The 57671-nt window shown below is 44.3% G+C and carries 61 protein-coding genes, 2 tRNA genes, 1 pseudogene and 1 riboswitch (2 of these 65 cut by a window edge); of the genes and pseudogenes, 59 read left to right on the top strand and 5 right to left on the bottom strand.

The window, feature by feature from the left end; all coding sequences use genetic code 11:
• A protein-coding gene (pheT, locus tag V6B33_RS11460) for a phenylalanine--tRNA ligase subunit beta (protein WP_334217886.1) crosses the window boundary here: on the top strand, nt 1-2137 show its 3' portion. The gene continues 278 nt to the left of window position 1, outside the view; only the last 2137 of its 2415 coding nucleotides appear in the window; the start codon falls outside the window, past its left edge; its stop codon occupies nt 2135-2137.
• A 95-nt stretch (nt 2138-2232) separates the two neighbouring features.
• On the opposite strand, the gene rnhC is transcribed toward pheT, so the two are convergent.
• Nucleotides 2233-3156 carry a ribonuclease HIII gene (rnhC, locus tag V6B33_RS11455; protein WP_334217885.1) on the bottom strand — a complete coding sequence of 308 codons (924 nt, stop codon included), beginning with the start codon at nt 3154-3156 and terminating at the stop codon, nt 2233-2235.
• A gap of 133 nt (nt 3157-3289) precedes the next feature.
• On the opposite strand from rnhC, the gene zapA reads away from it, so the two are divergent.
• The 5 genes from zapA to V6B33_RS11430 all read left to right on the top strand — a co-directional run bounded on the left by zapA (nt 3290) and on the right by V6B33_RS11430 (nt 9325).
• Entirely contained in the window at nt 3290-3550 is a 261-nt protein-coding gene (zapA, locus tag V6B33_RS11450) for a cell division protein ZapA (RefSeq protein ID WP_334217884.1), read from the top strand.
• A gap of 7 nt (nt 3551-3557) precedes the next feature.
• The gene (locus V6B33_RS11445) at nt 3558-4097 is read left to right on the top strand and encodes a CvpA family protein (protein WP_334217883.1); all 540 of its coding nucleotides are present in this window, start codon (nt 3558-3560) and stop codon (nt 4095-4097) included.
• A gap of 661 nt (nt 4098-4758) precedes the next feature.
• Nucleotides 4759-6471, top strand: a complete 1713-nt coding sequence (polX, locus tag V6B33_RS11440; RefSeq protein ID WP_334217882.1) for a DNA polymerase/3'-5' exonuclease PolX — start codon at nt 4759-4761, stop codon at nt 6469-6471.
• A gap of 73 nt (nt 6472-6544) precedes the next feature.
• Nucleotides 6545-8905 carry an endonuclease MutS2 gene (locus V6B33_RS11435; RefSeq protein WP_334217881.1) on the top strand — a complete coding sequence of 787 codons (2361 nt, stop codon included), beginning with the start codon at nt 6545-6547 and terminating at the stop codon, nt 8903-8905.
• 12 nt (nt 8906-8917) lie between these two features.
• Nucleotides 8918-9325, top strand: coding sequence for a DUF350 domain-containing protein (locus V6B33_RS11430; RefSeq protein ID WP_334217880.1), 408 nt, complete (start codon nt 8918-8920; stop codon nt 9323-9325).
• Nucleotides 9326-9566: 241 nt separating this feature from the next.
• On the opposite strand, the gene V6B33_RS11425 is transcribed toward V6B33_RS11430, so the two are convergent.
• A complete protein-coding gene (locus V6B33_RS11425; RefSeq protein WP_334217879.1) occupies nt 9567-10916 on the bottom strand; it encodes a glucoamylase family protein in 1350 nt (449 codons plus the stop codon).
• A gap of 349 nt (nt 10917-11265) precedes the next feature.
• On the opposite strand from V6B33_RS11425, the gene V6B33_RS11420 reads away from it, so the two are divergent.
• The 9 genes and pseudogenes from V6B33_RS11420 to V6B33_RS11380 all read left to right on the top strand — a co-directional run bounded on the left by V6B33_RS11420 (nt 11266) and on the right by V6B33_RS11380 (nt 20811).
• On the top strand, nt 11266-12963 hold the full coding sequence (locus V6B33_RS11420) for a long-chain-fatty-acid--CoA ligase (protein WP_334217878.1): 1698 nt from the start codon (nt 11266-11268) through the stop codon (nt 12961-12963).
• A 147-nt stretch (nt 12964-13110) separates the two neighbouring features.
• Nucleotides 13111-13698 (top strand): TetR/AcrR family transcriptional regulator, encoded by a 588-nt coding sequence (locus V6B33_RS11415; protein ID WP_334217877.1) that lies wholly within the window; start codon nt 13111-13113, stop codon nt 13696-13698.
• A 21-nt stretch (nt 13699-13719) separates the two neighbouring features.
• On the top strand, nt 13720-14490 hold the full coding sequence (locus tag V6B33_RS11410) for an enoyl-CoA hydratase (protein WP_334217876.1): 771 nt from the start codon (nt 13720-13722) through the stop codon (nt 14488-14490).
• A gap of 142 nt (nt 14491-14632) precedes the next feature.
• Nucleotides 14633-15406 carry an electron transfer flavoprotein subunit beta/FixA family protein gene (locus V6B33_RS11405; RefSeq protein ID WP_334217875.1) on the top strand — a complete coding sequence of 258 codons (774 nt, stop codon included), beginning with the start codon at nt 14633-14635 and terminating at the stop codon, nt 15404-15406.
• A 65-nt stretch (nt 15407-15471) separates the two neighbouring features.
• Complete coding sequence (locus V6B33_RS11400) at nt 15472-16452, top strand: electron transfer flavoprotein subunit alpha/FixB family protein (RefSeq protein ID WP_334217874.1); 981 nt, start codon at nt 15472-15474, stop codon at nt 16450-16452.
• A 128-nt stretch (nt 16453-16580) separates the two neighbouring features.
• Nucleotides 16581-16827: pseudogene (locus tag V6B33_RS11395) on the top strand (hypothetical protein).
• A 22-nt stretch (nt 16828-16849) separates the two neighbouring features.
• A complete protein-coding gene (gene trxA, locus V6B33_RS11390) occupies nt 16850-17164 on the top strand; it encodes a thioredoxin (protein ID WP_334217873.1) in 315 nt (104 codons plus the stop codon).
• A 140-nt stretch (nt 17165-17304) separates the two neighbouring features.
• Nucleotides 17305-19077, top strand: a complete 1773-nt coding sequence (gene uvrC, locus V6B33_RS11385; RefSeq protein ID WP_334217872.1) for an excinuclease ABC subunit UvrC — start codon at nt 17305-17307, stop codon at nt 19075-19077.
• Nucleotides 19078-19188: 111 nt separating this feature from the next.
• Nucleotides 19189-19367, top strand: a riboswitch (Lysine riboswitch).
• A gap of 205 nt (nt 19368-19572) precedes the next feature.
• Nucleotides 19573-20811, top strand: coding sequence for an aspartate kinase (locus V6B33_RS11380; protein WP_334218002.1), 1239 nt, complete (start codon nt 19573-19575; stop codon nt 20809-20811).
• Nucleotides 20812-20892: 81 nt separating this feature from the next.
• Here V6B33_RS11380 and V6B33_RS11375 read toward each other — a convergent pair whose 3' ends face one another.
• Nucleotides 20893-21330: a YslB family protein gene (locus V6B33_RS11375; protein WP_334217871.1), complete on the bottom strand. Its 438-nt coding sequence runs from the start codon at nt 21328-21330 to the stop codon at nt 20893-20895.
• 346 nt (nt 21331-21676) lie between these two features.
• Between V6B33_RS11375 and V6B33_RS11370 the strand changes: the two genes are divergently transcribed.
• From V6B33_RS11370 to V6B33_RS11295, 16 genes are all read left to right on the top strand, one after another.
• Complete coding sequence (locus V6B33_RS11370; protein ID WP_334217870.1) at nt 21677-22285, top strand: succinate dehydrogenase cytochrome b558 subunit; 609 nt, start codon at nt 21677-21679, stop codon at nt 22283-22285.
• 61 nt (nt 22286-22346) lie between these two features.
• On the top strand, nt 22347-24110 hold the full coding sequence (sdhA, locus tag V6B33_RS11365) for a succinate dehydrogenase flavoprotein subunit (protein WP_334217869.1): 1764 nt from the start codon (nt 22347-22349) through the stop codon (nt 24108-24110).
• The gene (gene sdhB / locus V6B33_RS11360; RefSeq protein WP_334218001.1) at nt 24110-24877 is read left to right on the top strand and encodes a succinate dehydrogenase iron-sulfur subunit; all 768 of its coding nucleotides are present in this window, start codon (nt 24110-24112) and stop codon (nt 24875-24877) included. The genes sdhA and sdhB overlap by 1 nt, the downstream gene beginning before the upstream one ends.
• Nucleotides 24878-25266: 389 nt before the next feature.
• Complete coding sequence (locus V6B33_RS11355; protein ID WP_334217868.1) at nt 25267-25737, top strand: acyl-CoA thioesterase; 471 nt, start codon at nt 25267-25269, stop codon at nt 25735-25737.
• A 147-nt stretch (nt 25738-25884) separates the two neighbouring features.
• Nucleotides 25885-26109: a helix-turn-helix domain-containing protein gene (locus V6B33_RS11350; protein ID WP_032087424.1), complete on the top strand. Its 225-nt coding sequence runs from the start codon at nt 25885-25887 to the stop codon at nt 26107-26109.
• 256 nt (nt 26110-26365) lie between these two features.
• Complete coding sequence (locus V6B33_RS11345; RefSeq protein WP_334217867.1) at nt 26366-26824, top strand: MarR family winged helix-turn-helix transcriptional regulator; 459 nt, start codon at nt 26366-26368, stop codon at nt 26822-26824.
• 9 nt (nt 26825-26833) lie between these two features.
• Nucleotides 26834-27634 carry a glutamate racemase gene (racE, locus tag V6B33_RS11340; protein ID WP_334217866.1) on the top strand — a complete coding sequence of 267 codons (801 nt, stop codon included), beginning with the start codon at nt 26834-26836 and terminating at the stop codon, nt 27632-27634.
• Between the two features lie 130 nt (nt 27635-27764).
• Nucleotides 27765-28841: a GerMN domain-containing protein gene (locus tag V6B33_RS11335; RefSeq protein WP_334217865.1), complete on the top strand. Its 1077-nt coding sequence runs from the start codon at nt 27765-27767 to the stop codon at nt 28839-28841.
• Nucleotides 28842-28965: 124 nt separating this feature from the next.
• Nucleotides 28966-29703: a ribonuclease PH gene (gene rph, locus V6B33_RS11330; RefSeq protein ID WP_334217864.1), complete on the top strand. Its 738-nt coding sequence runs from the start codon at nt 28966-28968 to the stop codon at nt 29701-29703.
• A 15-nt stretch (nt 29704-29718) separates the two neighbouring features.
• A complete protein-coding gene (locus tag V6B33_RS11325) occupies nt 29719-30315 on the top strand; it encodes an XTP/dITP diphosphatase (protein ID WP_334217863.1) in 597 nt (198 codons plus the stop codon).
• 14 nt (nt 30316-30329) lie between these two features.
• On the top strand, nt 30330-30833 hold the full coding sequence (locus tag V6B33_RS11320; RefSeq protein WP_334217862.1) for a metallophosphoesterase: 504 nt from the start codon (nt 30330-30332) through the stop codon (nt 30831-30833).
• Between the two features lie 189 nt (nt 30834-31022).
• Nucleotides 31023-31099 (top strand) — tRNA-Arg (locus V6B33_RS11315).
• A gap of 109 nt (nt 31100-31208) precedes the next feature.
• Nucleotides 31209-32177 carry a tyrosine-type recombinase/integrase gene (locus V6B33_RS11310; RefSeq protein ID WP_334217861.1) on the top strand — a complete coding sequence of 323 codons (969 nt, stop codon included), beginning with the start codon at nt 31209-31211 and terminating at the stop codon, nt 32175-32177.
• A gap of 263 nt (nt 32178-32440) precedes the next feature.
• On the top strand, nt 32441-33025 hold the full coding sequence (locus tag V6B33_RS11305; protein WP_334217860.1) for a helix-turn-helix domain-containing protein: 585 nt from the start codon (nt 32441-32443) through the stop codon (nt 33023-33025).
• A gap of 776 nt (nt 33026-33801) precedes the next feature.
• Complete coding sequence (locus tag V6B33_RS11300; RefSeq protein ID WP_334217859.1) at nt 33802-34110, top strand: hypothetical protein; 309 nt, start codon at nt 33802-33804, stop codon at nt 34108-34110.
• Nucleotides 34111-34316: 206 nt separating this feature from the next.
• The gene (locus V6B33_RS11295; RefSeq protein ID WP_334217858.1) at nt 34317-34739 is read left to right on the top strand and encodes a hypothetical protein; all 423 of its coding nucleotides are present in this window, start codon (nt 34317-34319) and stop codon (nt 34737-34739) included.
• A gap of 157 nt (nt 34740-34896) precedes the next feature.
• On the opposite strand, the gene V6B33_RS11290 is transcribed toward V6B33_RS11295, so the two are convergent.
• On the bottom strand, nt 34897-35148 hold the full coding sequence (locus V6B33_RS11290) for a helix-turn-helix domain-containing protein (protein WP_334217857.1): 252 nt from the start codon (nt 35146-35148) through the stop codon (nt 34897-34899).
• Between the two features lie 155 nt (nt 35149-35303).
• Here V6B33_RS11290 and V6B33_RS11285 point away from each other — a divergent pair, with 155 nt between their 5' ends.
• From V6B33_RS11285 to V6B33_RS11180, 22 genes are all read left to right on the top strand, one after another.
• Entirely contained in the window at nt 35304-36011 is a 708-nt protein-coding gene (locus tag V6B33_RS11285; RefSeq protein ID WP_334217856.1) for a hypothetical protein, read from the top strand.
• A gap of 91 nt (nt 36012-36102) precedes the next feature.
• Nucleotides 36103-36354 (top strand): hypothetical protein, encoded by a 252-nt coding sequence (locus V6B33_RS11280; protein ID WP_334217855.1) that lies wholly within the window; start codon nt 36103-36105, stop codon nt 36352-36354.
• A gap of 168 nt (nt 36355-36522) precedes the next feature.
• Nucleotides 36523-37680, top strand: coding sequence for an AimR family lysis-lysogeny pheromone receptor (locus V6B33_RS11275; protein ID WP_334217854.1), 1158 nt, complete (start codon nt 36523-36525; stop codon nt 37678-37680).
• A gap of 6 nt (nt 37681-37686) precedes the next feature.
• Nucleotides 37687-37818 (top strand): hypothetical protein, encoded by a 132-nt coding sequence (locus V6B33_RS11270; protein WP_334217853.1) that lies wholly within the window; start codon nt 37687-37689, stop codon nt 37816-37818.
• Nucleotides 37819-37875: 57 nt separating this feature from the next.
• Nucleotides 37876-38262 (top strand): hypothetical protein, encoded by a 387-nt coding sequence (locus V6B33_RS11265; protein ID WP_334217852.1) that lies wholly within the window; start codon nt 37876-37878, stop codon nt 38260-38262.
• Nucleotides 38263-39470: 1208 nt separating this feature from the next.
• The gene (locus tag V6B33_RS11260) at nt 39471-39674 is read left to right on the top strand and encodes a helix-turn-helix domain-containing protein (protein ID WP_334217851.1); all 204 of its coding nucleotides are present in this window, start codon (nt 39471-39473) and stop codon (nt 39672-39674) included.
• Nucleotides 39675-39686: 12 nt separating this feature from the next.
• A complete protein-coding gene (locus V6B33_RS11255) occupies nt 39687-40112 on the top strand; it encodes a helix-turn-helix domain-containing protein (protein WP_334217850.1) in 426 nt (141 codons plus the stop codon).
• A 238-nt stretch (nt 40113-40350) separates the two neighbouring features.
• Nucleotides 40351-41028 (top strand): hypothetical protein, encoded by a 678-nt coding sequence (locus V6B33_RS11250; protein WP_334217849.1) that lies wholly within the window; start codon nt 40351-40353, stop codon nt 41026-41028.
• Nucleotides 41029-41090: 62 nt separating this feature from the next.
• Complete coding sequence (locus V6B33_RS11245; protein ID WP_334217848.1) at nt 41091-41303, top strand: helix-turn-helix domain-containing protein; 213 nt, start codon at nt 41091-41093, stop codon at nt 41301-41303.
• A gap of 47 nt (nt 41304-41350) precedes the next feature.
• Complete coding sequence (locus tag V6B33_RS11240) at nt 41351-41680, top strand: hypothetical protein (RefSeq protein ID WP_334217847.1); 330 nt, start codon at nt 41351-41353, stop codon at nt 41678-41680.
• Between the two features lie 31 nt (nt 41681-41711).
• Nucleotides 41712-41852 (top strand): hypothetical protein, encoded by a 141-nt coding sequence (locus V6B33_RS11235; protein ID WP_334217846.1) that lies wholly within the window; start codon nt 41712-41714, stop codon nt 41850-41852.
• A gap of 336 nt (nt 41853-42188) precedes the next feature.
• On the top strand, nt 42189-42530 hold the full coding sequence (locus V6B33_RS11230) for an HNH endonuclease (protein WP_334217845.1): 342 nt from the start codon (nt 42189-42191) through the stop codon (nt 42528-42530).
• Complete coding sequence (locus tag V6B33_RS11225; protein ID WP_334217844.1) at nt 42527-42664, top strand: hypothetical protein; 138 nt, start codon at nt 42527-42529, stop codon at nt 42662-42664. Before V6B33_RS11230 ends, V6B33_RS11225 begins: the two co-directional genes overlap by 4 nt.
• Nucleotides 42661-42858, top strand: a complete 198-nt coding sequence (locus V6B33_RS11220) for a hypothetical protein (protein ID WP_334217843.1) — start codon at nt 42661-42663, stop codon at nt 42856-42858. The genes V6B33_RS11225 and V6B33_RS11220 overlap by 4 nt, the downstream gene beginning before the upstream one ends.
• A complete protein-coding gene (locus tag V6B33_RS11215; protein ID WP_334217842.1) occupies nt 42858-43025 on the top strand; it encodes a hypothetical protein in 168 nt (55 codons plus the stop codon). Before V6B33_RS11220 ends, V6B33_RS11215 begins: the two co-directional genes overlap by 1 nt.
• Nucleotides 43015-43422, top strand: a complete 408-nt coding sequence (locus V6B33_RS11210; protein WP_334217841.1) for a hypothetical protein — start codon at nt 43015-43017, stop codon at nt 43420-43422. The genes V6B33_RS11215 and V6B33_RS11210 overlap by 11 nt, the downstream gene beginning before the upstream one ends.
• 1 nt (nt 43423) lies before the next feature.
• Entirely contained in the window at nt 43424-43639 is a 216-nt protein-coding gene (locus V6B33_RS11205) for a hypothetical protein (protein ID WP_334217840.1), read from the top strand.
• Nucleotide 43640: 1 nt separating this feature from the next.
• Entirely contained in the window at nt 43641-44408 is a 768-nt protein-coding gene (locus V6B33_RS11200) for a hypothetical protein (RefSeq protein WP_334217839.1), read from the top strand.
• 116 nt (nt 44409-44524) lie between these two features.
• The gene (locus V6B33_RS11195) at nt 44525-44776 is read left to right on the top strand and encodes a hypothetical protein (protein WP_334217838.1); all 252 of its coding nucleotides are present in this window, start codon (nt 44525-44527) and stop codon (nt 44774-44776) included.
• Between the two features lie 62 nt (nt 44777-44838).
• Nucleotides 44839-45045: a hypothetical protein gene (locus V6B33_RS11190; RefSeq protein ID WP_334217837.1), complete on the top strand. Its 207-nt coding sequence runs from the start codon at nt 44839-44841 to the stop codon at nt 45043-45045.
• Nucleotides 45042-47522, top strand: a complete 2481-nt coding sequence (locus tag V6B33_RS11185) for a phage tail tape measure protein (RefSeq protein WP_334217836.1) — start codon at nt 45042-45044, stop codon at nt 47520-47522. The genes V6B33_RS11190 and V6B33_RS11185 overlap by 4 nt, the downstream gene beginning before the upstream one ends.
• Complete coding sequence (locus V6B33_RS11180; RefSeq protein ID WP_334217835.1) at nt 47519-48328, top strand: hypothetical protein; 810 nt, start codon at nt 47519-47521, stop codon at nt 48326-48328. Before V6B33_RS11185 ends, V6B33_RS11180 begins: the two co-directional genes overlap by 4 nt.
• A gap of 18 nt (nt 48329-48346) precedes the next feature.
• On the opposite strand, the gene V6B33_RS11175 is transcribed toward V6B33_RS11180, so the two are convergent.
• Nucleotides 48347-48574 carry a hypothetical protein gene (locus V6B33_RS11175; protein ID WP_334217834.1) on the bottom strand — a complete coding sequence of 76 codons (228 nt, stop codon included), beginning with the start codon at nt 48572-48574 and terminating at the stop codon, nt 48347-48349.
• A 465-nt stretch (nt 48575-49039) separates the two neighbouring features.
• Between V6B33_RS11175 and V6B33_RS11170 the strand changes: the two genes are divergently transcribed.
• The 6 genes from V6B33_RS11170 to lon form a co-directional block, all read left to right on the top strand.
• Nucleotides 49040-49116 (top strand) — tRNA-Arg (locus V6B33_RS11170).
• 152 nt (nt 49117-49268) lie between these two features.
• Nucleotides 49269-50282: a tetratricopeptide repeat protein gene (locus V6B33_RS11165; protein WP_334217833.1), complete on the top strand. Its 1014-nt coding sequence runs from the start codon at nt 49269-49271 to the stop codon at nt 50280-50282.
• A 162-nt stretch (nt 50283-50444) separates the two neighbouring features.
• Nucleotides 50445-51728, top strand: coding sequence for a trigger factor (gene tig / locus V6B33_RS11160; RefSeq protein WP_334217832.1), 1284 nt, complete (start codon nt 50445-50447; stop codon nt 51726-51728).
• Between the two features lie 357 nt (nt 51729-52085).
• On the top strand, nt 52086-53357 hold the full coding sequence (clpX, locus tag V6B33_RS11155; RefSeq protein WP_334217831.1) for an ATP-dependent protease ATP-binding subunit ClpX: 1272 nt from the start codon (nt 52086-52088) through the stop codon (nt 53355-53357).
• Between the two features lie 214 nt (nt 53358-53571).
• Entirely contained in the window at nt 53572-55236 is a 1665-nt protein-coding gene (lonB, locus tag V6B33_RS11150; protein ID WP_334217830.1) for an ATP-dependent protease LonB, read from the top strand.
• 144 nt (nt 55237-55380) lie between these two features.
• Nucleotides 55381-57671, top strand: the 5' portion of a protein-coding gene (lon, locus tag V6B33_RS11145) for an endopeptidase La (protein ID WP_334217829.1). Its footprint extends 34 nt past the window's final position; the window shows 2291 of its 2325 coding nt (coding positions 1-2291); the start codon lies at nt 55381-55383; the stop codon falls past the right edge of the window.

Below are 57671 nucleotides of genomic sequence, written 5' to 3'. Positions count from 1 at the left end.
CGCTAAAGTCGGCGCGGTACTTCCGGGTAATTTTAAAATCAAGAAAGCAAAGCTTCGCGGTGAAGCATCTCATGGAATGATTTGTTCCCTTCAGGAGTTGGGCGTTGAAGGAAAGCTGGTTCCAAAAGAGCATGCAGAGGGGATTTATGTCTTCTCCGGGGATGCGGAAGCAGGACGTGATGCAGTCGATTTACTCAATCTGGACGATGCAATCCTGGAACTGGGTTTGACTCCAAACCGTTCAGACTGCCTCAGTATGCTCGGCGTCGCCTATGAAGTGGCGGCTATTCTGGACCGGGAAGTAAAGCTGCCGGAAGTGAATGTGGCAGAAGGCAAGGAAAAAACATCCGATTACATTGCAGTCAACGTTGAAGCAAAGGAAGATAATCCTTTATACGGAGCGAAAATCATCAAAAATGTCAAAATTGGTCCATCCCCGATCTGGATGCAGAATGCACTGATCGCGGCGGGGATCCGTCCTCATAATAACGTTGTGGACATCACGAACTATGTTCTTTTGGAGTACGGCCAGCCGCTGCATGCATTCGATTATGACCGTCTGGGTTCAAAGGAAATCCTGGTCCGCCGTGCAAAGGACGGAGAGAAATTTGTCACGCTTGATGATGCAGAACGAACATTATCTTCAACTCAATTGGTGATCACAAATGGTGATGAACCGGTAGCTCTTGCCGGGGTCATGGGCGGTGCAAATTCCGAAGTCCATAATGATACGACGACGGTACTATTGGAGGCAGCTTACTTCACCGGCGCGATTGTCAGAGGGGCTTCGAAGGATCACGGACTCCGCAGTGAAGCCAGTACACGCTATGAAAAAGGAGTCGATCCCGACCGCGTCCTGAAAGCAGGGGAACGTGCCGCTGAGCTGATGGCACAATACGCAGGCGGCGAAATTCTTGAAGGGACCGTTCTATTTGATGAATTAAATATCGAACCTGCTGTCGTGGAAATCACACTGGAAAAAATCAATGCTTCATTGGGTACTTCGATTTCGGCTGAAGAGGTGAAAGAAATTTTCCGCCGGCTTCAATTCGAAGTAAGTGTTGAAGGAACGACATTCACTGTTACTGCCCCGACAAGAAGAGGGGATATCACCATTCAAGAAGACTTGCTCGAGGAGGTTGCCCGTTTATTCGGATATGACAACCTTCCGCTGACACTCCCTAAAGGTGAAAGTACGCCTGGGGGGTTGAATGAGTACCAATTGAAACGCCGCACGGTCCGCCGTTATTTGGAAGGCGCAGGACTTCTGCAAGCAGTGACGTATTCACTGACGAATGACGAGAAAGCAGCCAAGTATGCACTGGACGTGAAAGAACCTGTGCGTCTGCTGATGCCGATGAGTGAAGAACGCAGCAATCTGCGATTAAGCATCACTCCTCAGCTTCTTGAAGTGATCGCTTACAATAGAGCGCGTCAAAACGATTCACTTGCCTTTTACGAAGTGGGCTCGGTCTTCTTGAAGGAAACAGGAGAAGAACTTCCCGCAGAAGAGGAACATATTGCTGGGGCGTTGACGGGCTTATGGCATATGCATCCTTGGCAGGGTGAAAAGAAAGCCGTCGACTTCTATGTGGCGAAAGGAATTCTTGAAGGTTTATTCGAAGAACTTGGAGTAACGGAAGCCGTTTCATTCCGCCAGGCAGCGGTTGAAGGACTACATCCGGGAAGAACAGCTGAAATCCTCCTCGATGGAGAGGTCATTGGCTTCGTCGGTGCAATCCATCCCGAGGTTGAAAAAGAACTCGACTTAAATGAAACGTATGTATTCGAACTGAAAGCGAAGCCGGCATTCCATTTCGGGAAGCCTGCATTAAGCTATTCACCAATCCCGCGTCACCCGTCCATCACAAGGGACATCGCGCTTGTCGTGGATACAGAGGTAAAAGCCGGGGAATTGAAATCAGTGATTCAAGAAGCCGGGGGCAAACTGCTTAAAGAAGTATCTGTATTCGACCTGTATGAAGGCGAACATATGGAACCCGGCAAGAAATCACTTGCATTCTCGCTGAAATATTTCGATCCTTCAAAGACACTGACTGATGAAGAAGTCGTCAAGGTACATGACGGCGTACTTGCAGCAGTGAAGGAGAAAGCCGGAGCGGAATTACGTGGATAATTAGATAAATGAATGCCAGACTGCAGCGGTCTGGCATTTTTTTGCTTTACATGAAAAAAACCTCCGCCGTTCAACAAAACGATGGAGGTTTTATTTTATCTTCCGGCTAGTCGAATCGCCTTCTCACTATTTGCAAAATGCCACTTTGTCATTGTCTTCAATTCTTCGATTCCTTTACGCTTAATGATTTTAGCAGCGGCAACATCGACATGCTTGCCCGCCCCTTTTGGAATTTCGACTCCTGCTTTAGCACTCAGCTTGTCCATCTCCTTCAGGAAGGCATAACGTGCAATGATGGATGCAGCGGCAACCGCGATATGGATGCTTTCCCCTTTTGTACTGAAGTAAACCCGTTCTTTTTGGATTTTCTTTTGGGCATGGATATGCTTGAAGTATGTATTCTTCTCGACAAACTGATCGATCAGAATGCCTTCAGGTTGTTCAGGAGCAATTTTATCCAATAAATGGATGATGGCCTGGTTATGGAGGATGGCCTTCATTTTTCCCTGCGTCATTCCCTCGCTTTGAAGCTTATTATATTTATCATTATGAAGGACCAGTAAGCTGTAGGGAATCGTTTTGATGAGATCCTTGGCAATGGATATGATCTGTGCATCGTTTAGATTTTTGGAATCCTTCACTCCCAGTTCTTTCATTAAAGGAATCTGCTCTTTTTTTACATAAGCACTAACAACGGTGATTGGCCCGAAGAAGTCCCCTGTCCCGACTTCATCCGAACCAATTACGGACCAATCCGCAAAGTTCTCAGGGAGCATCGTCTTTCCTTTGGCAGGCGATTTCACCTTTGGCGTCTCGGCGCTTCCCCACTTTCCAGCTTCTGCTTCACCGTTGGCACCTTGAAATAATACTTTTCCGGATTTATAGGCGGTCACTGTGCAGCCCGCCGGTTTAGCTACAAAAACGGCACCTGGCGGCAGCTTGCTGACAAGTGTATCTTTGTAATATCCTTTCATTTTCATTGTTAATGCACTATTTGCTTGAATGACTGTATTGGCCAAAACTAACCTCTCCTTATGACAAATTTCTATGTAATAACAAAAAATCAGACTATAATTGACAATTTCTTTTCAAAACAAAAAGGTTTCATGGTATGATATTGTTTAGGATTCTTATGAACAGGGGGAACTCATATTGTCAGGAGAGCAAAAAAGCCGCACCACTGTAGATATATATGGTCAACAATATACTATTGTCGGTACTGAGTCGACAAGTCAGATTCGATTTGTTTGTTCGAAGGTCGATGACAAAATGAGAGAAATCAATTCTATGAATCCATCTCTTGATACTGGTAAGCTTGCTGTATTGACAGCTGTCAACGCAGTCAATGACTATATCAAACTGAAAGAGCAGTTTGAGGAGCTGGAAAGAGAAATTAAACGCTTAAAGGGTTGAAAATGACATGCTTGATTTAGTTTTACTGATTATCCTGTTAGTGGGATTCTTCACCGGTCTAAGACGGGGCTTTATTCTGCAGGCTGTCCATATGACAGGTTTTATTATTTCATTTATTGTAGCATACATATATTATGATCAGCTTGCACCAAAACTTACGCTGTGGATCCCGTATCCGGTTCTTGATGATCATTCCAAGTTGAATATGATTTTCGAAATGACCGATATGGATCAAGCGTATTACCGCGTGATCGCATTTGCAATGATTTTCTTTGCGGTCAAGATTATCGTCCATGTTCTTGGTTCGATGCTCGACTTCGTGGCCCATCTTCCTGTCCTGAAACAATTGAATGTGATTGGCGGTGGATTGCTGGGCTTGATCGAAACGTATCTTATCATTTTTATTATTTTGTTTATCGCCGTTCTCCTTCCAATCGAGACGGTACAGTCTCTCATCAATGATTCCTTCATTGCACAGGCGATGGTCAAGCACACCCCTGTGTTTTCGGATATGGTAAAAGACTGGTGGATTGAAAACGGGGCTTGATCACGTGCTGACTTCAAAAGGATAGATGGAATGATCTATGTTAAGTAACAACCTTAACTGATGTTCACTATCCTTGATGAGTTAGCTTTTTTTTGTACCGTATTTGAATCTGGATTTTTGGCTTATTCCATACAGCCTCCATTACAGCTCTGCTGAAAGCGAGGCTGGGACAAAAGTGTTTAGTCTAAGTAAAACCCGGACTAATTTGAATTCCAGGATTCAAGTAAGTTCGGGTTTTTATTATTTTTGTTCAAACGCGACTTAGTTAATAGCTTGTTCCAGCGGTTGATTGGAGTGCAAGACGCAGACTCCTGCGGGAAAAGTAGCTTATTAGAAAAGCGGAAGGGCTTTGCTCAGAGGCTTATGTCATGTGCCTCTAAGCCCTGCAGCTAGACAAGTGAGACCCCGCAGGCTTGTCCGAGGAGGCTCACGGGCTACCCGCGGAAAGCGAAGTCTTGCACGGAAATCATTAGCGGTATTTAGAGTCCACACTGAAAATGTTTGTCTCTAGGTAGCGTTGTTTTGTTCTTGTCCCAACCTCGATAAGCCAAAAAACAACTTCCGGTTTCATCGCTTTCTTTTTTTGGTTATTTTGCTACTATATAAGAAGAGAACAATTGATGGGAAGAGACATTTATATAGAGAGAAGCAGGTGAGTGGAATGAATAAAAAGGATATTATCAGGTTATTGGAAACGATTGCAATTTACATGGAACTGAAGGGTGAAAACTCTTTTAAAATATCGGCTTACAGAAAAGCTGCCCTTGCGCTGGAAAATGATGATCGCAGTTTAAGTGATATCAGTGACTTTACAGGCTTGAGTGGAATTGGAAAAGGAACAGCGGGAGTGATTGAAGAGTTCGTTAAAGAGGGATTTTCCTCGGTACTTGAAGAATTAAAATCGGAAGTGCCTGAAGGATTGATTCCCCTTCTCCAGCTTCCGGGACTCGGCGGCAAGAAAATTGCCAAGCTTTATAGTGAACTTGGTGTGGAAGGAATTGAAGATTTGGAGGAAGCATGCCAGTCCGGCAAAGTCCAGGATCTGCCGGGCTTTGGAAAAAAAACAGAAGAAAAGATACTGGCTGCCATCGCACAGGCCGGCCAACGTCCGGACCGCCTTCCATTGGCATTCATGACTGGGTTGGCAGAAGAAATTGAAGCGCATTTGACCAATTGTAAAGAAATCTTGAACTTTTCAAGGGCGGGCAGTTTAAGAAGGATGCGTGAGACGATCAAAGATCTGGATTTTATCATTTCTACTGAAGAACCGAAAAAGGTCAAGGACGAATTGTTGAAGCTCCCTCAAATAGTCGAAACCATTGCAGCGGGGGAGACGAAGGTATCGCTTACGCTTCAATATAAATGGGCCGTGAGCATCGACTTTCGGATTGTGAAGCCGCATGAATTCGCTACAACCCTCCATCACTTCACCGGATCTAAAGAGCATAATGTAAGGATGAGACAGCTCGCTAAAGAACGTGGAGAAAAAATCAGTGAATACGGGGTTGAAAATAGTGAATCCGGGGAGATCAAAACATTCGATTCAGAAGAAGGCTTTTACGCTCACTTCAACCTGCCGTTCATTCCACCCGAATTAAGGGAAGACGGCAAAGAGGTCGACGATTATCATAAAGACTTTGATTTAATCGGATCTTCTCATATTCAAGGTGATCTGCACATGCATACCACCTGGTCAGACGGTGCTTATTCCATTGAGGAAATGGTTCAGGCATGTATTGCCAAAGGCTACCGGTATATGGCCATCACCGATCATTCCAAATATTTGCGCGTAGCAAATGGATTATCGGATGAACGGCTGTTAAAGCAGATAGAGGAAATCAAAGAAATGAACAAGAAGTATAAAGAGATTGAGATTCTGTCAGGGATCGAAATGGATATCCTTCCGGACGGCTCACTTGATTACGACGATGAAATCCTCGAAAAGCTGGATATTGTCATCGCTTCGATTCACTCAAGCTTTTCACAGCCAAGGGAAAAAATCATGAAGCGTCTGACTACTGCACTTACTAGCGCGCATGTGGATATCATCGCTCACCCGACAGGGAGAATCATCGGGCGCAGGGATGGATACGATGTAGATATGGATCTTCTGATACAATTGGCAAAGGAGACGAATACGGCCCTCGAATTGAATGCGAATCCAAACAGACTGGACCTGTCTGCTGAAAACATCCGGAAAGCACAAGAGCATGGTGTGAAGCTCTTTATCAATACAGATGCCCACAGCCATGAACACCTTGAGTTCATGAACATAGGTGTTTCAACCGCAAGAAAAGGCTGGATCAAGAAGGATACAGTTATCAATACATGGGGAAAAAAAGAACTGTTAAACTTCTTAAATAGAAACAAATGATTCTAAAGTCGGAACTGGTTTTAGTAAGGTGTCCGATTCATGAAACATTTTTATAAAAGGTGGAATAGAGTCTGTGAATCCTAAAGTACTGAAAACACTTGAGTTTGATAAAATAAAAGAATTACTGAAACAGTTTGCTGCATCTGCCCTTGGACATGCAAGAGTCACCACTCTCACACCGTCGATGGACTTTGAGGAAATTACGGGCATGCATGAAGAAACGGATGAAGCGATGACGATCCTCAGGTTGAAGGGGCATGCCCCGCTGGGGGGGATTTTTGATATTCGTCCCCATGTGAAGCGTGCAGCCATCGGAGGCATGTTGTCACCTGGAGAATTGGTGCAGACAGGCAGCACCATCCGTGCGAGCAGAAAGCTTAGAACGTTTGTAGATGAGTTAGTGGACGATGAAGTGTCCATTCCCCTGCTGGAGGCAAAATTGGCTTCTGTCATACCTCTGCCTCATTTAGAACAGGAAATCCGAAATGTCGTGGATGATAACGGTGAAATCCTTGATTCAGCGAGTGATACGCTTCGAATGATCCGTACACAACTGCGTGCAAACGAAGGAAGGATCCGGGAAAAGCTTGAGCGCATGATCCGGTCATCCAATGCCTCCAAAATGTTGTCGGATGCGATTATCACAATTCGAAATGACCGGTATGTCATTCCTGTAAAACAGGAATATAGAGGGCACTATGGAGGGATCGTTCATGATCAATCATCTTCAGGCCAGACATTGTTTATTGAACCGGAAGCAATCGTACAATTAAATAATCAATTGCGTGAACTGCGGTCGAAAGAACAAAATGAAATTGAGAAAATCCTTCTTGCCCTTTCCGAAAAAGTACAAGAAGCTGAATATGAATTACTATTGATTGTGGACGTATTATCAGATATTGATTTCATGTTCACGAAAGCAAAATTCGGTCAATCCATCAAAGGTTCCAAACCAATCATCAATAATGAAAGAAAGATTAAATTAAATAAAGCACGTCATCCGTTATTGCCGATTGATGAAGCCGTTGCCAACGACATTGAATTGGGCAATGATTTTTCCTCCATCGTCATTACAGGACCGAACACGGGAGGGAAAACAGTCACACTCAAGACGCTTGGCCTTACAAACATCATGGCACAAGCCGGGCTCCCGATCCCTGCACTGGATGGATCTGAAGTCGGAATCTTCCGTTCGATTTTTGCGGATATAGGGGATGAACAATCGATTGAACAAAGTTTAAGTACATTCTCCTCCCATATGGTGAATATCGTAGAGATTTTGAAAAAAGTGGATCAAGGAAGCCTGGTCCTGTTCGATGAACTTGGCGCAGGGACGGACCCTCAGGAAGGCGCTGCGCTGGCCATCTCCATTCTTGATGAAGTCCACGGTACAGGTGCAAGGGTAGTGGCTACTACCCACTACCCTGAATTAAAAGCATACGGTTACAATCGTGAAGGTGTCGTCAATGCAAGTGTCGAGTTCAACGTAGAAACCCTGAGTCCGACTTACAAGCTGCTTCTGGGTGTACCGGGAAGAAGTAACGCATTCGAGATTTCCAAACGTCTGGGATTATCAGAAACGGTGATCCATCGGGCAAAATCACATATAGGCACGGACAGCAAAGAAGTCGAAAACATGATTGCATCTTTGGAAGAAAGCAGACGTCAGGGCGAAAAAGAATTGGAAGAAGCCCACGAGTTGTTAAAACAAGCAGAAAAAATGCACAAAGATATGCAAAAGCAGATGATGGAGTATTATGAAAAGAAAGATCAAATGCTTGAAAAAGCTCATCAAAAAGCCGAGACAGTGGTAGAAAAAGCAAAAGCGGAAGCAGAGCAGGTCATTAAGGATTTACGTAAAATGCAGCATGAAAAATCTGCCCAAATCAAAGAACATGAACTGATCCAGGCAAGAAAGCAGCTGGAAGATGCAGCACCGTCACTGGCTGAGTCCTCCCGTCAAAAGAGGAAAGCTCAGAGCACAAAACGGGAGCTTCAGCCTGGAGATGAGGTGAAGGTACTAAGCTTTGACCAGAAAGGCCATCTCGTGGAAAGAGTATCCGCTAAGGAATGGCAGGTTCAGATGGGCATAATGAAAATGAAGGTGAAAGAATCAGACCTTGAATTCATCCAAACACAGCAAAAGGTTGAAACAAAGCCGCTGGCGGTGGTAAAAGGGAAAGATTTTCACGTCAGTATCGAACTTGATTTAAGAGGGGAACGATTCGATAATGCCCTCTCCAAAGTGGAAAAATATATCGATGATGCGCTGCTTGCCGGCTATCCGCAAGTGTCCATTATCCATGGCAAGGGAACCGGGGCGTTGAGACAGGGCGTACAGGAATATTTACGAAATCATCGTGCAGTTAAAGGGATTCGTTTCGGTGATGCAGGCGAAGGCGGAACCGGTGTCACGGTCGTAATGTTTAAATAGGGGAGAAGAACAATGGAGAATTTTTGGGAGAATGAATACATTCAAACTGCAGGAAATTATAGCGTTGTCATATTATGCCTCATCCTTTTCTTAACCGTATTCGAATTGGTTACAAAGTATAAAAACTGGGAAGAAATCAAAAAAGGCAATCTGGCCGTGGCAATGGCTACCGGGGGGAAAATATTCGGGATTGCGAATATTTTCCGCTATTCCATTCAGCAAAATGAAACCATCCTTACAACGATTGGCTGGGGGGTCTTCGGTTTCATCCTGCTGCTGATTGGATATTTCATTTACGAATTCTTAACCCCTAAGTTCAAAATAGATGAAGAAATTGCAAATGATAACCGGGCAGTCGGCTTCATTTCGCTTGTCATCTCTGTGGGGTTATCGTTTGTCATCGGAGCAGGGATTTCTTAAGGAGAGGAAACATGGAAACATTAGCGAAGGTTTTACTTGTGTTATGTGCAGGATTCATCCTGGTCGGTGTCATTTACATGCTGTTTTTTGTATAGAGAGAAGGCTGTCCAATTGTTGGGCAGTCTTTTGTTGTTTGGATGCGGGGTACTTGCCTTGATTTCACCCTCGCAAACAGGTTCACAAAGCATAAAAGAAGAGCACGGACAGCCCAATGGGATGTCCGTGCTCTCGTCGGTCAAGCTTATTGTATGGAGAAAACTTCTTTCCTTAATAACTCTTCTGGTTTTTTGCCAATTGGATCCTGATGGAAGTAATCCCGGATCACTCCGTCTTTTAGATAATTTGCAATCGAAACCATGATCATGCCCTGGTCGAGCGCAAGATATGCTTTTGCAATTTCTCCAGTTTCAACATTCACTGAATCAAAGAAGCCGTATTTTCCGTACGTATCCATTTCTTTAAGTGCTTTTATATTCTTGCGTACTTCTTCTGGTGCATAATCCAAAGCCAGGAATGTAGCATGGGGGGTGACCGTTGATTTATCACTGTAGCCGGAAGTGCCCAGCGGAGTAGCAGCGAATTCACTATACCCGTCAGGAGTGGCGGCAGGTGAGAAGCCCCACGCTTTATACCCTTTGTCTTTGGCATATTGGATCTGAAGTTCGACATGGCGCTGGTTATTCAGACCAAGTGCATGTTTGCCAAGTTCCTTTTCCTTCAATACAATACCGGGCATCAAAGCTTCAAACATACTTCCGCCCCAACTTGGAACGAACTTCACCCCGTTGTATTCATAGTGACCTTCAAAGACAGAAACTCCGTCATATTCAACAGTATGACCCTCCGGTACTTGAGCCTGCCAATCCCAATCGCCGGGCATCGTCCGGTACATTTTCCACCAGTGATCACTTGGGACATCGCCTTTACCGATTGAAATATAACTTGCTACGCGTGGTTCTGTATAGAACAGTCCATAATGATGGTCAGTCAATTTTCCCTGGACCGCATCATATCCACCGCGGAATTGACCGACTTCCGGATCGTACAGGGTGGAATAATCCATATTATCAACCAATTCGCTTGTTTGAGCATTTAATTCCTCATATGCTTGTCCAGCCACAATCAGCCCTGCAGACAGCCATCCATTGTCGACCTGAGAGATGAATTGGCCCCAATCCTTTTTCAACGAACCGTCTTCTGTATAGTACCAGTTGTAGAATAATCCATTCCATTTTTCCAACGACTCTAACGTATTTAGTGTCACTTGTATGCGTTTGACCGCTTCTTCTTTAGAAATGATCCCCATTTCCTGGGCAGATACCGTGCTCATCATGTACATGCCTACATTGGTAGGTGAGGTGTGAGCAGCATTTTTCTTGCCTTCATCTGTATAACGTGTTTCATCGAAGGTGAGACCGGTCTCCGCATCCGTATGGTCTTGATAATATTTATAGGTTTTTGCTGCAATCGCTTTCAATTCAGTGCGCAAGGCCATTTCCCTGCCATCTTTCCCTTCTGCGGAAACTGCCGGAATGGAAAGAAGACTGGTGAGAAGACATAAGATCGTGAACAGACTGATTTTCTTTTTCAAACTATCTACCCCTTTCAATAAATCGAAACGTTTCACCAACAGTGTATCATGATAAACTTCAGAAAAGGATAGATTTCTCAATATTCGGTCATTTGGTACAGAAAACAATGATAGGCTGGGTCAAAAGGCAGACGGAGAAGGAAGATCGGGAATCAGGTATGTAGGAAAAGCCATCCATCATATCTTGTATAGAAAGCCACTTTCTTACGATCAGTAACTTTGATCCGCACATCAAAGAGATAGGAATTAAGTCGCGGTTGAAAGGTAATTCAAATTGTATCTGAAGAACCCTTATATTATAATGATATAAAGAACTGATTTTTCTAAATATTCAAAAGGAGGGAATAACATGACGAAACCCTGGCTTGAGGAATACCCTGATGCAATTCCAGGTGAACTGACACTGCCTGAGAAACCTTTGCACTCTTTTCTGACCGAGGCAGCGGAGCTATATGGAAGCAAATCCGCCATCCATTTTATGGGGAAAGAAATGACGTATCGCGAGGTGTACGAGTCTTCTTTGAAATTTGCGAATTACCTGGGGAAACTGGGGATCGAGAGAGGTGACCGGGTCGCTATCATGCTTCCGAATACACCTCAATCAGTCATTGCGTATTACGGAATCCTTTATGCAGGGGCTGTGGTCGTTCAAACCAATCCGCTGTATACGGAGAGGGAAATCGAATATCAAATGAAAGATTCAGGTGCAAAAGCGATACTCACTTTGGACATTCTCTACCCGAGAGTTTCGAAAGCCATGAAAGAAACAGATCTTGAGCATATCATTGTAACCGCTATCAAAGAATATCTTCCTTTTCCAAAAAACATGATTTATCCGTTCATCCAGAAGAAACAGTATGGAATTGTCGTAAAGGTGGAGCCATCAGAGCGGAATCATCTATTCACTGATATCATGACATCACAAACAGCAAAAAAGATACCAGCAGGGGAATTTGATTTTGAAAATGATCTGGCCCTGCTGCAATACACGGGTGGAACGACCGGATTCCCCAAAGGGGTCATGCTCACCCACAAAAATCTGATTGCGAACGCTTCAATGTGTGATGCATGGCTTTATAAATGTAAAAAAGGGGAAGAAAAGATGCTCGGGATCCTTCCATTCTTCCATGTTTACGGCATGACAGCAGTAATGATCCTTTCAATCATGCAGGGATATAAAATGATCCTCCTTCCAAAATTCGATGTCGAAACGACGTTGAAAACCATACAAAAGCAGAAGCCGACGTTGTTTCCTGGAGCCCCTACTATCTATATCGGCTTATTGAATCACCCGGATGTAAAAAAGTATGATTTATCTTCGATCGATTCCTGTTTGAGCGGAAGTGCCCCGCTGCCTGTCGAAGTACAGCAGAAATTTGAAGAAGTCACGGGAGGAAAATTGGTGGAAGGTTACGGGCTGACAGAGTCCTCACCTGTCACACACGCAAACTTCCTTTGGGATAAAGAGAGAATTAAAGGAAGCATCGGGCTTCCATGGCCAAGTACAGATAGTGCGGTCTTCTCACTTGAAACAGGCGAACCGCTCCCTCCTAATGAGATTGGGGAAATAGTGGTGAAAGGCCCGCAGGTGATGAAAGGATACTGGAATCGCCCGGAAGAAACCGAGCAGACACTGAGGGATGGCTGGCTGTTAACTGGTGACTTGGGATATATGGATGAAAAGGGATATTTCTACGTGGTGGACCGCAAGAAAGATATGATCATCGCAGGAGGCTTTAATATATACCCAAGGGAGATAGAAGAAGTATTGTATGAACATCCTTCCATCCAGGAAGTTGTCGCTGCAGGGGTCCCTGATCCATATAGAGGTGAAACCGTCAAAGCCTATGTCGTACTGAAAGAGGGTGAAAACCTGAATGAAAAGGACCTGGATGAGTTTTCACGGAAGTATCTCGCTGCATATAAGGTCCCGAGGATCTATGAATTCAGGAAAGAACTCCCTAAAACCGCAGTAGGAAAGATCTTGCGAAGAGCACTTGTGGATGAAGAACGAAAAAAGATAGAAGAAGAACAGAAATTAAGCTAGAATAGTAACAGGGAATCTTTCATTAGATTCGCTCTCTTTTTTAACAGGATTGGACAAGGGTCATCCTTGACAATCAGTCACATACATTTTATTATTTAAATATGAATGACCATTCATTCATATTTTGATAAGGCAGGTCAACTAACCATGAAACGAAATAAACCTAAATACAAACAAATCATTGATGCGGCAGTTGTAGTTATAGCTGAAAATGGCTACCATCAGGCGCAGGTATCTAAAATAGCTAAACAGGCAGGCGTCGCTGACGGAACCATTTACCTTTATTTTAAGAACAAGGAAGATATATTGATCTCATTATTCAGAGAGAAAATGTCCATCTTTGTGGAAAAAATCGAAGAAGTCATTGCAGGAAAACAGACGGTTTCAGAGAAGTTATATGTGATGGTGGAAAACCACTGCAAGCTTCTATCGGAAGATCATCATTTAGCCATTGTCACTCAGCTTGAGCTCCGCCAATCAAATAAAGATATCCGGGTTAAGATCAACGATGTGTTAAAAGGATATCTGCAATTGGTGGATAAGATCCTGATCAGCGGAATAGAGGCCGGTGAGCTCCCGAAAGATCTGAAAGTGCGGCTTGCCCGTCAAATGATCTTTGGGACACTGGACGAAGTGGTCACAACCTGGGTAATGAATGATCAGAAATATGATATAGTGGCTCAAGTCCCTGCTATTCACAAGCTATTACTTCATGGATGTGGCGGCAGGAACTAAATACGTTTAGGGGGATGAGAGATGGAACATTTATCTTGGTCATTAGAAGGAAAGACAGCACATGTCACCATACAAAGACCGCCGGCGAACGCACTTGCAAGCGGTCTGATAAGAGAAATCGATGCCATTCTTGACGAACTTGAAGGAAACCGCGAAGTCCGGGTCATTCTTCTGAAGGGGGAGGGCCGTTTCTTCTCTGCAGGTGCGGATATAAAGGAATTCACGACGATTGAAACAGGAAAAGAATTTTCTCAGCTAGCCAAGAAAGGCCAGGATGTCTTCGAACGGATGGAAAACTTCCCGAAGCCGATCATTGCAGCCATACACGGTGCTGCTTTGGGCGGAGGCCTGGAGCTTGCGATGGGTTGTCATATCCGTCTCGTCAGTGAAAATGCCAAGCTTGGCCTGCCGGAACTGCAATTGGGACTTGTTCCGGGGTTTGCCGGTTCGCAGCGTCTGCCGAAGTTAGTCGGCAGGGCAAAAGCGGCTGAAATGCTTTTAACGAGTGAACCGATAAGCGGCACGGAGGCAGTTCAATGGGGACTTGCCAACAAAGCATACCCTGAAGACGAACTCTTTGCGAAAGCAGAAGAAATGGCACAGAAGATTGCGAAGAAAAGCCCTGGTGCCATGAAAGCGGCAATTGAGCTTTTAAGCTATACAAAGGATGACCGTTTCTATGAAGGGGTCATGAGAGAGGCAGACGTATTTGGCGATGTCTTTGTTTCAGAGGACGCCAAAGAAGGCATCTCTGCTTTCATAGAAAAAAGAGAACCTGACTTTAAAGGCTAGTAAACATTCTATTAATATAGTAAAATCAAGTTAAGGGCAGTGTGAAAACGTTATCATTTTACGCACTGCCCTTTCAAAGGGGTTAAGTTTTCAAAATCTTTTTAAGGGAAAGAATGTTTTAATTATTAGGAGGGACTTAAGAATGAACATCTATGTACTTTTGAAAAGAACGTTTGATACTGAGGAGAAAATTTCGATCCAAAACGGTCAAATCGCTGATGATGGGGCTGAATTTATTATAAATCCATACGATGAGTATGCGGTGGAAGAAGCAATCCAGGTACGCGATGCTCATGGCGGGGAAGTGACTGTCGTGACTGTCGGCGGGGAAGAAAGCGAAAAGCAGTTAAGAACAGCATTGGCAATGGGAGCGGACAAGGCTGTATTGATCAATACAGAAGATGATCTTGATTATGGAGATCAATTCACAACAGCATCAATTCTATCTCAATATTTAAAAGAACAGGAAGTTGATCTGATACTTGCCGGAAACGTAGCAATCGATGGAGGTTCAGGACAAGTTGGCCCGCGCGTAGCCGAGCAGCTGGACATCTCTTACGTGACAACGATCACGAAACTCGAAATCGATGGTGAAACAGTAACGGTCACACGCGATGTTGAAGGGGACTCTGAAGTGATTGCAACTTCACTGCCTTTATTGGTCACAGCGCAGCAAGGATTGAATGAGCCGCGTTATCCATCTCTGCCTGGAATCATGAAGGCAAAGAAGAAGCCTCTTGAAGAATTGGAACTTGATGACTTAGACCTTGATGAAGATGATGTAGAAGCGAAAACAAAAACGATCGAAATTTATCTGCCGCCTAAGAAAGAAGCAGGTAAAGTATTGGAAGGCGAACTCGATGCCCAGGTTTCAGAACTGGTGCAGCTTCTTCGCAACGAAGCAAAAGTAGTCTAACTCTAAGGTCGGAGCTTTATTAAACTTATCTAATCAGAACAACTAACATTCAGGGGGTATTTAACATGGCAAGAAAAGTATTGGTACTAGGAGAAGTCAGAGACGGATCATTGCGTAACGTTTCGTTTGAAGCGATTGCTGCAGGTAAAACCGTTGCAGAAGGCGGCGAAGTCATCGGTGTGTTAGCCGGCAAAGAAGTAAGCGCTTTAGGTCAGGAAATGATCCAGTATGGTGCAGACAAAGTAATCACTGTTGAACATGATAAGCTTGACCAATATACATCAGACGGATATTCACAGGCATTGATGGCTGTCATCGAGCAGGAGAAACCTGAAGGAGTCATCTTCGGCCACACTGCATTAGGTAAAGATTTGTCTCCAAAACTTGCAAGCAAGCTCAGCACGGGGCTGATCTCTGATGCGACTCACCTTGAAGAAGCCGGTGGAAATCTTGTTTTCACACGTCCTATCTACTCAGGTAAAGCATTTGAAAAGAAAATTGTAACAGACGGTTTGATCTTTGCAACCATCCGTCCAAACAATATTGAGCCTTTAGCGAAAGATGAGTCTCGTACAGGTGATGTAACTTCATTATCTGTTGATGTGAAAGACTTACGTACGATCATTAAGGAAGTAGTACGTAAAGCGAGTGAAGGTGTAGACCTGTCTGAAGCGAAAGTCATCATCGCCGGCGGCCGCGGAGTGAAGAGTGAAGATGGTTTTGAACCGCTTAATGAATTGGCTGAAGTCCTTGGCGGAGCTGTAGGTGCTTCCCGCGGAGCATGCGATGCGGATTACTGCGACTACTCTTTACAAATCGGGCAGACTGGGAAAGTTGTCACGCCTGACCTTTATATCGCATGCGGAATTTCCGGGGCGATCCAGCATCTTGCAGGGATGTCAAACTCCAAAGTAATCGTTGCGATCAACAAAGATCCCGAAGCGAATATCTTCAATGTAGCTGACTACGGAATCGTCGGTGACCTCTTCGAAGTCGTCCCGATGCTCACAGAAGAATTCAAAAAACTTAAAGTATCTTCCTCATAATCCTTATGTTTTAAAAGCAATGGAACGGGTAAATGAATAGTATAATAATATATAAGGCAGTAACCAAGTGGTTACTCCTTATTTTTTGCTCTTTTAGATGGGGTTGATACGATTACCTGTTTAAGCTGTTGATTGGAGTGCAAGACGAAGACTCCTGCGGGAAAAGCGAGACAGGTGAGACCCCGCAGGAGCATTTTGCGACGAGGAGGCTCACCGGCCGCCCGCGGAAAGCGAAGTCTTGCACGGAAATCAACAGGGGTTTTCAAAGTGCATTTTTTTGAAGGGTTGTATAGAACGTTTTCGGAAGGGTATATTACCAACGAGCAGATTTATAGCATAGCACTATTATCGGTGATATACTTACGGTATATTTGAAGAACTTAGGAGGCATATACTTATGGCAATAACAAATGCTACTGACCAAAATTTTGTAAGTGAAACGACATCCGGACTAGTATTGGCAGATTTTTGGGCACCTTGGTGCGGACCTTGTAAAATGATCGCTCCAGTACTGGAAGAACTGGACAGTGAAATGGGCGACAAAGTAAAAATCGTCAAAGTTGACGTAGATGAGAACCAGGAAACTGCCGGTAAATATGGCGTAATGAGCATTCCGACACTAGTTGTTCTTAAAGACGGAGAAGTAGTGGATAAAGTAATCGGATTCCAGCCGAAAGAAGCACTTGCTGAACTATTGAATAAACATGCTTAATATGCATTGATGTGAGAGCCGGGGCATGCTGCCCCGGCTTTTCTTATGTCAGCAAAAAAAATATATTATGATTGGTTTACCATATAGTGATAATCACTTTACAATAAGAGGAGAACAGAAAGTAAAAAAGGGGGAGAAACTTGAATCCTGTCATTACAAATAAATTGGCACTGCTGCCCGATCAGCCTGGCTGCTACTTGATGAAAGACCGTCAGGGAACGATCATTTATGTCGGTAAGGCAAAAGTGCTGAAAAATCGGGTCCGTTCGTATTTCACAGGCTCGCACGATGCGAAAACACAGCGGCTTGTAGGGGAAATCGAAGACTTCGAATACATCATGACTTCATCCGACCTTGAAGCACTAGTACTCGAAATGAATTTAATAAAGAAATATGATCCCAAATACAATGTCATGTTAAAGGATGATAAAAGCTATCCATTCATTAAATTGACAAATGAACGGCACCCGCGTTTGATCACGACACGCAAAGTGCAGCGGGGGAAAGGGAAGTACTTCGGTCCTTATCCGAATGTAGGAGCGGCCAATGAAACGAAAAAGCTGTTGGACCGGCTGTATCCATTGCGGAAATGCACCACTCTCCCGGACAGGGTATGTCTCTATTATCACATGGGCCAATGTCTTGCCCCTTGTGTGAGAGAAGTGAAGAGTGATACGTACAGGGAAATGACCGATGAAATTGCCAGATTTTTAAATGGCGGATACAAGGAAATAAAAAAAGAATTAACAGCAAAAATGAATGCAGCGTCTGAAAACCTCGAGTTTGAGCGGGCGAAGGAATTCCGTGATCAGATCCTCCATATCGAAGCAACGATGGAAAAACAGAAAATGACGATGACGGATTTTACAGATCGGGATGTGTTCGGATTTGCAGTCGATAAAGGCTGGATGTGCGTTCAGGTATTTTTCGTGAGGCAGGGGAAATTGATTGAACGGGATGTATCGCTGTTCCCGCTATACAATGAACCGGAAGATGAATTTCTCACATATTTGGGCCAATTCTATTCAAAGGCGAACCACTTTAAACCGAGAGAGATTTTCCTTCCGGAAGAAATAGAAGAAGAGCTGGCTGCGAAGTTATTGGAAGTAAAGGTAACCCAGCCGAAGCGCGGGAAGAAGAAAGAACTCGTTAAACTGGCAGAGAAAAATGCCAAGCAGGCACTCGACGAAAAGTTTGCACTGATTGAGAGAGACGAGGATCGAACGATCAAGGCGATTGAAAGGTTAGGCGAACAAATGGGGATTTATACCCCATTTAGAATCGAAGCATTTGATAACTCGAATATACAGGGATCCGCCCCTGTCTCGGCCATGATCGTGTTTATGGATGGAAAGCCAGCAAAGAAGGAGTATCGAAAGTATAAAATAAAAACCGTTAAAGGACCGGATGATTATGAATCCATGAGAGAAGTGGTGAGGCGAAGGTACTCACGGGTGTTAAGAGATGGTCTTCCACTTCCCGACCTCATCATCATTGACGGTGGTAAAGGGCAGATCGAAGCAGCCCGTGATGTGATTGAAAACGAGCTGGGTCTGGATATCCCGATCGGGGGTTTGTCGAAGGATGATAAACATCAGACATCTGAACTCCTGTACGGAAATCCGCTGCAGATCGTGCCGTTGGAAAAAAGAAGCCAGGAATTCTATCTGCTCCAGCGGGTACAGGATGAAGTCCACCGGTTTGCCATCACATTCCACCGCCAGCTCCGTGGGAAAAGTGTTTTTCAATCCACCCTTGATGGAATCGACGGAATCGGACCCAAGCGGAAGAAACAGCTCCTCAAACACTTCGGTTCCATGAAGAAAATGAAAGAAGCCACAGTGGAAGAATTTAAGGATATAGGGATTCCGGAAGCTGTTGCGAAAGTTTTGCAAGAGAAGCTTCGGGGATAGTTTTACCCGAATGAGCCGAAAAATTATACGGGATTATTCTGAAAAATCCGTTGCTTCCGTTTTTTTCGTGTGCTATAATTATCGATAATTTAAAACATTATCACTTTTAATAGTGGTGATAGAGGTGCGGGCTTCAAGAGTATAGACATGGAGGAGTATGGGCTCTGTTGAGATGTCTGGAAAGGGGAGATTCGCCGAAGTGGTCTTAGGCTCAAACTAATTCCGCTGGTTCTGCGTTTAAGAAATGCAGGATTGTCAAGATGAATCAATCTTGGAGAGCTATCTCACAATGCCGATGAACGAATCAGTATTTTTTACTTTAAGTTCATAGAGCAATGAGATATTTTGTCTCATTGCTTTTTTTATTATTTGGCATCTGGCGCCCACAGTATGTTTCCATACATACAAAGGCAGCAGGAACTTGTGCAGAAGACGGATGATTCTCTTCAGAAAGTAAGATTAATTTCTACACTCAAAGAGAAAGAAGGAGAAGCTGTGAGTATTATCGTTCAAAAGTTCGGTGGAACTTCAGTAGGTTCTGTTGAAAGAATTCAAAATGTTGCGTCAAGGATCCTGGAGGAGAAGAATCGGGGAAATGATGTTGTCGTTGTCGTATCCGCCATGGGGAAAACAACTGATACATTAGTCGGTTTAGCGAGAGAAATCACTTCTCAACCAAGTAAACGGGAAATGGATATGCTTTTATCCACTGGAGAACAGGTGACCATTTCCCTTCTGACGATGGCATTGATCCAGGCAGGCCAGGAAGCCATTTCGTATACTGGCTGGCAGGCGGGGATTGAGACAGAATCTGTGCACAGCAATGCACGCATCACCAATATCCATACCGAGAAAATCACGACACAGCTTCAAGCCGGAAAAGTTGTCATTGTAGCAGGCTTCCAGGGAATGACTCTGTCAGGTGAAATCACCACCCTTGGCCGCGGGGGATCGGACACGACAGCCGTCGCGATCGCTGCTGCATTAAAAGCGGATCGATGTGATATTTACACTGATGTTGACGGAGTTTATACGTCTGACCCGCGTTATATCGAAGGGGCGAGAAAACTGCCTTCCATCTCGTATGATGAAATGCTCGAGCTTGCCAATCTGGGTGCGGGTGTCCTTCATCCCCGGGCGGTTGAATTCGCAAAAAATTATCAAATCCCGTTAGAAGTCAGATCCAGTCTTCAAAAAGTGGAAGGAACGTACATTGAGGAGGAAGCAAGCATGGAACAGAATTTAGTGGTAAGAGGCGTGGCATTCGAAGATGAAATTGTCCGGGTGACCGTCTTTGGGCTCGGCAATGCCCTGACAGGATTATCATCAGTGTTCACGACACTTGCAAAAAATCATTTGAATGTGGACATCATCATTCAGAGCCAGACAGACCGCGATACAACGAATCTATCGTTTTCAATCAAGGAGCAGGACCTTGATGATGCACTTTCCGTCTTGGAGAAAAACCAGAAGGATCTGGGGTTCACCCATATTGAACATGAACGCGATCTGGCCAAAGTGTCCATTGTTGGATCCGGAATGATTTCCAACCCGGGGGTGGCGGCCGAGATGTTTGAAGTCCTGGCGCATAATGATATTATCATCAAGATGGTCAGTACGTCGGAAATTAAAGTGTCTGCCGTGGTCGACCAGAAAAATATGCAAAAAGCTGCCGGTGTATTACATACGGCATTCAAACTGGACGCCGTTCAAGTGGAAGAGGTAACGCTATAAACAGAATGAAAGGGTTGGCTCTTTAACAGAGTCAACCCTTTTTTCCGTGCATCTATTTAGTTCACTGCCAAGGTCATTCGTTCATTCAACTTTATCTTTTTCGTCCCAGCGAGCGGTAATCTTCACGGATCGATTTCGTTTATGTATCTCGTCTGCTGCTTCAGTGGTGCATTTCTTCAGCAGTTGGATTTGCTCCGCAAGAAAGCCCGCTTCCATTTTGAAAGTAACGTCGGATTTCAGCGATAAGCGTCTTTCGATAAATGACCCTCGCAATTCAAAGGTGATTTCATTTTTCTTTTGTTCGACAACCGTCAGCGTTCCCCATCCTGCTTCATCAAAAAATGATGTACATTCTTCGACGGATTGAAGGGGGAATTTTCTGGAGAGCTGTTTGCCTCCCCAATATAAGATTTCAGGAGTGTGCTTTCCAAGGATATCCGGGAGCAGGATATCGCGAATCAATTCATAACCGAAAACCGGAACGGCCGGCTCATAGATTTCTTCATTTTTCTGTTCCAAGTAAATCCCCTCTTTCTATAAAACTATTATATACATGTGATGAGGATTTATCATCCCAAACATGTAAAACGAAAGATGGGATATTTTGGCGGTATAACATTATCAGGAATTAATTAGAATTTTCTAACTATTAAAGTCGTATATAGTACGTTTTTAACGCTCTTTTTCTATTTGAAATATTTTAGCGATATTGTCGAAATTATGTATACGTTTTCTTGACGCTTCCACTTCAGGGGAGTAAAATGGGACTTGTCACATAATTGTTACAACATAAAATATGTATCGTAGTCTAAAGATATGTCGCTTAGAAAACGGCCTCATATTTTATGATTAAGGGGGGTAAATCATGGCTGGAAATCGAGAATTTAATTATCGCAGGCTTCATTCATTACTAGGTGTTATTCCAGTTGGATTATTTTTAACTCAACATTTAGTCGTGAACCATTTTGCCACAGGCGGGGAAGAATCATTTAATCAAGCGGCACATTTTATGGAAAGTCTGCCTTTCCGTTATTTCCTTGAGATTTTTATTATCTTCCTTCCATTGTATTTCCATGCAATCTATGGAATTTACATCGCGTTCACTTCTAAGAATAATGCCTCAAAATTTGGCTATTTCCGTAACTGGATGTTCTTGCTTCAGCGTGTTTCAGGGGTAATCACATTTATCTTTGTTACATGGCATGTGTGGGAGACAAGGGTGGCTGCCGCATTTGGAGCGGAAGTCAACTTTCAGATGATGGAAAACATTTTATCAAATCCATTGATGCTTGTGTTCTATGTAATCGGTGTACTATCAACGATCTTCCATTTTGCTAATGGCTTATGGTCATTCTGTGTAAGCTGGGGAATCACGGTATCACCACGTTCTCAATTAATAGCTACATATGTAACGATCGGAATTTTTGTTGCGTTATCGGTTGTTGGTATGCGCGCAATCTTTGCATTCGTATAAGAAATATAGCAGTCTGATAGAAAACAGCTGGCAACTTTGGCAGGAAAAGGAGTGAGTCACGATGAGTAAAGGCAAAATCATTGTAGTCGGCGGCGGATTAGCCGGCTTGATGGCCACAATCAAAGCAGCAGAAGTTGGAGCGGAAGTAGATTTATTCTCACTTGTACCCGTTAAACGTTCTCACTCTGTGTGTGCTCAAGGTGGTATAAATGGAGCCGTGAACACGAAAGGAGAAGGGGATTCTCCTTGGGAACATTTTGATGATACGGTATATGGAGGGGATTTCCTGGCGAATCAGCCTCCAGTTAAAGCGATGACAGAAGCGGCACCGGGAATCATCCATTTGCTGGATCGTATGGGAGTCATGTTCAACCGTACGCCTGAAGGATTACTGGACTTCCGCCGTTTCGGTGGAACACAGCATCACCGTACAGCGTTCGCGGGAGCTACGACTGGTCAGCAATTGCTTTATGCACTTGACGAGCAGGTTCGCCGTCATGAAGTAGCAGGTCTTGTTAATAAGTTTGAAGGATGGGAATTCCTCGGAGTGGTCGTGGATGACGAAGGAGTTGCACGAGGAATCGTCGCTCAGAACCTTCAAACGATGGAAATCAAATCGTTTGCTGCAGACGCTGTGATCATGGCGACAGGGGGACCTGGAATTATCTTCGGCAAGTCTACAAACTCTGTTATCAATACTGGTTCTGCGGCATCCATCGTTTATCAACAGGGAGCGTACTACTCGAACGGTGAATTCATCCAGATTCACCCTACAGCGATTCCTGGGGATGACAAACTTCGTCTGATGAGTGAATCAGCACGCGGAGAGGGCGGACGTGTCTGGACGTATAAAGATGGTAAGCCATGGTACTTCCTTGAAGAGAAGTATCCTGCATACGGTAACCTGGTACCGCGTGATATCGCGACGCGTGAAATATTTGATGTGTGCGTGAATCAGAAGCTGGGTATCAACGGTGAAAACATGGTCTACCTTGATCTATCTCATAAAGATTCCAAGGAACTTGACATCAAGCTTGGCGGAATCATTGAAATTTATGAGAAGTTCATGGGTGATGACCCTCGTAAAGTACCGATGAAAATTTTCCCTGCAGTGCACTATTCAATGGGCGGTCTATGGGTCGATTATGATCAGATGACGAATATCCCTGGATTGTTTGCAGCAGGGGAGTGCGATTATTCCCAGCACGGCGGTAACCGCTTGGGAGCTAACTCATTATTATCTGCGATTTATGGCGGGATGGTTGCAGGACCTAATGCCATTAAATATATTAGTGGATTGGAAAAAACAGCCGAATCTGTACCTTCTTCTGTGTTCGACCGCTATGTGAAGCAAGAAGAAGAAAAATGGAATAATATCATGTCCATGAATGGAACCGAAAACGCATATGTGATCCATAAAGAGCTTGGTGAATGGATGACTGACAATGTAACCGTTGTGCGTCATAATGACAAGCTGAAAGAAACAGATGCAAAAATTGTAGAACTCATGGAGCGCTACAAAAATATCAATATCAACGATACTGCTAAATGGAGCAACCAAGGGGCAATGTTTACGCGTCAGCTGTGGAACATGCTGCAGCTTGCACGTGTAATCACAATCGGGGCACTCAACCGTAACGAAAGCCGCGGGGCGCATTATAAGCCTGAATTCCCTAAACGTAATGATGAAGATTTCTTAAAGACAACAATGGCGAAATTCAACGCCTCAACGAATTCACCTGAATTCCATTATGAAGAGGTGGATACATCACTGATCGCACCACGAGAGCGTGACTATTCCAAGAGCAAAGGGGGAAGTAAATGATGAGTGAAAACAAAAAAGTCCGTTTTATCATTACTCGTCAAGACAGCCCTGAAACAGCCTCTTATCAAGAAGAGTTCGAATTAGCTTATCGTCCGAATATGAATGTGATATCAGCACTAATGGAGATCCGTCGTAATCCAGTCAATGCAAAAGGCGAAGCGACTACCCCGATCAACTGGGATATGAACTGTCTTGAGGAAGTCTGCGGAGCCTGTTCGATGGTGATCAACGGTAAACCGAGACAATCATGTACGGCTCTTGTCGATCAGCTTGAACAGCCGATCCGTTTAGCACCGATGAAGACATTCCCGGTTGTACGCGATTTACAGGTCGACCGCAGCCGTATGTTCGACAGCTTGAAAAAAGTAAAAGCATGGATTCCGATCGATGGCACATACGATCTTGGACCTGGTCCACGCATGCCGGAGAAAAAGCGTCAATGGGCCTACGAATTATCTAAATGCATGACGTGCGGAGTTTGTTTGGAGGCTTGCCCGAATGTAAACAGCAAATCCGACTTCATCGGACCTGCTCCTCTATCCCAAGTCCGTCTTTTCAATGCGCATCCAACCGGTGCCATGAACAAAGACGAACGCCTTGAGTCAATCATGGGAGACGGCGGCCTTGCAAACTGCGGTAACTCACAAAACTGCGTACAATCTTGTCCTAAAGGAATCCCTTTGACAACATCCATCGCAGCACTAAACCGCGAAACATCATTCCAAATGTTCAAAAACTTCTTCGGAAGCGACCATATGGTAGATTAATATCCAAAAGCACTTTCCTTCGGGGAAGTGTTTTTTTCTTTCAACAGGTTTAATTGAAAAGTTTTCAAAACTGTTAATGATGAGACTGTTTTAAGATTAAATATGATTATCGGTACATTCCAGCTGTTGATTGGAGTGCAAGACGTAGACTCATGCGGGAGACGTGACCAATGTGAGACCCCGAAGGAGCCTTGAGCGACGAGGAGGCTCACGGGTCACCCGCGGAAAGCCAAGTCTTGCACGAAAATCAACAGCGTTGTTAGAAATCCAATGAAATAAATACTTTGATTTAAGCAAAACGGTTCCTAAATAAACAAGAAACGATTATAATAAACAAAAAAGAATGAATATTCATTCATTTTATTTTCAGTACAGAAGGAGGAGCCATTTTGAAACATATTACATACATTAAGGATATAGACTCATGGCAAAAAGAATTTCATTTCTCCATTGAAGTAAAGGTTCGTTTTTCCGAAACGGATATGTTTGGACATTTGAACAACACAATTCCATTTACATATTTTGAGGAAGCGAGAACCGACTTTTTTAAATACAAGGGATTTATGCAGGATTGGGTGAAGCCTGATCATGATACGATCCCGGTTGTAGCGGATCTGCAGTGCGATTTCCTGAAACAGGTCTATTTTGGCGAACGCCTTAACGTGTATGTCAAAGCAGACAAAGTTGGCAAATCTTCAATCGATCTGCACTACATGGGTGTGAATGAAAAGCAAGATGTCTGCTTCGTTGGCAGAGGAACGATGGTACAGATTTCGCGTAAGACGGGAAAAGGTGTTCCGTGGACAGAAGAGATGAGAAAGAAATTTGGCTGTCCTTCAGTCATGTCCCCATCATCATAAATCGTGTGTGAATGAATCGCTGCCTATTTTTTATTTTACTTCCTCTCTATGTCACTCTAAACCGTACCTTCACATATGATATTCTGACGACCAACAATACCCATCCCCGCGGTTTAAAGCTGGCGAAGGCAAGGAGGGTTACCATAATTGAAGGACAATGATTTTACACACAAACCGTTGCTCACAAAGAGAGAAAAAGAAGTATTCGAACTGTTAGTCCAGGATAAAACAACAAAGGAAATAGCTAGCGACTTATTCATTAGCGAAAAAACAGTTCGAAATCATATTTCCAACGCCATGCAAAAGCTTGGAGTGAAGGGGCGATCACAGGCAGTTGTAGAGCTTCTTCGCATGGGGGAACTCAAGCTTTAACAGTAAGGGACTGATTCTTATGACAATTACCGGTTTCAAGTAAACCGTTTAATGTACAAATAAGAGTCAGTCTCTTTTAGTTTTCTGGGGAAATTAGCATGCATACTGAACTTTTCTTGAAATTTCCCCGAAAAAAGGAGAAAATGCTAGTAGGTTCATTCAATTTGAAATCGTATATGATGAATGAAACATACGAACGTTTCCAGTAAAAAGCGATGAAACTAAATAAGTACTAGACAGTCAAAGGAGAATTAGTATGAATAAAGAAAAAGTCCAGCCTAAAGCGGATGCGCAGGTTGTAGCGGATATAGAGAAAGATTTGCGATACATATCTTCCATCATCAAACAAAAAGGCCGTGAGATATTAAGTCAATATACCCTTACACCGCCTCAGTTCATTGCACTTCAATGGCTGTTTGAATACGGCGACATGACGATCGGTGACCTTTCGAACAGAATGTACCTCGCTTGCAGCACGACGACAGACCTCGTGGACCGCATGGAAAGAAGTGAATTGGTTGAAAGAGTCAAAGATGAGAATGACAGACGGGTCGTCCGCATTCATATGTTAAAAGAGGGCGAAAGGATTATTGAAGAAGTAATCAAAAAAAGGCAGAATTATTTACAGTCCGTACTTGAGGATTTTTCAGAAGAAGAAGTACTCGGGTTAAAGGGGAATTTAGCTAAGCTGCATCAAGAAATGAAACCAGAGTGAGGGAATAACGTGATTCAACCTATTGGTATAATCGATTCAGGTGTTGGCGGATTGACGGTTGCAAAGGAAGTCATGCGCCAATTACCAAAAGAAACGATCTTTTATCTCGGCGACACAGCCAGATGTCCATACGGTCCGAGGTCTTCAGAAGAAGTGAAGAAATTCACATGGCAGATGACACAGTACCTCCTGCAGTATGACATGAAAATGCTCATCATCGCCTGCAATACTGCGACTGCCGTCGTACTGGATGAGATACAGACACAACTCGATATTCCTGTCATCGGTGTCATCCATCCCGGAGCCAGAGCTGCCATCAAGCATACGTTTAATAGGAAAATCGGGGTGCTCGGAACCATCGGGACGATAAACAGCGGCGCCTATGAAGAAGCGCTTCATGCTTTACATGGAAGCCTCGAGGTGAGTCCGCTTGCCTGCCCTAAATTTGTCCCTTTAGTAGAAAGCGGAGAATATAACAGTGCTACTGCTGATTCAATCGTGAAGGAAACGCTGGCTTCGATGAAAGAGACGGATATCGATACCTTGATCCTTGGATGTACCCACTATCCCCTCCTGCAATCGAAAATTCAGGATTATATGGGTAATGGGGTAAGTGTCATCAGTTCAGGTGATGAAACGGCCAGGGAAATCAGTACGATCCTGGACTATTATAATCTCCTGTATCGCGGGATCAGGGTCCCTGAGCATCGATTCTTTACTACGGGATCGTCCTTCTTGTTTTCACAGATCGCATCAGACTGGCTGAATATCGGGAAGGTTCATACAGAAACCATCAGGCTTCAAGACTGATCGTCTTGGCCGGGTGGTTTTATTTTTTTCTCCTCAAAAAAGTTTGTCTGCATTTATGAAAAGTTTGGGTCTATTTTGTGATAGAGGCTCGTATACATGTAGTACAAACTGTCTTTTAGGAGGATTCGCGATGTCAAAAAAAGCGAAAGTGTCAATTGCGGTAACGGTGTTAGCATCTTCTGTATATCTTTCAGGCTGCGGGCTGTTAAGTTTCGGGGATAAAGAAAAGATTGATCCCCCTCAGGATGTATCATACTTAAAAGAAGGTGAGAAAGTAGATACAGCGAAGAAAGAAGGGGAAGATAAAGAGACGGCAAGCAAAGACGAAGCTGTTGAAAAAACAGTGATGACCGAGCTGTATCTGATCGATAAAAACGGTTACGTTGTATCACAATCGCTTCCTCTCCCGAACAATGAGAGTGTCGCCAAACAGGCGCTTGAATATCTGGTTGTGAACGGTCCGGTGGAGAATGTCCTTCCGAACGGATTCAGGGCTGTACTGCCGGCCGATACACAAGTGACGGTCAATATAAAAGACGGTAAAGCAATCGCAGATTTTTCACCTGAATTCAATAACTATCAGCCTGAAGACGAGCAGAAGATCCTTCAATCGGTCACATGGACGCTGACTCAATTTGAGTCGGTTGAAAAAGTCGAACTGAGAGTAAACGGGTATCCTTTAACAGAAATGCCAGTTAACGGCACTCCGGTTGACGAATCCGGGTTATCCAGGAACATGGGGATCAATGTCGATACGAGCGGAGTGGCGGACCCAACCAGTACAAAACCTGTAACGGTATATTATGTGTCACAGACCGATTCCAAGACGTATTATGTACCTGTAACCAAGCGGGTAAGTTCAGATGAGGCGGATGAAGTGAAAGCTGTCGTACAGGAACTTATTGAAGGACCTGGATATGGTTCATCCCTTGCCAGTGATTTCACAGGTGCAGAACTTCTCGATGATCCTACCCTTAAAGACGGGACAGTGACCCTGAATTTCAATGAAGCGGTGTATGGCAGCCTCGAAGAAAAAATGGTATCCGAGCATATGTTGAACTCACTGGTCCTTTCCCTGACTGAACAAAAAGACATCAAAGGTGTATCCGTGCAGGTGAACGGAGAAGCGACCACTGTAAGTAAAGATGGAGAAGCAGTAACCGAGCCCGTCACCCGTCCGGAAAATGTGAACGCAATTAGTTTTTAAATGACCATTTTTTGATATACTATTATAGAATCATGAAAAAGAGGTTGGCTGATGCCGCCTCTTCTCTTTTTGAGATGAACCTTTTACATATGAAATTAAAACGATCACAACAGGAGGAAAAAATATGAGAGCTGATGGAAGAGAAAAGAATCAACTGAGAAAAGTGAATATTGAAACCGGATATGTGATGCACCCGGAGGGGTCTGTGTTGATCACGGTGGGGAATACAAAAGTGATTTGTAATGCAAGCATCGAAGACCGCGTACCGCCTTTTTTGAGAAATAGCGGAAAGGGATGGATCACTGCAGAGTATTCAATGCTGCCGAGGGCGACGGAATCGAGAAATATCCGTGAGTCTTCGAAAGGGAAGATTTCAGGAAGAACGATGGAAATTCAACGTTTGATCGGGCGCGCTCTCAGAGCGGTGGTGAATTTGGATGCTATCGGTGAACGTACAATCTGGATCGACTGTGACGTCATTCAGGCGGACGGCGGTACAAGAACCGCTTCGATCACCGGTGCATTCGTGGCCATGGCACTTGCTCTTGGAAAGTTACAGGACAACAGAAAGATCTCCTCATTTCCTCTTAAGAGTTATTTAGCTGCTACAAGTGCAGGTATAGTAGAGGAACACGGCGCTGTGCTCGACTTGAATTATATCGAAGACAGCAAAGCGTTGGTGGATATGAACATTATCATGACCGGTGAAGGGGAATTTGTCGAACTGCAGGGCACAGGGGAAGAAGCAACCTTCACGATGAACCAGCTTAACGAAATGCTTGGCTTGGGAGAAGCTGGAATCCAGGAACTGTTCGAAATGCAAAAGCTGGCGCTTGGTGAATTGGCGCAAAGAATTCAATAAAGGAATGAAGCTGTGATGACTAAACGCGTAATAATAGCTACAAAGAACCAGGGAAAAGCAAAGGAGTTTCAAAATATGTTTGCTCCATATGGATATGAGGTACAAACATTACTAGACTTGCCTCATATCGATGATGTGGAAGAAACAGGATCCACATTTGAGGAAAATGCCATCTTGAAGGCTGAAACAGTAGCGGAAGAATTGGGAGCAATGGTGATTGCCGACGATTCTGGTCTGGCGGTCGATGCATTGGACGGTCGTCCGGGAGTTTATTCCGCCCGCTATGCAGGATTGGAAAAAAGCGATGAAGCAAATATAGACAAGGTGCTGGATGAATTGAAGGATGTACCGAATGGTGACCGAAGTGCGAGGTTTCACTGTGTACTGGCAATAGCAGGACCGGGAATGGAAACCCGTACTGTAACAGGGACCTGTGACGGGCAGATCCTTCAGGAAAGGCGCGGGACAAATGGATTTGGTTATGATCCGGTCTTCTTTGTGCCGTCTCTCGGCAAATCGATGGCAGAGCTTTTGCCTAAAGAAAAGAGCAGTATCAGTCACCGCGGAATCGCTCTCGAAAAATTAGGGGCACTGATCACAGACTTAGTTTAAAGGGTGAGGAAAAGATGAAGCTGTTAGTTGTGAGTGACAGCCATGGGTCGATAGACGAAATCCGGGAACTGGCTGTAAAATATGACGGGGAAGTAAACGCGATGATTCATTGCGGTGATTCCGAGCTGAGTGCCGACGATAACGCATTAACTTCCTACTTGGCGGTTCGGGGGAACTGTGATATGGATGCCAGGCTCCCCGATGATCTGACAGAAGAAGTGGATGGGAATACCATCATGATTACACATGGACACCTATATGGGATAAAGATGTCGCTGATGAAACTTCGCTATCGTGCAGAGGAAACAGGGGCCAGGTTTGTTTTCTTCGGCCATTCCCATACGCTTGGCGCCGAGATGGATAACGGAACTCTATTTCTGAATCCGGGAAGCATCCTTTTACCCCGGGGCAGGAGTGAACGCACGTATGCAATTGTTGATACTACCGAAGAAATGATCAAAGTCCGGTTCTTGACTCATGAGCATGAGGTGCTGGTCGAGCAGGAGTTTACTTTATAATGTGGTATTAGAAAAGAAGGGCCTTTTTGTGCAGGTTCTTCTTTTCAACTTCCTGCATTCAGTTTATAATTTAGGTGTGAGAGATCAGTGGATCCACAGTCAAAATTTTTTTGAAAAACATTTCATGAAATGTATTGACTTCTGTATGCTATGTGAATATAATAAATATTGTCCTTGAAAAACAGATATGTCCCAGTAGCTCAGCTGGATAGAGCAACGCCCTTCTAAGGCGTCGGTCGGGAGTTCGAATCTCTTCTGGGACGCCATTACCATTACATACATAGGCGTCAAGGACGCGTTATATAAGCCTTCTAATACGTATAGTTGAATCGGTCAATGAATCGGTCAGCTTGCGAATTAGGAGGCTTATTTTTTATGTCGAAAAGAAAAGCGTCGCTCGTTGTTCAAACGGATCTGTCCGATTTGTTCAGCGATAATCCTCAACGTAACTCTTCCAAAGGCTACTCGATAGAAAAAGCGCTCTCGACCGTCCTTCGCCAAATGAAGGCGGCAGGCTTACGCGAGAGAACGATCAGCGATTACGAAATACATGTGAATCACTTTGCGAAAATTATAAGCGCTCGCACCCTCGAGGAATTAAACGGGGATCACATATTCGAATGGCTATCGTCTATGAACGTAAGCAATCAAACGAAACTGACTCGTCTGAAGTGTTTAAAGGCGTTTCTAGGGCGTTGTTTTGATAACGGGTGGCTTACCTCGAATTTCTGGCGAAACATCAAAATTAAGGTCGACAGCCCTGTTAAAGAGGGCGCCACTGACCGCGAAATAAAAATACTCCTATCTTTGCTCGATTTAAGTCGTTTCGTGGAACTCCGAGACGCAACCGCAATTCTGCTTATGTATCAGACCGGCATTCGAGTCGGTACCCTTACGCAGCTAGAAAGTAAGCACGTCATTCTTGGCGAAAATCTGCTAAGGATTGACGGCGGTATTATAAAGAACCACGAATCTATCTATTTACCGATTGACGACGTGTTGGCTCGCTTATTAAAGACCCTGATCGCTCAGAATGAGCTTGTAAGGCGTGATAACCGCGTACATAATGATTTACTATTCATCACGAAACAAGGCGGTAGAATCGCCACCAGTCCGACAAATAACAACATCATTAAACGCTTAAATAAATATGCGAGAGATTTCGGCCTGAAGAACATTAATCCACATGCTCTACGGAGAGGATTCGCTAAGAACTTGCTCGGCAAAGGGGCAAATATTGCGTTGATCTCTAAAGCGCTTGGTCATAGCGACATTGCAGTAACGACACGCTACTTGCATTTAGATAAAGAAGAAGTCGCGGAGAGTTTACGTAGTTACCTATAAAAAGACATAAAAAAAGTACGCGTCCCATCGGAATGGAAACACGCACATACCCTAACTCAAATATAAGCGAAAAAAGCGTCAATGTCAACGCTTGTTTGAGTGTGCCTTCATTTCGGCAGGACAGCCGAGGAGGAACCGAAGTGTATTTATCATGCGAAGAAACTTATCGCAATCTATCTACGTTTGAATCAGTCGACCAATTAAACGAATCAGCCCGCAGTTATGCCCGGCAGTTAACCGGCACAATGGCGGTTGTATTTGACGTGCTCTCGCGTCATAGCTGCAAATATCCTGGCGTTAGCTTTCTAACGAAGACTAACATCGGTAAGCTAGTCGGTAAGAGTCGCCGTACGATCATCCGGGTATGTCAGCGCCTTGAAGAGATCGGTGTTATTCGCCAATATGAATTGCGCCGGCAGTCAGACGGTCAGCAGACGAGTAATGCGATTGTGATAATGCCGGTTAAAGAAGCGCCTGTCACACAAGCGCCTAGCGAAAATGACACACCAATAAGCAGACTTCCTTCTAAACACATTAATAAAGCTAAAGAACGTACGGCAAGCCGTGAGTATGTAAATAAACCGGCATGGATTCCGAAGTCATTCTTCGCTTTACTAAATGCGCATATAGACAGCGTGCAGGAGATCGAGGAGTATTGGCGGTCTGTTTATGCGACTACATACAAGTATCAGTTATCGCCGGCAGTACGGGAAGACATCGGCATCCAGGCGTTCTATGCGATGAAGGGGAAACGTAAGCAGCTCCGGACACCCATTGCGTTCTTTACCGGGGTAGTGAAGCGTAAGGCAAAGGCGGCCTGGTTGAACGAGTGGCTTGAGGCGATTTAACTAGCACGAAGGGGCTTGCGCGTGGCCTTCCGAACACTTCCGAAATACTGCCATGCCGAGGGTTCATATAGGGCGCATAGGGGCGGGGGTATTACCTTGTAGGGTATGCGATATTATTTATAGAGTTATGCGGACTGGATAACGTAGGATTGCGTAAGGCTGCGTAATGAGGGTCGTGATAAGTCTGCCGCCACAGTGCGTGCGATAAGGGGAAGCCGGAAGAATCAACTGCACGGAGGTTCTACCGGAAGAGGGCAGCCATAACTCAGGGGGTTATCGTATGCATTATGCCGGGAAATAATGGCGATTCACATACTTTGCCTGGCGCTCAAACATGCGTCAGATCAACGATGTATAGAATCGTGCATAAACGATCGAAACGGTAGTTTGTGAAATCGCGTTAAATCAACGTTTGGGAAACGGTTTAACTTCTTAGTTTTATAATTATGTTAACTAGAAATGAATACGATATTCGCGAAAATGTATAGAAAAACCGCTGACCCCAGGCCACCCCCTCGCCCGGCCCTCATCTGCTGTCCGGAATTTGCGCGCAATTTTTTAACGTTTTGCTTTATCTGACTAAAGTGTTTCAGACCGTAAAAAAATTCGCTAGCAAAAATCGAACTCAGGGGGTAACGGAAAAACACACGCAATTTCTGACGACGAAAATACGCCACATATCGCGATATAATGCGGTTTTGAGCATAAAAATAACTGTTGGCTAATATCTTTTACCGTAGTATGATTGTACTAATAAACGGTATAGGAGTGAATTTATGGAAAACTGGATCGGTAAGGTTGGTATCGTATTCATTGTCGTGGGCATTATCGGAGGGCTTATCGCATTAAACGGAGTTGATTGGGATGCGTACGATTTTGCGAAGGAAATGGCCGAGTACGATGACCTCGAATCCCTTACGCAAGTTGCCATGTATCGCGGAATGATAAACGCTGCAATCTTAACGGCATTGTCTGGCGGTGCTGTTGGAACGTTGCTAATCGGAATTGGTATGCTGATTGACATTGGTCGTGAACGAAACGAGCTAATTCGCAAGCAGTCCGGCGACTTAGAAAACGCGAGTTAAAAATAAACCAAGACGTCTCTCGCAAGTACTAGCAATTTTTCGCAATTAGTCGCATAAGCTGACAGTGAACAACGTCGGCGTCCGTGGGAAATCTGCGGGCGTTTTTATTTTGCCCTGACGTCACTTATCGGTATAACTTTCTCGGTCATACTTTTGACGTCTTTGCATATGATGAATTATCGCCAATTCAAAGGAGTGTTTATCGTATGTATAGACCGACAGTAAGGTATTCGGAAGTTTATCGCGAATATGTCGATCAGGTATTTCACGCAACGTCCCTCGACCGTAATCAAATTATTCGCCTGGCATTATTTATCGCAGGCAGCTCGCCGGAATATAACGCAATTCTCAACGAATATAAAAAGGCTGACGTCCCTCTTCCCCGCCCTAAATGGCGCCCCAATCAATCGGCGTTATGGCTCGAGCAGGATCCGGAATTAAAAGAGGAAGGGGGGGACGTCACATATGCTATCGATGGAGGAAAAGCAGATACTCGCCCGGTTATTGTTGCAGGAGGAGGCGGAAGTGCCGGAACATCCGCCGAAGCAGGAAAGAACACGCGATCACCTGGGCCGTTACGCGAGGGAATCATCCGGACGACAGGCGGAATCAGCTTCACGCTCAATTAAGCTGCGGAAGATTCGCGGGACATATAAAAGCTATGACGTTGTGGATGACGTCGATTACGACCTGGCGATAATAGGCGGGATCATTCTACTATTCGCGATAGTTTTGTGAGGGGCTGCTGAGGCGGCCTCTTTATTTTTGCACATAATAAAAGACGCCTTAGTCACGGGCGCCTTCGTATTTATATTCGATTAAGTCCTCGAGCGAATAGGTCTTATCGATTCCTTTTTCGCTGGCGAGTCGGTTAAGCGTATCAAGAATGCCGACCAGTGTTTCGATTTCAATTCTTCCCATATCGCCTTTTTCATATTTCGCAACGGTAGCTGGGCGAATTTTACCTTCGACTGCTAATGCGTTTTTAGAAATACCTAATTCCTCAAGTATCTCCCCTAGTTTAAATTCTAGCGTCATGTTATCCTCCCCGATCCTTATCTATAAAATCATTATATCTAATTCCGCTAAATAAAAAAAGTTTAAATTTCTTCTTGACGTCATACCGTTCCGGTTATATACTAAGGTCATACCGATTCGGTAATACTCAATCGTGAATACGGAGGTCGATCATCATGAAAGCAGTTGACGTCTTTTGCTTATGTGAAAATCGCAAGTACACGGAACGTTTCCAGGGGCTTTTGATTAACGATCAGCTCATCGCAGTAGTTGGCGACATGGGGTTAACGGTCAGCAAGTACGAAACTGAAGAGAATCGCATCATCGTAGACTATGAGGTTCACGACATTTTGCTCGAAGTGCATTATCCGAGGTTAGAAAAGACGGACAATTTTGAGGCGGTCAAACTAGCGAATATGACTGTGCCGGAGTTCATCCATTATCTACTCGCATGGGATGGGGGCGAAGTAAACGTCGATATTCAACCGGGCGATTATATCTATCAGCCATCCGGCGGCTATATTCGCAAGGCTAGCTACGTTTATCCAAACGGAACCGTTACAACTGACACTGGCGAACTGATGGCACGTTCTGATTATCAAATTTTAAACGAGGAGGAGACGCAGTTGGTGAATAAGTTATCGAAATCGCTTAGGGATAACCGGAGCATTACGGAAGGTTATGAGGTTGGGAAGTTATCGGTCGAGGACGAGGGAGTACAAATCGGAAATTTCATCTTGCAAACGTATGACACTATCGAGGTCTTTGTTGGCGAAGAAATTAAGCAGATTAGTTTCGATGAAGCCATCGATTATGACGGCTATGATGCAAGGTTTCGTCCGATTAAGCTCACGGTGCTCACGGAGGGGGATTTTAAACGATGATTGCAGCATTTTTCGGTGGTATCTTAGGAAGTTTCGCAATAGGCCTGTTCGTTGGTATGGACCGAAACGGAGTTCTGAAGGAGGACGCGAAATGAGGAAAGTAAACGTTCATTTTCACGGCGAAGAAGAGGTTACGAAAGAACCAGCTTATTTAATCGGCGATAACATCATCGTTTCTGACTATCATCACGGCTTAGTATTTCGCATTGTCACGGTTGGCTACCTTGACGGCGATAATTACCTAGTTAGAGATTACCGTATGGCGGAGTTAAACGAAAAGGTTTCGGTTGAGCATATCGAGAAAATGTCGCTTTTGGATTACGTGTCAGTAGTAGCGAAGTAAGGAAGGGGAAAGCATTTGCCAGTCGGTACATCGAGGGCATGGGTGTATCGGCTCGGCAATTAATAGTGGCGCGGCGCTTGCTCGAGCATTTCGAACGGCAAATCGACAATGTTGGACAAGCCTCGTAACAAGATCGCTAGCGAGTAAAATATTCAAGGGGATGAGGAAATGGAATTAGCGAGATTAGTAGAAGAATCGATGGATAATCTGCCGTATAAGTTGACGTGGAGAAAGATTGCGCAGGAAACAGGCATGAGCCACTCAAACTTCTGCCGATTTAAAGAGGGCTGCGAGCTCAATTTCAAGGCACTGTTCACTATGGCGAAAATGATCCATCCTGATACCTACCATACTGTTATCGCTGACTGGTCATATTATGTAGAGGCGCCTATGAACGTTAAATTTGCGCTGGAATACATGAGCGCCAACCGATTATTCGACCACGCCCAGCATAAGATTCAGCAGATTCGCGAGTCCGGCACAACTAGCAAACTCCTAATCGACCTGGAAAGCGCCTATACGTTGCTACTTGATCGCCAGCAATCGGATGAAACTCCGAAAGACTTTATTCAGCGAATTAAGAAGATGCGATATAAGACCCCAGAAGGTAAGTTCCTGCGTCAAATGTTATTCGCCTATTATTACTCGGACGTACGTTGCTTTGCGCTCATGAATGATAACCTTTCGATCGCGGAAGCACTGCTCGATAACGTTAACAATGAGGACCTGCAGGAACTTTACTCGCTGCGAATCAAGGAACTAAAAGCCGTGTCGCTGTTGTTCAATAGTAATCGCAAAGAGGAAGCCCGGAAATTATGTGAGGAAATCGCGCAATCAGAAGTTCTCGACAACCCTACATACAGAGCAGGTGCATATTTCAGAATCGCAACTTCGTACATGTTCTCGAGCTACGACATGACTGAGGCGTTTTTCAAGAAGGCGACAAAAATTTACCGTGAAACTGGACGAGATAATGTCGCGGATGGGATGGAATCAAACGAAATGGAATTCGCTCGTGTCCTTTGGGGCAAGATCGATAATCCTGCCGAATTATCTGACGATTCAAACCGTGCTTTCTACTATGCCCGTAACGGCAAGTCAGAGGAAGCGCTGGAAGTCATTGCGATGCTAAATCAAGAGTCGCCGTTCACTAAATATTACGAAGGCCTGGCGAAGAATGACCCGAGTCTATTGCTTGAATCGCTCGTTAAATTCATTAAAGGGGGTGATATGGTTTACGTGGAACTGCCTTATAGCGAGCTGCAAAAATACCCGCAATTGTGCGGTGTGGCCGACATACTAATACGCGAATTAAAAGGGGACTGATTTTTAATGAAGAAACTAATCAAAACAATCGTAATCACAGCAGTAATTTTAACAGGAGCGACCGGCGCAAGCGCAGCCGACATTTCGCCGCAATACGTCGAATCTGATCCAGGCGGCGGAGGCACTGGCGGAAAATAACTAAAAAAAAGCGAGGCGCCTTCGGGTGCCTTGTTAATAAAACGGGAGGGGAACGGAGTGGAGCAGTATTTATCCGATGAATTACACTGCAAGATAGTCGACTTACAAACGGAGGTAAAAGATACCTACCGCAAACTGAACATGATGTTATCTGCGCTAGACAAACGGATCAGCGAGTTATATCACAGCCTCGAACGCACGCCGCCTGACGATGTGGACGCGATTGCTTTTACGAGCCAGTTGAAGGCGGTTTTAGAGCGTCGTAGAGTCGTCAAGGATGAGCGCGCACGGCTGAAGCTATTTAACGGGCTGGCCGGTCATAGTTTGCGAGAAATTGAGCTTAATTACGATCGGGCGTTGCAGGCGAGTTTTGAGATTCGGCAGGACTTTCACGTTGAGTTGACGCTTGAGGAGGTAGCTGCGGAGATGGGAGTGAAAATTTAGCACCAGGTCATAAATACATTATCATTTAGGTTTTTCTAATTGAGAATAAAGAGGTTACCTGTTTTTCGAACGGTCTTCATTGATAAAACGGAGTCGATCGTCGGGAGGGGTGTCATAGTATTCGGAGACAAAGTCCGGTCATTTTCGCCCTGCTGCTCGTGGGATAAAACGGGCATACACGCTGAAACAACGTAGGAGAGGCTGAGAGACGTTTTAAGAGGTTTCGGCTATCTTCCCCCTCAAACGTTATTTAAACGTCTGTACGGACGCTCTACGCTATTCTGAGACGCATGTGCACGGTCGTTGTCGGTCTAATGTATAAGGATACGAGTTTCATTCCGGCTCACGCCTACATTCAAGCTCGTTTATTAAAGTTGCCTTGCCTTTTTAGCTTCCAATCTAATTTTTAACCCCTCAACTAGGTGAAGGGGTGTAAAAAGTTAGCTTTCCAGCTAAAAAGCCTCGGCGATTATCGGGTAGGGTAATTCAGAAATGAGTAATTAACGGCTGAGATCGGTTAACGGCAGCATTTTACCGGATTTATAATGAAAAATAAGCACAAAGACCTATCTTTTAAAAAGTTCTTGCCTTTATTAATCTTTTCTGTTACCCTTTTAAATCTTTTAAGTTCTTAAGGTCTTTAAGTACTTAAGATCTTAAGTTCTAAATAATTCCGCCACTAACGTGTCGGCATTGTCTAAAGAACCTTATCGCAAAGCACTTTTAAAGAGCATCAGCGAAAAATGAATAAATGATGGCTGAGCACGGTTTTTGTGCGAAGCAATGGTTTGTAATTTAAGTTTCAATACAATTGCTGGCTTTTCTTTAACACTAGGATAGCCTCAGAAGCGCTCAGATTGGCCTGTGGGGAGTTTAAAGATGTTTTGAATAGTAGGACAGCCGACACACCTTTAAACGGCTAATTTCGTGCTTAAAAATAAGATTTGGAGTTCTCTGCGCCGATTGGGCTTTTAGGACGTATTATTTTACGAAGGTGTTGTTTGGGGTTTATTTAAAATTATTTTAATTAGGGAGATTAGGACCTGGTACTAAGTTATGTAATCTTTCTTACAAACAATTATATCACTCAATTTAAGTGCAGTAAATAAGTGCATATATAGGAAGACGAATTACTCCCATGGTTCGTTTTCTCTTTTTTATTTCGCATGGGGTTAAGAAAATTATACGTAACTAGGGGGAGAATGTCCATGAGTTCAAATTTATTCCGTTTCATCAGGCAATCACGAGGGTTAACGCAGAAAAAACTTAGCGAAATGTTAGGTATCAGTGAGCCGATGGTCTGTATGATCGAAAGAGGAAAAAAGAATGTCATCGAAGTAAATAAGAAACTCCGGGAGTTATTCGGTAATGAGTACGTAGATAAATGCCGGACGTTCTTGGAAGAAAATTAAGGAGGAATTTACGTGGGAGAACACAAGTATCCGTATGAAATAACCGAGCATTACATTCCGAGTGTCAACAGTCTTAGGCGAATCTATACGCAACATAAGAGCTTCAACGGTAACTGCCTGTTAGTTTACGAGTTGCTCTTCGATTATTGGAACGCCAATTACGGTTATGCCTTTCCGAACGTTTGGCAGCTTGCGGCTGATTCGGGGTTAGGTGAGTCGACCGTCAAGCGTAGTATATCGACGTTAGAATATTTAGAGTTAATTAAAAAGAAGCGATCAGAAATTGCGGCGAATAATGTCTACGTATTCAAAAAGCCGGTAAAGACAATCGAGGAGTTAATTGCAAAGTTTCCGGAAGTGGAAAAACATCGCGAGGAAAGACTTGCGAAACTGAAGGCGAGTGAGATGTCCAGTAAGAAGAGGTTTGCAGCTAGTTAATGCCCTACGGTTCATTTTGATACGTACCTACAGGTCATTTTGATACGTAGCTACGGTTCATTTTGATACGTTATATAAATTTACCGATATAAACTTACCGAAAGAAATATACATTCCGCCATTTTTCAAATGACGGCGTTATCTCTATAAATATATTATTCGCAGAAAATAAAAGAGAAACAATATAAAACTACTCCTACGGTTCATTTTGATACGTAGGGCAAACATGGGGGAATAAATGATGAAGGAGACGAAGATTGAGTACAGAGAACCAGGCGAAGGGGCTATCTTATTCGCATCGCAATTTACCGAGGGTTTAATGATGACGGACGCAATGCCGGTGATCCAGCAGTTAATGAAAGGCGATCTACATGACGCTGGCGACAAACGGGTGAAGAACTGTGACTGGTGCGGTTATTTGTTCCGTGATAAGTCAAAGCCGAATAGCGCAAAGACGTGCTGTAAGCCGTGTAAATATGCAAAGGATAATTTCGCCAAGAAAAATAAGAAGATGGACCAGGAACTCGTTAAGCCGAAAAAGAAGAAGCGTTCAGGGCTGTCAGGTCATTACGCAAGCCACCTCGAGTATCCGTTTTTCGCCAGTGAGGAGTATATGCTCAAGTATTACCATAGATACGAGCGTTCTTATGCGCCTGAGAAAATCGCCTTAATTGATGGAGCGAAGCAGACGAGCAACGGCGGTAAAAGGAAGTCCGCATCCATTCCGACGGACGGAAGCGACAAAGTGATTCTTCGCGGAATTAGACACGGACACAGTTACGGTCCTGTTGTTGAATCGCAAATGAAGCCGGGAGAGGTCGAGGAGTACCTGATCGAAAAGTACGGTGAAAGGCATCTGAAACATGAACGGGATAGAGTCGAAAGATTTAAGTGCAGTAAAAAAGTGCATAAGTAGGAAAGGGCGTAAGTGCCCGTTAATTATTTGGAGAAAAAGTAATAAAAGGAGGGATTTTTACGATGACCGGAGATAAATTTTGCGCACTGAGACATTTTATGAACCAAACGCAAGTCGAATTTGCTAACGAGCTAGGGCTATCGCTTGCGACGATCGGAAAAATTGAAACCGATAGATTACAAGTCACTCCGCGAGTAAAAGCGAAGCTGGCACGTTTGAATTACGACGAAGAGGCCTTTTTTGCGTTCTATGAGAATTTTCGCAGACTATCCTAATTATAATTTACGTTAAAAATTACGTTTTGTCAAGGAGGGATCAAAAAATGGGCGTAAAAATCACGTATCTCAACGACGAGCAATCCGAATACACCGTCGACTGGTTAGGAAAACGGACATTCACATACGCAATCCCGCACACGGAATTAACTCTGGTCCAATTCTCTTTGCTCACACTCGCTTATGAGGAGACGCTGGAACAAGTAAACCGGCAAACCCTGGCGAAGTTGTCGACGGAGAAAGTTTATAAGCTGACCGAGCGTTTGGCCACGGAATTTTGCGTAGCACATTCGCCGACAACAGACGCAGGGCTACAAAAGAAATATATACGCCACGTCATATTGCAAGCGCTGCATGAAATTCAAGGCACCCGTTAAAGGGCGCTACATAAAAACAGAAGGAGGATGAATGATGAATGAGTATAACAGAACGCAACTGCTGATTAACTACTTGCAGGCGCTCAGCCACTTGAAGCATACGGACTACTTTTGCAATAAGGAAATAAGCGACGTGATGAAGACGATTGAAAAAGAATTAAACCTTAAATAAAACGATGGGGGAATGATGAAGGATGGAGCAATTATTAAAAGAATTAAGAGAACTGGCAACCGACTTGAAGGGTATAAGCGAGAAACTGGACGAAATAAACGGAATCAAAGGGAGCGTGCGCTAATGTCTAAGGAAAAGCGTACATGTCGCCTCTGCAACGAGTCCAAGTCAATCAGCGAATTTGAGCTTGATAAGCGTGTGAAAGGCGGCAGAACAAGTCGATGCTACGTCTGCAAAAGTAAGTCTCGCGACAAAGCCAATTACGCCTATTATAAACTTTGCCAACGCGCCAAAGAAGCCGGAGAAGAGGTCGAGGTCACGCTCGAGGAAGTTAAAGTGCTATTCGATACTTTTTCTGGAACCTGTATTTATTGTAACGCCAAAGAGTCGCCGGACGGCCGTGCTTTCCACTTAGAACACGTAATTCCTCGCCGAGCCGGAGGACGTCACCACATTTCGAATCTTGTCATCGCATGTCCTAGTTGCAACGGGCGAAAACGTGACTTGCCGGTTGTCAGCCATTTCTTCAATGACGATCGATTCAAGGACGAACACTTTGCGACGCTTGCTCATTATCTTGCGTTTCAATCGAAGCAGCCGATTGAGGAATTAGTCTGGCAGATGACGAACCAACATGCGATTCATGAAATGGAAAAGATGCGGAATGAAATAACGTGAAGAACATCTACACCGACCGGCGAGGTGCAATCGAAACCCTGCTGGCCGATAGCAAATACAAATTAATCGCAGAAGTAATCAAAGACGGCCGGCTGATAGCGGGCTTATTTACGTTGGAGGAGGAAAAACGATGAGCGGACTACCGATGTATTCTTTTGAAATTAAACGAAACGGCCGAAAGCCGATTGAGGTTACGGTGGACGAGGACGGACAGAAAAGCGTGTATCTGTTCGGATGCTACTTATCGAATAGCCAGATCGATAAATTACTGCCCCGCATGGTAGCCGACCGTAAGGCAACGAACAACCGAAAGCGAGGTACAAGGTAATGGGCCGTAGAAACGCAGGAGACGTCAGGTTCGGCAACATGACGCAATGGAACCAGCGAAAACTCAAGAAGAAAAAGCAGAACGCGAGAAAATCAGACAGTAGAGATTGGACGGCAGCAGTTTTCGCTAGACTCGAGAAGGATAAGGGGAATGTGAATGACCGATAAGATCTTCAATAAAGACATAACTGACGTGAGCATATCGCTGTTAGACGACACGACTGCAATTGCTTGTGGCGTAGAGCTAATAAAGAACGGAATACCTTACACAATCATGTCGCTCTATCTTGATAAATCGGATTACCCTTCGAAAAGACAGACGTTGCACTACATCTATTCGCTGGTGTTTCAATATGTACCGGAGTCAGACAAGTTGATTTCCTTCACTTCAAATTCGCCGTATTTAGGGCAATACAAAGAGCAGGAACGTAAAGCCGGACTGTATGCAGACGGTAGAAAATTAAGCTTTAGGCGTGTTAAGAACGTGAAGAGACATACGAAATTGCTGCAGTTTGATGCGGCTAAAAGAAAAACATCAATAATCGAAAAATTGAAGGAGGTTTAATATGAAGAAACTAGAAAGCTCGCTAGAACATTTGGATTATATGGAAACTGAGGTCGCGAAAATAGAAAGTAAGCTAGTTGGCGTTGAGAAACAGGAGCAAGTGTATGCTAACTATTTCAGTGTGCTAAAGGATAAAGTACAGAATGAATTGTATATCGCCAGATACGAGCTTGAGAAAACTAAAAACGAAATTAAAGAATCTAAGGAGGAAGTTTAATATGAAAAAATCTATCGAACAAATTCGCGAATTGACTAATAAGGCTCACGAATTAAAGAACGGATCAACCGGCCTTTATCGCAGCTTTCAAGAAGAATTCCGTGCAAAACGTTCGGACATAAGTGCAAACCGCGATTATACGGCGTCCGGCAAAGTAAAGCTCATTGAGGCGCTTCAGAAAAAACAAACAACTAAGTTGCTCCAATTAGCTCGTTCGCAACATTCTCAATACCGGGATCTACTCAAACAAGCTAAGAAAGACGCAGAGGACTTGATTCATAATAAAGCGCCTAAAGTAGACGCGGAAGTGCAGGAACGATTCGATAAGCGCCTTCGTGAGTTCAAGACGGAGCTCATGCTGACTAATCCGCAACGAGGGACGCAGTTATTGAAAGACTTCGTACGCTCGGTTGAGGACCAGGCGTTGGCAGCCCAAGTAAAGGATCAATTCGCCGAAATTATTCAGCCGATTCTTAATGACAGTAGTAAGCCGGAAATTTCGAAGCTGTTTGAAGACGTCAAGAGCCGAGCCCAGAATCCGGAAACTGTTGAGGCGCAAAACCTAGCAGACTTCGCCGATAGTATGGCACGATCTAAATTCTTTGACCAATTAGTCGAGGAAAGGGCGGGTGGTGACTTAGGAGACGCTGCGAAAATGTTCCTTAATAGAAGCGAAGAGTATTTCGAGCTATACAAAGAAGAAGATAAGCCGCAATCAGATTTGAAAACTACGGATGAAATCCTGCTCGAAGAAGAAGCGAAGCTATAAAACTAAATATCTTGCGATGATGGCCGACTTAGACGACCGGTCCGGAGCACTAGTCCTCCTACATTTAGCGTCCTTCGCCTGGGCGCTTATTAAAATTAACGAAGGGAATGGTTTTAATGTTAAATATCGTAAAACTAGAAAACGGAAAAGTTGTAATTAATGGAGACGAACAGTTCGCTAGTCAACTAGAAGGCGCTGATTTAAGCGGGGTAGACGTCAGCGAATATCGAGTAACTGCAGACGATTTGCAGGCCGCGTTTGTAAAAGCGAGTGCTCAGCCGGTCAAGGATGTTGATGCAGGCCAGGTCGACAACGTTAAAAAGTACGGAAAGCTAAAACAACTTTATATCGACGCATTTAGCGCATAAGTAAAACGGGCTGCCCTTCGGGGCGGCTTTTTTATTGAAATTAACCGAAGGGGATGAACGGAATGGCAGAATATTTTACACAAGAAGAAGCGGATAAATTGGCAGTAGCAGTAGGAACGGTACTTGGGGCATATGATCGAGCGTTAGTCGGGGATTTAGCTTTTTCGCCGGAACAATTAGAGCGGATCGGCGAGGCGTTCGAATTAATTTCTACCTTATCGCCGGACGAAATCCTGTATCTATTTACAATGGCAGGTGAATCCGAATGAGCAATGTCGGCGAGATACGTGCAAAATTAACTTTAAATATGGATTCGTGGAGTAGGTCGTCAGCAAAAGCAAAGGGCGATATGAAGGGGCTGAGCACGAGCGCAAAGCAAACGAGCAAAGACCTCGGAACAATAGGACGTGCTTCGGCGGCTGCCGGTGCGGCATTGGCAATTGGAATCGGTAGCGCGACTAAAGTTGCAGCCGATTTTCAGCAAAAATTAAAGGATGTCGAGGCAGTTTCTGGCAGTTCAGCGTCACAAATGGCTGAATTAGCAGAGGTTGCAAAGGAGCTCGGGAAATCAACGAGTTTTTCCAGCACCCAAGTTCTCACTGCCGCGGAAGAGTTAATAAAAGCCGGCCTTACAATGGAGCAGGTTATCGGAGGCGGGCTTAAAGACTCGCTAGACCTGGCAGTTGCGGGAAACCTCGACCTTGCAAAAGCAGCGGAAATCGCCTCGGTGGCGCTTAACTCTTTCAAAGACGACAACCTCTCAGTTGCAGACGCAGCGAACATTCTAGCCGGAGCAGCAAACGCCTCAGCGACAGACGTCTCGGAAATGCAATTCGGATTGTCGCAGGTTTCGGCGGTAGCAGCAGGCGCGGGCTTAGAATTCCGTGACGTTTCGATTGCCTTAGCTGCCTTCGCGCAGAATGGGCTCAAAGGATCGGATGCGGGAACTTCTTTGAAGACGATGCTTCAGAATTTGCAGCCGCGAACGAAGGAGCAAATTTCCTTATTTAAAGAGCTAGGCTTGATGACAGAAGAAGGTGCGAATAACTTCTATGACTTGAACGGCGAAATCAAAAGCATGGATCAAATTGCAGAACTTCTGCAGACGTCGCTGAAAGACATGACGGATCAGCAACGCGCCTTTGCCTTAGAGACAATTTTTGGTTCCGACGCTGTACGTGCCGGAAATATACTATACCGTGAGGGCGCAGAGGGCTTAAATACAATGTGGGATGCGATGTCTAAAGTAACGGCAGCGGACGTGGCTGCAACGAAAATGGACACATTTAACGGCGCTGTGACCGAACTACAATCGAGCTTGGAATCCCTCGGAATTGAAGTGGGCGGAAACTTCCTCGAATTGTTCACGCAAATCGTTCGTGAAAGTACGGATATTGTGCGAGCGTTGGCAGACATTGACGCAACTGTCATGAAAGCAGGCCTTGCGTTTGCCGGAACTTCCGTTTCGATAGCACTCGTCATTTCGGCGGTTGGAAAGCTCGGAATCGCATTACGTGGCCTAGCAATGGGTACTGGACCGATAGGGCTAGCAGTCGTATCCTTAGCCGTTCTCGGCGGTGCGTTGGCAGCAGCTAAGGTCGGACAAAGCGATTTTAACAAAGTGACGCTTGAAGGCGTGGACGAAATGGAGAAGAGTCGTTTAACGCTACAAGGAAATATTGCCGAGTATGACACCCTTAAAGCAAAGTCGAAATTATCCAGCGATGAGTTAGCGCGCTTCGTTGATATAAATTCGGAACTCACTAAAACGGCTAACCCAGAAACTATCAACCGACTTGGAAAAGAACAAGAATACCTTTACGAGAGATCCGGGCTTTCGAACGAGGAGTTGGACCGCCTTGTAAAACTTAATGGCGAAATTATCGAGGCTGTCCCGGAGTCGAATACTGTGCTCAGTGCACAAGGCAATATCCTGCTAGAAAATACAAGTGCTGCGAAAGAATTCAACAATCAGCAGATAGAAATGATTCGCCTGGAACTTGAAGCGAAAAAGACGAAGCTCGAAGCGAATATGAAAGGTTTACTGCAGGACGAAAAAAGAATCGTAAGCGAAATTAACGATGAGAAACGAAAGATGATCGACCTTGATAAACAAGAAGCGGATCAGCTAACTACGATCGGCGGCATTGAAGAAGACTTGAAACAAGCGAAGAAAGATAAGAATGAGGCGGAAGCCCAGCAACTTACGTTTAACTTGAGCGTGGAGAACCTCAAATTACAAAAAATCCGCGATCAGAAGGCAGAAGTCGCTGGTACTGTGCTCGAACGGTCGAAAGAATTGGATAAAATTCAGCAAGAAATCGGCAAACTAGACGCAGTAAAGCAGCGCATGGTTGAAATTGAGCTCAAGCAAAGCGGTATTAACGCAAAACGAGGAACGGAAATGCAAACGCTCGAGAACGAATTAACAAACCTTTACAAGCAAAAGGCGGAAATGGACGGAATTAAAGACGCTGCCTCTCGTAATACGGAAGAATACCGTAATGCCAAAAAGGAAATCGACGCCAAGATTAGTAAACTTGAAGGGGTTCGAAGTAAAATTGCCGAAATCATAGGTAATGCGGACACGTTGAACAGTAAACTAGGCGCAGACATCAGAAAGCGAGTATTCATCGAGGAAATTGGAGGTGCTAGGTCGTACGGTAACAATAGCGAACAAGCTAAACAACGAGCAAAAGAGTCGCTGGAAATTATGTTGATGCTCAAAGGAGGAGATTTCGAATGACCTTAGTATTAGGCACGAATATCGGAAGCATGTTCGCGATCATGACGTCAGATACGGCAAGGTGTCGCGCATTTAGGATGTTTAATCACGAAACAGGTGAATGGGAAAAGCTCGGTGAGCCTACCCCGTTGCCAGGCGTCAGGGATATTAAATCGTATAAGCTAAGCGAAAAGGTGTTGGTCGGGACTGCTGGAGATTCTGATTTATCTGATAGGATCGTCTCGGAATTGATGTTTTACGTAAATGTCGGCTATGACCTTGCGGAATGCAAAGATGCCCTTGCGAAGCTGATTGCAGATACCCGCATTCGTGAAAGAGAAACGAGTGAAACCGGCACTAGCCTCCTCGATTCGCAGGATTCCGTGGCAGTATTTTTAAACGGCTTCTATCATGGCGGAGAAACAGGATTCGTTATCTTCACGGCAGGTAAAGGCGAAGAGGTAAACGAGTTCAAAAATGAGCCGGGCCACTATCAACATCACATGCTAACGCCTGGAAGCGGTTATTTTGAAGACGTAGGCCAATCGCTGCTCGATTTACCGGAGCTCTACGATGAGTCGCGGTATGAAGGATTAACAGCGCAGGAGGAATACAATCTTACCTACGAAACAATCCGCAAACAAATGTGGATGACTCACGGGATCGCTTCTTTCAGTAATCCCGGCGAAGTGTCGACCGACTTTGTTTATCACATTCTGATTAACGACGGCGGAGAAATAAAGCATATTACCGAAGAAGCTGAATCTGCACCAGTACACGATATAATACTTGCGAAACATGCAGAACAAAAAGCGACTAAAGAGTAATTAAAGCTAGCCCTTCGGTTAATCGCCGTTGGGCCTTTTCTTTTTATACTCCTCTTTCGAAAATATGTACGCAGAGAATGCCGCAGTTACCGGGCAGGCATCGTACTGCTTAACCTCGAGATTACTCTCCGCCTCATATCCCCCGTTCTTTAATTCCCGTACGGTGACGGCAACGTCAGGATCGTGAATATCTTGCGCCGGCACCATTAAAATCGCAAACCTTTCCATTTTATCAACTCCTTCCATTACCTATTCGCCTTATTTCCGATTATTTCCTGCTTGAGAAACGCCCTACAACGCAATTAACTTTACGATTCCGTATAACTACCTTACTAATCGCAAAATAAACGTATTGACCGAGCGTATATAATAATGATAGAATTAGTTCAAACGGTCAGTTGTTCGTTTCAATGACCGTATCAGCTTGCGTATTAACAAGCGCTTAATATAACGTCTCTTATGACCGGTCGGGAGTTCGAATCTCTCCTGGGACGCCATTACCATTACATACATATCTTGATATAACAGGATTTTTGACAGATAAGGGATACTGACACAGATTGGAACACTGTGGGAGTATCCCTTTTTTATCCCAGACACGTTACACTGCCTTCAGGTTCTTTCTGGCATGGTAATGAATCCTGGATCGTTTGAATGAGAAAAATAGCTTGATAACTTATCATGTCTGAGTTATCCTGTTATTTAGGAAATGTCCCAGTAGCTCAGCAGGATAGAGCAACAGTTTCCTAAACTGTAGGTCGGGAGTTCGAATCTCTTCTGGGACGCCATAAACCTTACATAGATCAAGTCTGCCAAACGGCAGGCTTTTTTTCATTTTCAGGTCCGTTTCAGGAGCGGGCGGCTTTCGCTTACCTTTGTTTTCTCCAACCTCACATGCTACACTATTACCATCTTTAATACATATAGGCAGGTACAAACTATGACAAAGAATAACAATGAGGAAAAAGGAAAGATTCTGCAATTTCCCGGATTGAAGGAAAGACTCCTCGAAAAAGGGGTTCAAGCCCTCGAAAATGGTGAAATACAGGAATCGGCCCACCTATTGACCCAGGCGTATGAAATGGACCCGGAGAATCCGGACATCAATACGGCATTGATTCTGGCTCTTTATGAAAATAAGCAATATGATGAAGCGAAAGTGATTTGCAGAGAAATGCTGCTTGAAGGAATCGGGGAGTATTTCGAGGTGGTCGACATGTATCTGATGATCCTCATTCAGCTCCATCAGCATCAGGATGTCGTGGACACACTTCATGCACTATTCGATGAAAAAGAAGTGCCCCTTGATAAGGAAGAACATTTCAAGAAGCTGCTTCATTTCAGTGAGAGGATATTGGAAGGGAAGGAGCCGGATACTCAAACACGGCAAGACCCCGATGAAGTGCAGGAGACTTCCATCCTTAAAGATAAGAGTCTTGAAGAACAGACCATGATCACAGCCCGGCTGGTTCATCAAAATATCAGGCCGTACCTGGCAGAACTGAGAGCGTATTTGAATAACGGGGAGTCGCATCCTTTTCTGCAGTCAATGATCTTGAACGTTTTACGGGAACATGGTTATGATAAGGAAATTCTGATTAACAAGCTGAATAAAGAAGCAACGGTGACGCCTTCCGAGCTTCAGGAAGTATTTGAAACAGACAAGTACATCTCAGCAGCTGATGAACTCGAAGAACTGCTGTCTCAGCGCAACCCTTCACTATTTCAGCATGCACTTGAATTAGTGAAGAGACATACATTCCTTATGTATCCTTTTGATCTGCAGGCTGACCCGGTGAATACGGCTGTTGTGTATGCAAGCTACACGGCTGAGATGTTTGCCGATACCATACTGGGGGAAGAACTCAATGAGAAACTGGAAGCATGCGGGGAGTGCGGAAACCTGATGGAGCAGCTGCATGAATTGGAGAGAATTTCTTCACCGATAATTTAAATGCTCTCTGTTGAAAGAATATGGCTGTATGTTATAATGTAATGGTTGCAATAGAATAGATTTTTATATATTTACGATGATAGTGCTAGATTCATACTCGGGACTATCTACTACTATGCGTAAAAAAATCAGAATCAAATATAGATTGTTGGAGGGAACAGAATGTCTGCAAAATGGGAAAAGCAAGAAGGAAATCAAGGAGTACTTACAATTGAAGTGGAATCTGCAAAAGTAAACGAAGGTTTAGACGCAGCTTTCAAAAAAGTTGTAAAGCAGGTGAATGTACCAGGATTCCGTAAAGGGAAAATGCCCCGCGGTATGTTCGAAAAACGTTTCGGTGTAGAATCACTCTATCAGGATGCTTTAGACTTCATCCTGCCTGAAGCGTATGCGAAAGCAATCGAAGAAACGGGAATCGATCCAATCGACCGTCCGGAAATCGATGTTGAGCAAATGGAAAAAGGGAAAGACCTTATCTTCACTGCTAAAGTACAAGTGAAGCCTGAAGTGAAGCTTGGAGACTACAAAGGTCTTGAAGTAGAAAAAATGGAAACGGAAGTAACAGCCGAAGATGTTGAAGCTGAACTTACTTCTCTTCAAGAAAAGCAAGCTGAGCTTGTTGTAAAAGAAGAAGGAAAAGCTGAAGAAGGCGATACAGTAACAATGGATTTCGAAGGATTCGTTGATGGTGAAGCGTTCGAAGGCGGTCAAGCTGAAAACTATTCACTTGAACTTGGTTCTGGTCAATTCATTCCAGGATTCGAAGAGCAATTGGTTGGTGCCGCGACTGGAGATGAGAAAGAAGTTGAAGTGAACTTCCCGGAAGAGTACCATGCAGCTGAACTTGCTGGAAAACCAGCAACATTCAAAGTGAAAGTCCACGAAATCAAAACAAAAGAACTGCCTGCACTTGACGATGAATTCGCGAAAGATGCAGATGAAGAAGTAGAAACATTGGCAGAACTTAAAGAAAAGATCGAGAAGCGTCTTCAAGAAGCCAAAAAGAACGAAGCTGAAACAACCGTTCGTGAAACACTTGTAGAAAAAGCTTCAGAAAATGCAGAAGTTGAAATTCCTGAAGTAATGGTAAACAGTGAAGTTGACCGCATGATGCAGGAATTCGAACAGCGTCTTCAAATGCAAGGTATGAACCTTGAGCTTTACTTCCAATTCTCTGGTCAATCAGAAGAAGATCTGAAAGGTCAAATGAAAGAAGATGCCGGCAAGCGCGTACGTACAAACCTTACACTGGAAGCAATCGCTGCAGCTGAAAATCTTGAAGTGTCGGATGAAGAAGCAGAAGAAGAAGTAAACAAAATGGCAGAACAGTATAACATGTCTGCTGACAACATCAAACAGGCTCTTGGCGGACTTGATACACTTAAAGCGGACCTAAAAGTTCGTAAAGCGTTAGAATTTCTTGTTGATAACAGCAAAGAAGCATAATAATAAATAGGAACAAGGCGCGCCTCGCGCCTTGTTTTGTACAATAAAAGAGTCAGGCATCAGAATATGAAGAATAATAACCTGCAAATTTGGATAAACCTTAATAAGCAGGGATGAATTTGAGGAATGTACTTGCGGTCTTCTTCCATAAGAATACATAAAACATTTAAGTAAAATATTTGCTAAAATGTCCGATACATAATAAGATGATTCTTAAGAATCGTATAATTTTTACACGAACATATACTATGCTAAAATGCAATACATAACTTAGTGGTGAGAAGATAGCAAGTCCTCGGTCTTTCATAATCATTCTATGATTGATTTCAAACAGTAATAATGAAGGGGTGAAACACATTGTTTAAATTCAATGACGAAAAAGGACAGCTGAAATGTTCTTTTTGCGGTAAGACGCAAGATCAAGTGCGTAAATTAGTAGCAGGACCTGGTGTTTATATATGTGATGAATGCATAGAACTTTGCACGGAAATCGTAGAAGAAGAGCTGGGTACCGAAGAGGAAGTGGAATTCAAGGATGTTCCGAAACCAAAGGAAATCCGTGAAATCCTGGATGAATATGTAATCGGACAGGATCAGGCGAAAAAATCCCTTGCTGTAGCTGTTTATAATCACTATAAACGCATCAATTCAAGCAGTAAAGTGGATGATGTAGAACTGTCAAAAAGTAACATTGCGATGATCGGACCTACAGGAAGCGGTAAAACCTTACTTGCTCAGACACTTGCACGCATTCTGAATGTACCATTCGCGATTGCGGATGCTACATCACTTACAGAAGCAGGTTATGTTGGGGAAGATGTTGAAAATATTCTGTTGAAACTGATCCAGGCAGCGGACTATGATGTGGAAAAAGCTGAAAAAGGCATCATCTACATCGACGAAATTGATAAAGTGGCAAGAAAATCAGAAAATCCATCCATCACAAGGGACGTATCCGGTGAAGGTGTGCAGCAGGCATTGCTGAAAATCCTTGAAGGAACGGTAGCAAGCGTACCTCCACAAGGCGGTCGTAAGCATCCTCATCAGGAGTTCATCCAGATCGATACGTCGAATGTTCTATTCATCTGTGGTGGTGCATTTGATGGAATCGAGCAAATCATCAAGCGCCGTCTTGGCCAAAAGGTCATCGGTTTTGGTTCCGATCCTAAAAATGCCGAAGTAAAAGAAGAGAAGTCACTTCTCTCAAAAGTAGTGCCTGAAGATTTATTGAAATTCGGTCTGATCCCTGAATTCATTGGGCGTCTTCCAGTAATTTCAAGTCTTGAGCCACTTGATGAAGAAGCACTTGTGGAAATTCTGACAAAACCTAAAAATGCTTTAGTAAAGCAATATCAAAAAATGCTCGAGCTGGATGATGTGGAGTTGGAATTCACAGACGATGCACTGCTTGAAATTTCGAAAAAAGCAATCGAGCGTAAAACCGGAGCACGTGGTCTTCGTTCAATCATTGAAACAATGATGCTCGATGTGATGTTCGATCTTCCTTCCCGTGATGATATCAAGAAATGTATCATCACGAAAGAAACGATCATCGAAGATGCAGCACCACAGCTCATCCTTGAAGATGGTACAGTAATCGATCCAAACGAAGAAAAAACATCTGCTTAATAGCTATAAAAGCCCGGAATGAAAATATGATTCCGGGCTTTTTATTATGTTCAGCGTTGTGGTTATGCCTGAAAAACTTCTCTATCCCCGGTAATCAATGGTCTCAAACAGGGCGGTCTCCATTTGAGCATGCACTGAATATTTTTTTGTTTATTCCCACTTCCTCAAGGAGATACTAACCCGTAACAACTTGTATCTACTTGGAGGGAGACGAATGAGCTTTACTAGCATCGCTTTGTTCATACAATTATTCTTCGGGATCATCATCGGCTTGTATTTCTGGAACCTGCTGAAAAATCAACGGAATCAAAAAGTGACAATCGACCGTGAATCAAAAAAGGAAATGGAAGAACTCAGAAAAATGAGATCAATTGCCCTGACTGAGCCGCTTGCGGAAAAAGTAAGACCGTCAAGTTTCGATGATATTATCGGTCAGGAAGATGGAATCAAAGCTTTAAAGGCAGCGTTATGCAGCCCAAATCCTCAACATGTCATCATTTACGGGCCTCCCGGGGTAGGAAAAACGGCAGCTGCAAGGCTTGTATTGGAAGAAGCGAAGAAGAATTTCAAATCCCCCTTTAAATCCAGTGCCGTTTTTGTGGAACTGGATGCTACCACCGCCCGTTTTGATGAAAGAGGGATTGCCGATCCCTTAATCGGTTCTGTTCATGACCCAATCTATCAGGGAGCCGGAGCGATGGGACAGGCAGGAATCCCGCAGCCGAAGCAGGGAGCGGTCACAAATGCCCATGGAGGCGTGTTGTTCATTGATGAGATAGGCGAATTGCATCCTATTCAGATGAATAAACTATTAAAAGTGCTGGAGGATCGGAAAGTTTTCCTGGAAAGTGCTTATTATAACGAAGAAAACCATCAAATCCCCACACACATACATGATATATTCAAAAACGGACTTCCAGCTGATTTCAGATTGATCGGAGCCACTACCCGCACGCCAAATGAAATTCCCCCTGCCATCCGCTCACGTTGTATGGAGGTATTCTTCCGTGAGCTTGAGCAGGATGAAGTAAAGAAAGTGGCTGCGCGTGCTGCTAATAAGATCAATATGAAAATCAGTGATGAAGGTCTTGATACACTTGCTTCCTACTCCCGTAACGGACGTGAGGCAGTGAATATGGTCCAGATCGCCGCTGGTGTTGCGATCAATGAGAATAGAATTGAAATCTTTGATCATGAACTGGAATGGATCATTCAATCCAGTCAATTAACACCGAGATATCAGAAGAAAATAAACGAAGAAGCTTCCATCGGTGTGGTCAACGGCCTGGCGGTGACTGGCCCGAATACGGGAACGCTGCTTGAAATCGAAGTGACTGTGATTCCTGCACCTGACAAAGGGCAGATCAATGTGACCGGAATCGTGGAAGAAGAAAGCATCGGTGACCGCAGTAAATCTATCCGCAGGAAAAGCATGGCCAAGGGATCGATTGAAAACGTCATCACGGTACTCCGTTCAATGGGAGTTCCTGCCGACCAGTATGACATACACGTGAATTTTCCCGGTGGTATCCCGGTAGATGGCCCTTCAGCCGGCATCGCCATGGCACTTGGTATTTACTCTGCCATTTACCGTATACCGATCAAACATAATCTGGCATTGACCGGTGAAATCAGTATCCATGGATTTGTTAAACCTGTCGGCGGAGTTTATCCGAAAGTAAAAGGAGCCAGACTGGCTGGAGCGGAGATCGCAATCATCCCGTTTGAAAATCAGCAATCGATGATGAATGGAATCGAAGGGATTGAAGTGATTCCGGTCAAACATCTGAAAGAAGTCCTGGATCTTGCTTTGATAAAAGACCAATTAAGCACAAGTGAATCTGCCCTGTTAAATGAATCAAATAAGAAAAGCGTATAGACTATGGCCGATTCGGGTCTATCCGAATCGGTTTGTTATTGAGAGCATTCATATGACCCGTCCTGTACCTATTTAATAGACACTACCTAGTAAATAAGTTAGAATTGTACAAAGGCTAAGAGCCTAATTTTGGAGGTGTTAGATTTGTCAAAACAAAATAAAATAACGGTTCCCCTCCTTCCATTAAGAGGCTTACTCGTTTATCCGACAATGGTCTTGCATTTAGATGTTGGCCGTGAGCGCTCCGTACAGGCTTTGGAAAAAGCCATGATGGATAACCACCTTATTTTCCTGACTACACAAAAAGATATGAATATAGATGAGCCTGAACAAGAAGATTTTTATGAAATGGGTACTCTGACCAAGGTAAAACAGATGCTTAAATTGCCTAACGGGACGATCAGAGTTCTGGTGGAAGGATTGAACCGTGCATCGATCACTGCTTTCACTGCAGAAGAGGAATACTATGAGGTAGAAGTAAAAGAGCTGCATGACTCCCCTGAGAAGGAATCAGAAACAGATGCATTGATGAGAACACTCTTGAATTATTTTGAGCAATACATAAAGTTATCCAAGAAAGTATCAGCGGAAACATATTCAACCGTCTCCGATATAGATGAACCCGGGCGGCTTGCCGATATCGTCGCATCCCATCTTCCTTTAAAGATGAAGGAAAAGCAATCAGTTCTGGAAACGCTTGATATCAAGAAGCGGCTGCAGATGGTGATCGAAACCATTAACAATGAAAAAGAAGTATTGAGCCTGGAAAAGAAGATAGGGCAACGGGTAAAGCGTTCGATGGAAAGGACTCAAAAAGAATACTATCTTCGGGAACAAATGAAAGCGATCCAAAAAGAACTTGGTGATAAAGAAGGGAAAGCCGGTGAAATCGATGACTTAACGTCGAAGATCGAAAAAGCCGATATGCCGGAGGACGTGGAAAAGGCCGCCCTTAAAGAACTGGCCCGCTATGAAAAAGTACCGTCAAGCTCCGCTGAAAGCTCTGTTATCAGAAACTACATCGAATGGCTGGTTTCACTTCCATGGTCAACAGAGACGAAAGACCAGCTTGACATCAAGCGGTCAGAAGCCATCCTGAACCGCGATCATTATGGTCTGGAAAAAGTAAAAGAAAGAGTACTTGAATATTTGGCCGTGCAGCAATTGACGAAATCGCTGAAAGGGCCGATCCTTTGCCTAGCCGGACCTCCGGGAGTCGGTAAAACGAGTCTCGCTCGCTCAGTAGCAGAGTCACTCGGCAGAAACTTCGTGCGGGTCTCACTTGGGGGAGTCAGGGACGAGTCTGAAATCAGAGGCCACAGACGTACTTACGTCGGAGCAATGCCCGGAAGGATCATTCAGGGGATGAAGAAGGCAGGAACAGTCAATCCTGTCTTCCTATTGGATGAAATTGATAAGATGTCCAGTGATTTCAGGGGAGACCCGTCATCGGCGATGCTCGAGGTCCTCGATCCGGAGCAGAACTCCAACTTCAGTGACCATTATATCGAAGAGACATATGATCTATCCAAGGTCATGTTCCTTGCAACGGCAAATGATTTGTCCACGATCCCGGGTCCATTAAGGGACCGTATGGAAATCATCACGATAGCAGGATATACCGAGCTTGAAAAAATGAATATCGCAAAGCATCACTTGTTGACGAAGCAAATCAAAGATCACGGACTGACAAAAAATCAGCTGCAGGTAAGGGATGAGGCAATCGTCGATATCGTCCGTTACTATACGCGTGAAGCAGGTGTCAGAAGTCTGGAGCGTCAACTCGCTTCCTTATGCAGAAAAACGGCGAAGATCATTGTATCAGGTGAGAAGAAACGCGTCGTGATCACCAGCAGCAATATCGAAGACTTCTTAGGGAAGAAGAAATTCAGATATGGTCAAGCGGAAGTCGAAAATCAAATCGGGGTTTCGACCGGTCTTGCATATACATCCGTCGGTGGGGATACACTTCAAATCGAAGTTTCCCTGGCTCCCGGTAAAGGAAAGCTTGTGCTGACCGGTAAGCTTGGAGATGTCATGAAAGAGTCTGCCCAGACAGCATTCAGTTATGTTCGTTCCAAAGCGAAAGACCTGGGGATCGATGAGCAATTCCATGAAAAGTGGGATATTCACATCCACGTACCTGAAGGAGCGGTGCCGAAAGACGGCCCTTCAGCAGGGATCACGATCACCACTGCCCTCGTTTCAGCCCTTACCGGCAAGTTTGTAAACAGGGAAGTGGGAATGACAGGGGAAATTACACTCCGCGGAAGAGTCCTTCCGATCGGAGGATTGAAAGAAAAATCATTAAGCGCTCATCGTGCTGGAATCAAAACGATTATCCTTCCGAAGGATAATGAAAAGGACATTGATGATATTCCTGAAAGTGTACGGGAAGATCTTACTTTCATTCTTGTATCCCACATCGATGAGGT

Source organism: Mangrovibacillus sp. Mu-81 (assembly GCF_036867415.1).
Classification (GTDB): Bacteria; Bacillota; Bacilli; order Bacillales; family Bacillaceae_B; genus Rossellomorea.
This window is presented reverse-complemented; position numbering and strand designations above follow the sequence as displayed.

Coding starts and splice junctions, on each gene's coding strand:
- V6B33_RS11245 (WP_334217848.1), top strand. CDS start 41,091: ATGACCGGAGATAAATTTTGCGCACTGAGACATTTTATGAACCAAACG.
- V6B33_RS11200 (WP_334217839.1), top strand. CDS start 43,641: ATGAAAAAATCTATCGAACAAATTCGCGAATTGACTAATAAGGCTCAC.
- V6B33_RS11430 (WP_334217880.1), top strand. CDS start 8,918: ATGGAGAATTTTTGGGAGAATGAATACATTCAAACTGCAGGAAATTAT.
- V6B33_RS11270 (WP_334217853.1), top strand. CDS start 37,687: ATGAAGAAACTAATCAAAACAATCGTAATCACAGCAGTAATTTTAACA.
- rph (WP_334217864.1), top strand. CDS start 28,966: ATGAGAGCTGATGGAAGAGAAAAGAATCAACTGAGAAAAGTGAATATT.
- tig (WP_334217832.1), top strand. CDS start 50,445: ATGTCTGCAAAATGGGAAAAGCAAGAAGGAAATCAAGGAGTACTTACA.
- V6B33_RS11275 (WP_334217854.1), top strand. CDS start 36,523: ATGGAATTAGCGAGATTAGTAGAAGAATCGATGGATAATCTGCCGTAT.
- V6B33_RS11310 (WP_334217861.1), top strand. CDS start 31,209: ATGTCGAAAAGAAAAGCGTCGCTCGTTGTTCAAACGGATCTGTCCGAT.
- sdhA (WP_334217869.1), top strand. CDS start 22,347: ATGAGTAAAGGCAAAATCATTGTAGTCGGCGGCGGATTAGCCGGCTTG.
- V6B33_RS11415 (WP_334217877.1), top strand. CDS start 13,111: ATGAAACGAAATAAACCTAAATACAAACAAATCATTGATGCGGCAGTT.
- sdhB (WP_334218001.1), top strand. CDS start 24,110: ATGAGTGAAAACAAAAAAGTCCGTTTTATCATTACTCGTCAAGACAGC.
- V6B33_RS11320 (WP_334217862.1), top strand. CDS start 30,330: ATGAAGCTGTTAGTTGTGAGTGACAGCCATGGGTCGATAGACGAAATC.
- V6B33_RS11185 (WP_334217836.1), top strand. CDS start 45,042: ATGAGCAATGTCGGCGAGATACGTGCAAAATTAACTTTAAATATGGAT.
- V6B33_RS11300 (WP_334217859.1), top strand. CDS start 33,802: ATGGAAAACTGGATCGGTAAGGTTGGTATCGTATTCATTGTCGTGGGC.
- V6B33_RS11335 (WP_334217865.1), top strand. CDS start 27,765: ATGTCAAAAAAAGCGAAAGTGTCAATTGCGGTAACGGTGTTAGCATCT.
- V6B33_RS11290 (WP_334217857.1), bottom strand. CDS start 35,148: ATGACGCTAGAATTTAAACTAGGGGAGATACTTGAGGAATTAGGTATT.
- V6B33_RS11210 (WP_334217841.1), top strand. CDS start 43,015: ATGACCGATAAGATCTTCAATAAAGACATAACTGACGTGAGCATATCG.
- V6B33_RS11250 (WP_334217849.1), top strand. CDS start 40,351: ATGATGAAGGAGACGAAGATTGAGTACAGAGAACCAGGCGAAGGGGCT.
- V6B33_RS11370 (WP_334217870.1), top strand. CDS start 21,677: ATGGCTGGAAATCGAGAATTTAATTATCGCAGGCTTCATTCATTACTA.
- V6B33_RS11235 (WP_334217846.1), top strand. CDS start 41,712: ATGATGAATGAGTATAACAGAACGCAACTGCTGATTAACTACTTGCAG.
- trxA (WP_334217873.1), top strand. CDS start 16,850: ATGGCAATAACAAATGCTACTGACCAAAATTTTGTAAGTGAAACGACA.
- V6B33_RS11445 (WP_334217883.1), top strand. CDS start 3,558: ATGCTTGATTTAGTTTTACTGATTATCCTGTTAGTGGGATTCTTCACC.
- V6B33_RS11240 (WP_334217847.1), top strand. CDS start 41,351: ATGGGCGTAAAAATCACGTATCTCAACGACGAGCAATCCGAATACACC.
- V6B33_RS11190 (WP_334217837.1), top strand. CDS start 44,839: ATGGCAGAATATTTTACACAAGAAGAAGCGGATAAATTGGCAGTAGCA.
- V6B33_RS11410 (WP_334217876.1), top strand. CDS start 13,720: ATGGAACATTTATCTTGGTCATTAGAAGGAAAGACAGCACATGTCACC.
- V6B33_RS11220 (WP_334217843.1), top strand. CDS start 42,661: ATGAGCGGACTACCGATGTATTCTTTTGAAATTAAACGAAACGGCCGA.
- V6B33_RS11420 (WP_334217878.1), top strand. CDS start 11,266: ATGACGAAACCCTGGCTTGAGGAATACCCTGATGCAATTCCAGGTGAA.
- lonB (WP_334217830.1), top strand. CDS start 53,572: ATGAGCTTTACTAGCATCGCTTTGTTCATACAATTATTCTTCGGGATC.
- V6B33_RS11295 (WP_334217858.1), top strand. CDS start 34,317: ATGTATAGACCGACAGTAAGGTATTCGGAAGTTTATCGCGAATATGTC.
- V6B33_RS11280 (WP_334217855.1), top strand. CDS start 36,103: ATGAGGAAAGTAAACGTTCATTTTCACGGCGAAGAAGAGGTTACGAAA.
- V6B33_RS11400 (WP_334217874.1), top strand. CDS start 15,472: ATGGCAAGAAAAGTATTGGTACTAGGAGAAGTCAGAGACGGATCATTG.
- V6B33_RS11345 (WP_334217867.1), top strand. CDS start 26,366: ATGAATAAAGAAAAAGTCCAGCCTAAAGCGGATGCGCAGGTTGTAGCG.
- V6B33_RS11215 (WP_334217842.1), top strand. CDS start 42,858: ATGGGCCGTAGAAACGCAGGAGACGTCAGGTTCGGCAACATGACGCAA.
- V6B33_RS11180 (WP_334217835.1), top strand. CDS start 47,519: ATGACCTTAGTATTAGGCACGAATATCGGAAGCATGTTCGCGATCATG.
- V6B33_RS11175 (WP_334217834.1), bottom strand. CDS start 48,574: ATGGAAGGAGTTGATAAAATGGAAAGGTTTGCGATTTTAATGGTGCCG.
- V6B33_RS11285 (WP_334217856.1), top strand. CDS start 35,304: ATGAAAGCAGTTGACGTCTTTTGCTTATGTGAAAATCGCAAGTACACG.
- V6B33_RS11325 (WP_334217863.1), top strand. CDS start 29,719: ATGACTAAACGCGTAATAATAGCTACAAAGAACCAGGGAAAAGCAAAG.
- V6B33_RS11165 (WP_334217833.1), top strand. CDS start 49,269: ATGACAAAGAATAACAATGAGGAAAAAGGAAAGATTCTGCAATTTCCC.
- V6B33_RS11205 (WP_334217840.1), top strand. CDS start 43,424: ATGAAGAAACTAGAAAGCTCGCTAGAACATTTGGATTATATGGAAACT.
- V6B33_RS11260 (WP_334217851.1), top strand. CDS start 39,471: ATGAGTTCAAATTTATTCCGTTTCATCAGGCAATCACGAGGGTTAACG.
- polX (WP_334217882.1), top strand. CDS start 4,759: ATGAATAAAAAGGATATTATCAGGTTATTGGAAACGATTGCAATTTAC.
- V6B33_RS11195 (WP_334217838.1), top strand. CDS start 44,525: ATGTTAAATATCGTAAAACTAGAAAACGGAAAAGTTGTAATTAATGGA.
- V6B33_RS11405 (WP_334217875.1), top strand. CDS start 14,633: ATGAACATCTATGTACTTTTGAAAAGAACGTTTGATACTGAGGAGAAA.